At 63.3% G+C, this 55,492-nt stretch carries 57 protein-coding genes and 1 riboswitch (3 of these 58 running past the window's edge); of the genes, 30 read left to right on the top strand and 27 right to left on the bottom strand.

Annotation, left to right across the window (positions count from 1 at the left end):
- On the top strand, window position 1 holds a 1-nt sliver of the coding sequence (locus K7H91_RS07565; RefSeq protein WP_230719589.1) for a heme ABC transporter permease. It extends 770 nt beyond the left edge of the window; just 1 of its 771 coding nucleotides falls inside the window; the start codon falls outside the window, past its left edge; the stop codon is cut by the window's left edge — 1 of its three bases falls inside, at window position 1.
- A protein-coding gene (ccmD, locus tag K7H91_RS07560) for a heme exporter protein CcmD (protein ID WP_018064417.1) crosses the window boundary here: on the top strand, window positions 1–159 show its 3' portion. 3 nt of this gene lie to the left of the window's left edge; 159 of the gene's 162 nt are visible here — the last part of the coding sequence; the start codon falls outside the window, past its left edge; the stop codon is at window positions 157–159. The genes K7H91_RS07565 and ccmD overlap by 4 nt, the downstream gene beginning before the upstream one ends.
- Window positions 156–743, top strand: coding sequence for a DsbE family thiol:disulfide interchange protein (locus tag K7H91_RS07555; RefSeq protein ID WP_230719588.1), 588 nt, complete (start codon window positions 156–158; stop codon window positions 741–743). Before ccmD ends, K7H91_RS07555 begins: the two co-directional genes overlap by 4 nt.
- A 20-nt stretch (window positions 744–763) precedes the next feature.
- On the opposite strand, the gene K7H91_RS07550 is transcribed toward K7H91_RS07555, so the two are convergent.
- The 6 genes from K7H91_RS07550 to dapF all read right to left on the bottom strand — a co-directional run bounded on the left by K7H91_RS07550 (window position 764) and on the right by dapF (window position 6,624).
- The gene (locus K7H91_RS07550; protein ID WP_230719587.1) at window positions 764–1,411 is read right to left on the bottom strand and encodes a septation protein A; all 648 of its coding nucleotides are present in this window, start codon (window positions 1,409–1,411) and stop codon (window positions 764–766) included.
- Between the two features lie 327 nt (window positions 1,412–1,738).
- The gene (ftsY, locus tag K7H91_RS07545; protein WP_230719586.1) at window positions 1,739–3,184 is read right to left on the bottom strand and encodes a signal recognition particle-docking protein FtsY; all 1,446 of its coding nucleotides are present in this window, start codon (window positions 3,182–3,184) and stop codon (window positions 1,739–1,741) included.
- Window positions 3,185–3,282: 98 nt separating this feature from the next.
- Window positions 3,283–4,545 (bottom strand): tRNA (N(6)-L-threonylcarbamoyladenosine(37)-C(2))-methylthiotransferase MtaB, encoded by a 1,263-nt coding sequence (mtaB, locus tag K7H91_RS07540; protein ID WP_230719584.1) that lies wholly within the window; start codon window positions 4,543–4,545, stop codon window positions 3,283–3,285.
- 68 nt (window positions 4,546–4,613) lie between these two features.
- Entirely contained in the window at window positions 4,614–5,123 is a 510-nt protein-coding gene (locus tag K7H91_RS07535) for a hypothetical protein (RefSeq protein WP_230719582.1), read from the bottom strand.
- A gap of 19 nt (window positions 5,124–5,142) precedes the next feature.
- Complete coding sequence (locus K7H91_RS07530) at window positions 5,143–5,691, bottom strand: hypothetical protein (protein WP_230719581.1); 549 nt, start codon at window positions 5,689–5,691, stop codon at window positions 5,143–5,145.
- 57 nt (window positions 5,692–5,748) lie between these two features.
- Entirely contained in the window at window positions 5,749–6,624 is an 876-nt protein-coding gene (dapF, locus tag K7H91_RS07525) for a diaminopimelate epimerase (RefSeq protein ID WP_230719580.1), read from the bottom strand.
- A 303-nt stretch (window positions 6,625–6,927) separates the two neighbouring features.
- Between dapF and K7H91_RS07520 the strand changes: the two genes are divergently transcribed.
- A complete protein-coding gene (locus tag K7H91_RS07520; RefSeq protein WP_230719579.1) occupies window positions 6,928–7,827 on the top strand; it encodes a DMT family transporter in 900 nt (299 codons plus the stop codon).
- Between the two features lie 22 nt (window positions 7,828–7,849).
- A complete protein-coding gene (locus K7H91_RS07515; RefSeq protein ID WP_230719578.1) occupies window positions 7,850–8,539 on the top strand; it encodes a DNA alkylation repair protein in 690 nt (229 codons plus the stop codon).
- Between the two features lie 2 nt (window positions 8,540–8,541).
- On the opposite strand, the gene K7H91_RS07510 is transcribed toward K7H91_RS07515, so the two are convergent.
- Window positions 8,542–9,564, bottom strand: coding sequence for an MBL fold metallo-hydrolase (locus K7H91_RS07510; RefSeq protein WP_230719577.1), 1,023 nt, complete (start codon window positions 9,562–9,564; stop codon window positions 8,542–8,544).
- Between the two features lie 324 nt (window positions 9,565–9,888).
- Between K7H91_RS07510 and ffh the strand changes: the two genes are divergently transcribed.
- The 12 genes from ffh (at window position 9,889) to K7H91_RS07450 (ending at window position 19,542) form a co-directional block, all read left to right on the top strand.
- Entirely contained in the window at window positions 9,889–11,421 is a 1,533-nt protein-coding gene (gene ffh, locus K7H91_RS07505; protein WP_230719576.1) for a signal recognition particle protein, read from the top strand.
- On the top strand, window positions 11,422–11,733 hold the full coding sequence (locus tag K7H91_RS07500) for a chorismate mutase (RefSeq protein ID WP_230719575.1): 312 nt from the start codon (window positions 11,422–11,424) through the stop codon (window positions 11,731–11,733).
- Between the two features lie 31 nt (window positions 11,734–11,764).
- Window positions 11,765–12,148, top strand: coding sequence for a 30S ribosomal protein S16 (rpsP, locus tag K7H91_RS07495; RefSeq protein ID WP_018064430.1), 384 nt, complete (start codon window positions 11,765–11,767; stop codon window positions 12,146–12,148).
- A 314-nt stretch (window positions 12,149–12,462) separates the two neighbouring features.
- Complete coding sequence (rimM, locus tag K7H91_RS07490) at window positions 12,463–13,029, top strand: ribosome maturation factor RimM (RefSeq protein ID WP_230719574.1); 567 nt, start codon at window positions 12,463–12,465, stop codon at window positions 13,027–13,029.
- 10 nt (window positions 13,030–13,039) lie between these two features.
- A complete protein-coding gene (trmD, locus tag K7H91_RS07485; RefSeq protein WP_230719654.1) occupies window positions 13,040–13,735 on the top strand; it encodes a tRNA (guanosine(37)-N1)-methyltransferase TrmD in 696 nt (231 codons plus the stop codon).
- Window positions 13,722–14,252, top strand: a complete 531-nt coding sequence (locus tag K7H91_RS07480) for a GNAT family N-acetyltransferase (RefSeq protein ID WP_230719573.1) — start codon at window positions 13,722–13,724, stop codon at window positions 14,250–14,252. Before trmD ends, K7H91_RS07480 begins: the two co-directional genes overlap by 14 nt.
- A 178-nt stretch (window positions 14,253–14,430) precedes the next feature.
- A complete protein-coding gene (gene rplS / locus K7H91_RS07475) occupies window positions 14,431–14,898 on the top strand; it encodes a 50S ribosomal protein L19 (RefSeq protein ID WP_018064434.1) in 468 nt (155 codons plus the stop codon).
- 74 nt (window positions 14,899–14,972) lie between these two features.
- The gene (locus K7H91_RS07470) at window positions 14,973–15,257 is read left to right on the top strand and encodes a hypothetical protein (protein WP_230719572.1); all 285 of its coding nucleotides are present in this window, start codon (window positions 14,973–14,975) and stop codon (window positions 15,255–15,257) included.
- Between the two features lie 108 nt (window positions 15,258–15,365).
- Window positions 15,366–16,166 carry a transporter substrate-binding domain-containing protein gene (locus tag K7H91_RS07465; protein WP_230719571.1) on the top strand — a complete coding sequence of 267 codons (801 nt, stop codon included), beginning with the start codon at window positions 15,366–15,368 and terminating at the stop codon, window positions 16,164–16,166.
- Between the two features lie 7 nt (window positions 16,167–16,173).
- On the top strand, window positions 16,174–17,028 hold the full coding sequence (locus tag K7H91_RS07460; protein WP_230719570.1) for an amino acid ABC transporter permease: 855 nt from the start codon (window positions 16,174–16,176) through the stop codon (window positions 17,026–17,028).
- Window positions 17,029–17,297: 269 nt separating this feature from the next.
- A complete protein-coding gene (leuC, locus tag K7H91_RS07455; protein WP_230719569.1) occupies window positions 17,298–18,707 on the top strand; it encodes a 3-isopropylmalate dehydratase large subunit in 1,410 nt (469 codons plus the stop codon).
- Window positions 18,708–18,894: 187 nt separating this feature from the next.
- Entirely contained in the window at window positions 18,895–19,542 is a 648-nt protein-coding gene (locus K7H91_RS07450) for a pyridoxamine 5'-phosphate oxidase family protein (protein ID WP_230719568.1), read from the top strand.
- A gap of 35 nt (window positions 19,543–19,577) precedes the next feature.
- Here the strand turns inward: K7H91_RS07450 and K7H91_RS07445 are convergent, their stop codons facing one another.
- The 4 genes from K7H91_RS07445 to K7H91_RS07430 are packed head-to-tail and all read right to left on the bottom strand — an operon-like array spanning window position 19,578 to window position 25,445.
- The gene (locus K7H91_RS07445; protein WP_230719567.1) at window positions 19,578–20,075 is read right to left on the bottom strand and encodes an AAA family ATPase; all 498 of its coding nucleotides are present in this window, start codon (window positions 20,073–20,075) and stop codon (window positions 19,578–19,580) included.
- 59 nt (window positions 20,076–20,134) lie between these two features.
- Window positions 20,135–23,458, bottom strand: coding sequence for an error-prone DNA polymerase (locus K7H91_RS07440; RefSeq protein ID WP_230719566.1), 3,324 nt, complete (start codon window positions 23,456–23,458; stop codon window positions 20,135–20,137).
- Between the two features lie 9 nt (window positions 23,459–23,467).
- On the bottom strand, window positions 23,468–24,937 hold the full coding sequence (locus tag K7H91_RS07435; RefSeq protein ID WP_230719565.1) for a Y-family DNA polymerase: 1,470 nt from the start codon (window positions 24,935–24,937) through the stop codon (window positions 23,468–23,470).
- The gene (locus K7H91_RS07430) at window positions 24,864–25,445 is read right to left on the bottom strand and encodes an ImuA family protein (RefSeq protein ID WP_230719564.1); all 582 of its coding nucleotides are present in this window, start codon (window positions 25,443–25,445) and stop codon (window positions 24,864–24,866) included. The genes K7H91_RS07435 and K7H91_RS07430 overlap by 74 nt, the downstream gene beginning before the upstream one ends.
- Window positions 25,446–25,626: 181 nt before the next feature.
- Here K7H91_RS07430 and K7H91_RS07425 point away from each other — a divergent pair, with 181 nt between their 5' ends.
- Both K7H91_RS07425 and K7H91_RS07420 read left to right on the top strand, forming a co-directional pair.
- A complete protein-coding gene (locus tag K7H91_RS07425; protein ID WP_230719563.1) occupies window positions 25,627–26,187 on the top strand; it encodes a bifunctional transcriptional activator/DNA repair enzyme AdaA in 561 nt (186 codons plus the stop codon).
- Complete coding sequence (locus tag K7H91_RS07420) at window positions 26,184–26,702, top strand: methylated-DNA--[protein]-cysteine S-methyltransferase (protein ID WP_230719561.1); 519 nt, start codon at window positions 26,184–26,186, stop codon at window positions 26,700–26,702. Before K7H91_RS07425 ends, K7H91_RS07420 begins: the two co-directional genes overlap by 4 nt.
- On the opposite strand, the gene K7H91_RS07415 is transcribed toward K7H91_RS07420, so the two are convergent.
- Window positions 26,699–27,712, bottom strand: a complete 1,014-nt coding sequence (locus K7H91_RS07415; RefSeq protein ID WP_230719560.1) for a helix-turn-helix domain-containing protein — start codon at window positions 27,710–27,712, stop codon at window positions 26,699–26,701. The two genes, K7H91_RS07420 and K7H91_RS07415, sit on opposite strands and share 4 nt — an antisense overlap.
- A 128-nt stretch (window positions 27,713–27,840) precedes the next feature.
- Here K7H91_RS07415 and K7H91_RS07410 point away from each other — a divergent pair, with 128 nt between their 5' ends.
- The gene (locus tag K7H91_RS07410; protein WP_230719559.1) at window positions 27,841–28,860 is read left to right on the top strand and encodes an alpha/beta hydrolase family protein; all 1,020 of its coding nucleotides are present in this window, start codon (window positions 27,841–27,843) and stop codon (window positions 28,858–28,860) included.
- A 126-nt stretch (window positions 28,861–28,986) separates the two neighbouring features.
- Here the strand turns inward: K7H91_RS07410 and K7H91_RS07405 are convergent, their stop codons facing one another.
- The 4 genes from K7H91_RS07405 to fabA form a co-directional block, all read right to left on the bottom strand.
- Complete coding sequence (locus K7H91_RS07405) at window positions 28,987–30,066, bottom strand: porin (RefSeq protein ID WP_230719558.1); 1,080 nt, start codon at window positions 30,064–30,066, stop codon at window positions 28,987–28,989.
- A gap of 698 nt (window positions 30,067–30,764) precedes the next feature.
- Window positions 30,765–31,574, bottom strand: a complete 810-nt coding sequence (fabI, locus tag K7H91_RS07400) for an enoyl-ACP reductase FabI (RefSeq protein WP_018064540.1) — start codon at window positions 31,572–31,574, stop codon at window positions 30,765–30,767.
- Window positions 31,575–31,581: 7 nt separating this feature from the next.
- Window positions 31,582–32,808 (bottom strand): beta-ketoacyl-ACP synthase I, encoded by a 1,227-nt coding sequence (gene fabB, locus K7H91_RS07395; protein ID WP_230719557.1) that lies wholly within the window; start codon window positions 32,806–32,808, stop codon window positions 31,582–31,584.
- 37 nt (window positions 32,809–32,845) lie between these two features.
- A complete protein-coding gene (gene fabA, locus K7H91_RS07390; RefSeq protein WP_230719556.1) occupies window positions 32,846–33,361 on the bottom strand; it encodes a 3-hydroxyacyl-[acyl-carrier-protein] dehydratase FabA in 516 nt (171 codons plus the stop codon).
- Between the two features lie 302 nt (window positions 33,362–33,663).
- Between fabA and irrA the strand changes: the two genes are divergently transcribed.
- Window positions 33,664–34,080, top strand: a complete 417-nt coding sequence (gene irrA, locus K7H91_RS07385) for an iron response transcriptional regulator IrrA (protein ID WP_230719555.1) — start codon at window positions 33,664–33,666, stop codon at window positions 34,078–34,080.
- Between the two features lie 5 nt (window positions 34,081–34,085).
- On the opposite strand, the gene K7H91_RS07380 is transcribed toward irrA, so the two are convergent.
- From K7H91_RS07380 to K7H91_RS07365, 4 genes are all read right to left on the bottom strand, one after another.
- Window positions 34,086–34,871, bottom strand: coding sequence for a YdcF family protein (locus tag K7H91_RS07380; protein ID WP_230719554.1), 786 nt, complete (start codon window positions 34,869–34,871; stop codon window positions 34,086–34,088).
- Between the two features lie 27 nt (window positions 34,872–34,898).
- Window positions 34,899–35,936: an aldose epimerase family protein gene (locus K7H91_RS07375; RefSeq protein WP_230719553.1), complete on the bottom strand. Its 1,038-nt coding sequence runs from the start codon at window positions 35,934–35,936 to the stop codon at window positions 34,899–34,901.
- Window positions 35,937–35,993: 57 nt separating this feature from the next.
- Complete coding sequence (locus K7H91_RS07370; RefSeq protein WP_230719551.1) at window positions 35,994–36,938, bottom strand: homoserine O-succinyltransferase; 945 nt, start codon at window positions 36,936–36,938, stop codon at window positions 35,994–35,996.
- 52 nt (window positions 36,939–36,990) lie between these two features.
- Window positions 36,991–37,068: riboswitch (SAM riboswitch) on the bottom strand.
- Window positions 37,069–37,107: 39 nt separating this feature from the next.
- Window positions 37,108–37,740, bottom strand: coding sequence for a LysE family translocator (locus tag K7H91_RS07365; RefSeq protein ID WP_230719550.1), 633 nt, complete (start codon window positions 37,738–37,740; stop codon window positions 37,108–37,110).
- A 148-nt stretch (window positions 37,741–37,888) separates the two neighbouring features.
- Between K7H91_RS07365 and K7H91_RS07360 the strand changes: the two genes are divergently transcribed.
- Complete coding sequence (locus K7H91_RS07360; RefSeq protein ID WP_230719549.1) at window positions 37,889–38,092, top strand: heavy-metal-associated domain-containing protein; 204 nt, start codon at window positions 37,889–37,891, stop codon at window positions 38,090–38,092.
- A 242-nt stretch (window positions 38,093–38,334) separates the two neighbouring features.
- Entirely contained in the window at window positions 38,335–40,806 is a 2,472-nt protein-coding gene (locus tag K7H91_RS07355) for a heavy metal translocating P-type ATPase (RefSeq protein WP_230719548.1), read from the top strand.
- A gap of 258 nt (window positions 40,807–41,064) precedes the next feature.
- Here the strand turns inward: K7H91_RS07355 and K7H91_RS07350 are convergent, their stop codons facing one another.
- Together K7H91_RS07350 and K7H91_RS07345 are read right to left on the bottom strand one after the other, a co-directional pair.
- On the bottom strand, window positions 41,065–41,922 hold the full coding sequence (locus K7H91_RS07350) for an NlpC/P60 family protein (RefSeq protein ID WP_230719547.1): 858 nt from the start codon (window positions 41,920–41,922) through the stop codon (window positions 41,065–41,067).
- Between the two features lie 3 nt (window positions 41,923–41,925).
- Window positions 41,926–43,299 (bottom strand): leucyl aminopeptidase family protein, encoded by a 1,374-nt coding sequence (locus tag K7H91_RS07345; protein ID WP_230719546.1) that lies wholly within the window; start codon window positions 43,297–43,299, stop codon window positions 41,926–41,928.
- 125 nt (window positions 43,300–43,424) lie between these two features.
- On the opposite strand from K7H91_RS07345, the gene K7H91_RS07340 reads away from it, so the two are divergent.
- A complete protein-coding gene (locus tag K7H91_RS07340) occupies window positions 43,425–44,219 on the top strand; it encodes a tetratricopeptide repeat protein (protein ID WP_230719545.1) in 795 nt (264 codons plus the stop codon).
- Window positions 44,220–44,435: 216 nt separating this feature from the next.
- Here K7H91_RS07340 and K7H91_RS07335 read toward each other — a convergent pair whose 3' ends face one another.
- The 4 genes from K7H91_RS07335 to K7H91_RS07320 form a co-directional block, all read right to left on the bottom strand.
- Complete coding sequence (locus K7H91_RS07335) at window positions 44,436–45,302, bottom strand: SDR family oxidoreductase (protein WP_230719544.1); 867 nt, start codon at window positions 45,300–45,302, stop codon at window positions 44,436–44,438.
- Window positions 45,293–46,432: a tRNA epoxyqueuosine(34) reductase QueG gene (queG, locus tag K7H91_RS07330; RefSeq protein WP_230719543.1), complete on the bottom strand. Its 1,140-nt coding sequence runs from the start codon at window positions 46,430–46,432 to the stop codon at window positions 45,293–45,295. Before queG ends, K7H91_RS07335 begins: the two co-directional genes overlap by 10 nt.
- Before the next feature lie 63 nt (window positions 46,433–46,495).
- Window positions 46,496–47,188, bottom strand: coding sequence for a glutathione S-transferase family protein (locus tag K7H91_RS07325; protein WP_230719542.1), 693 nt, complete (start codon window positions 47,186–47,188; stop codon window positions 46,496–46,498).
- A 115-nt stretch (window positions 47,189–47,303) separates the two neighbouring features.
- A complete protein-coding gene (locus K7H91_RS07320) occupies window positions 47,304–48,143 on the bottom strand; it encodes an undecaprenyl-diphosphate phosphatase (protein ID WP_230719541.1) in 840 nt (279 codons plus the stop codon).
- Window positions 48,144–48,336: 193 nt separating this feature from the next.
- Here K7H91_RS07320 and K7H91_RS07315 point away from each other — a divergent pair, with 193 nt between their 5' ends.
- The gene (locus K7H91_RS07315; protein ID WP_230719540.1) at window positions 48,337–48,744 is read left to right on the top strand and encodes a DUF805 domain-containing protein; all 408 of its coding nucleotides are present in this window, start codon (window positions 48,337–48,339) and stop codon (window positions 48,742–48,744) included.
- A 99-nt stretch (window positions 48,745–48,843) separates the two neighbouring features.
- Window positions 48,844–50,130: a lytic murein transglycosylase gene (locus K7H91_RS07310; protein ID WP_230719539.1), complete on the top strand. Its 1,287-nt coding sequence runs from the start codon at window positions 48,844–48,846 to the stop codon at window positions 50,128–50,130.
- 276 nt (window positions 50,131–50,406) lie between these two features.
- Here the strand turns inward: K7H91_RS07310 and K7H91_RS07305 are convergent, their stop codons facing one another.
- The gene (locus K7H91_RS07305; protein WP_230719538.1) at window positions 50,407–52,047 is read right to left on the bottom strand and encodes an MFS transporter; all 1,641 of its coding nucleotides are present in this window, start codon (window positions 52,045–52,047) and stop codon (window positions 50,407–50,409) included.
- Between the two features lie 301 nt (window positions 52,048–52,348).
- On the opposite strand from K7H91_RS07305, the gene rimP reads away from it, so the two are divergent.
- The 4 genes from rimP to infB form a co-directional block, all read left to right on the top strand.
- Entirely contained in the window at window positions 52,349–52,972 is a 624-nt protein-coding gene (gene rimP, locus K7H91_RS07300; RefSeq protein ID WP_230719537.1) for a ribosome maturation factor RimP, read from the top strand.
- 88 nt (window positions 52,973–53,060) lie between these two features.
- Window positions 53,061–54,713, top strand: coding sequence for a transcription termination factor NusA (nusA, locus tag K7H91_RS07295; RefSeq protein ID WP_230719536.1), 1,653 nt, complete (start codon window positions 53,061–53,063; stop codon window positions 54,711–54,713).
- A 32-nt stretch (window positions 54,714–54,745) separates the two neighbouring features.
- Window positions 54,746–55,372, top strand: coding sequence for an RNA-binding protein (locus K7H91_RS07290; RefSeq protein ID WP_230719535.1), 627 nt, complete (start codon window positions 54,746–54,748; stop codon window positions 55,370–55,372).
- A 100-nt stretch (window positions 55,373–55,472) separates the two neighbouring features.
- Window positions 55,473–55,492 carry the 5' portion of a translation initiation factor IF-2 gene (gene infB / locus K7H91_RS07285; protein ID WP_230719534.1) on the top strand. It continues 2,713 nt past the right edge of the window, so 20 of the gene's 2,733 nt are visible here — the first part of the coding sequence; the start codon lies at window positions 55,473–55,475; the stop codon falls past the right edge of the window.

The raw sequence follows: 55,492 nt of genomic DNA, 5'->3' as shown, positions 1-55,492 counted from the left end.
AGCCACGCCTTCTTCATCTACGCCGCCTATGGCGCGACCGCGCTGGTATTCGCCGCGCTGGTGCTCTGGCTGCTCGTCGACGGCCGCGCCAGGCGGCGCGAGCTTGACGCTCTGGAAAAGGCGGGCGCCGCCCGCCGCAGCGTCCGGGGCCGCTCATGAGCGAAAGCGAGAAGGGCAAAACGCGCCGCTATCTGGTCGCGGCCATTCCGCTGGTCGTGGTTGTCGGTCTGTTCGGCGTGTTCGGCTGGCAGTTCGTCTCGGGTCACGATCCGTCCGAAATTCCCTCCGTCCTCATCGGCAAGCCGGCGCCTGCGATCAATCTGCCCGCGCTTGAGGGCAGCAACCGCCCGGCGCTTGACGATGCCGCGATTGAAGGCAAGTTCACGCTGGTGAACGTCTTCGCCTCGTGGTGCATCCCCTGTCGCGCCGAGCACCCTTATCTCATGGAACTGTCGAAGGATCCGGCGATCAACCTCGTCGGCATCAACTACAAGGACAAGCCGGCAAACGCGCTGAAGTTCCTGAACGAGCTCGGCAATCCCTATGCCGCGATCGGCGTCGACGAGAACGGCGCGGAGGCGATCGACTGGGGCGTCTACGGCATCCCCGAGACCTTCGTGGTCGGCGCAGACGGCACCATCATCTTCAAGAAGATCGGCCCGATCGACCAGACGTCCTATGAAAAGGAAATCCTGCCGGTTATCAACCGCAGCATCGGCCCGGCGTCGAAGTTGATGAACTGACGCGGAAGAGACGAGAGGCGTCAGCTCTCCTCGGCTTCCTCCTCCGCCGGGTTCACCGTATGCCGGTTGATCAGCGGCATCTGGAAAAGCGTGAAGGCGATGGTGATCGGCATCGTGCCCCAGACCTTGAAATTGACCCAGAAATCCGCGGAGAAATTGCGCCAGACCACTTCGTTCAGCACGGCCAGAAACACAAAGAACACGCCCCAGCGGAAGGTGAGCTTGCGCCAGCCCTCGTCATCGAGCCGGAAGGCGGAGTGGAACACGTAGCCGAGCAGCGAGCGGCCGAAGACGAGGCCGCCGAGCAGGACGGCGGCGAACAGGCCGTTGACGATGGTCGGCTTCATCTTGATGAAGGTTTCGTCCTGCAGCCAGATCGACAGAGCCCCGAACACCATCACCACCGCGCCCGAAACCAGGGGCATCAGCGGGATATTGCCGAGCACGATGCGCGATCCGATCAGCGATATCACGGTCGCGATCATGAACAGCGCGGTCGCCACCAGAAGCGGCGTGCCGAACACGGAAAGCGCCGGAAAGGTGTTCATCAGCCACTCACCGCGGAAATTGGCGAAGAAGAACACCATCAGCGGGCCGAGCTCGAAGGCAAGCTTGAGGAACGGTTCTTCCTTCTGCTCCGTGGTCAGTTTTTTCGTGGTGTCGGTCATCGTCCCGCCGGTTTTTTGATCGTGATCTGCTAAGTGGCCTGTCGGCCGCGTCTCATCAACCCCAAAAGCGGCGAATTTGGGTATGTGAGGCGCAAAAGCGGCATTTTGGGCGGTCGTCGCTATGGTGAGGGCCACCCCGTATCGCGACAGACAATCTCTCCCCTTGAGGGAGAGATGCCCCGACAGGGGCAGAGAGGGGTGAACCCTCTCCGAGAGCACGGCGTTTGCGGCTTATGCCTATACCCCTCTCTGTCGCTTGCGCGACATCTCCCCCCTCAAGGGGGGAGATCGATGGGGGCTCTTCGGCTTGCGCTCAGACTACTGCGATCAATCCTGCTCTTCCACCTGCCGGCCGGCAATCGCCTCGGCGAATTCGGCGGCCTCGAAGGGCTCCAGATCGTCGATGCCTTCGCCGACGCCGATGAAATAGACCGGCAGTTTGTGCTTGGCGGCGATCGCCACCAGAATACCGCCGCGGGCGGTGCCGTCGAGCTTGGTCATGACGAGGCCGGAAACGCCGGCGATATTGCGGAAGATTTCCACCTGGTTCATGGCGTTCTGGCCGGTGGTGGCGTCGAGCGTCTGCAGCACGGTGTGCGGGGCGTCGGGATCGAGCTTGCCGAGCACGCGCACGATCTTGGCAAGCTCGTCCATCAGCTCGGCCTTGTTCTGCAGCCTTCCGGCAGTGTCGATGATCACGACATCGGAGCCGTTTTCCTGGCCGCGCTTGAAGGCGTCATAGGCAAGGCCCGCCGCATCCGCCCCAAGCTTTGTGCCGACGAATTCCGCGCCGGTGCGCTCCGACCAGATCTTGAGTTGCTCGATCGCGGCCGCGCGGAACGTGTCGCCCGCGCCGAGCGTCACCTTCAGGCCTGCGCGCGTCAGCTTGGCGGCGAGCTTGCCGATCGTGGTGGTCTTGCCGGTGCCGTTGACGCCGACCACGAGGATCACATGCGGCTTGTGGGACAGGTCGAGCTGCAGCGGTTTTGCGACCGGGGTCAGCACCTTGGTGATCTCGCCGGCCATGATGCGCACGACGTCATTGCCGCTGACATCCTTGCCGTAGCGTTCGGATGACAGCGTATCGGTGATCCGCATCGCGGTCTCGACGCCGAGATCGGCCTGGATCAAGAGGTCCTCCAGCTCCTCCAGCGCGTCCTCGTCGAGCTTGCGCTTGGTGAAAAGGGCCGCGATCTGGCCGGAAAGCTGCTGCGAGGTGCGGAACAGGCCGGCGCGCAGGCGCTGGAACCAACTCTGCCGCTTTGCCGGCTGTGGGGCCGCGGCCTCGGTCTTTCTGCCGGTGACGATCTCGAAGCCCTGATTGCGGATCGCGGGCTGTTCGGGCGCTTCCGCAGGCTTTTCCGGCTCGACAGGGCTGTCGGCCTTTGGCGCGTCGACAGTCTCGGCGGAGGCTGCTTCAGCCGGGGCGGTCTCCTCCGGGTCCTCGGTCGGAACGGGTGGCGGTTCCGGCTCGGCCTCATGCGTCTCGGCGGCGGGCAAAGTCTCGGCTTCGTCCTCCGCCTCTTCCTGCGGCTTGCTGCCCGGGCCGACCACGCCGCCGACAATGCTGTCATCGTCCCAGGGATCGGCGCTCTTCGCCTCGGCGAGCGTTTCCGTCGCAGCGGGCGTTTCTTCGGCAGGAGCGGCCTCGGCGTCTTCGCCGGCGGCAACCGCTTCCGCTTCGCTCGGCGCGATTGCGTCTTCCTGCTTGCTCTCCTCGGCGGTCTGTTTCCTGCCGAAGGTGAAGACGTTTTTCATGAAGCCAAGGGCCATGGGAATATTTTCCTGTTTGTTTCAAGCCGGCGCGCCCGATTTCCCCCTATATCCGTGCTGCGGCGGAGGCTTGTCAACGCGTGGCGGTCAAAACCCTATCAGCCGGGATTGAAATCTGCCGTCAGCCGCCTGCCGTTATGGCCGGTGATGCGGGCGGTCACGAACCTTCCGGGTTCAAGGCCGGGGGTCGCGACCGGCGCGAAATTTTCGGTATGGCCGTTCTCGCCGCGTTCGGTGAGCACGGTTTCCCTTTTGCCGATCATGTCGGCGAGGTGCCGCGCCTTCAGCCGCGCGCCGGTTTCGCGCAGAAGCCGCGCCCTCTCCTTCACCAGCGCCCGGTCGAGCTGCGGCATGCGGGCGGCCGGCGTGCCGGGGCGGGGGCTGTAGGGGAAGACGTGAAGCTGGGCGATATCGGCTTCCTCGGCAAAGCGCACGAGGTTTTCGAAATGCGCCTCGGTTTCGGTCGGAAAGCCGGCGATGAAATCCGCGCCGAAGGCGATGCCCGGGCGCAGTTCCCGCGCCTTTGCGATAAAGGCCAGCGCGTCCGCCGACAGATGCCGCCGCTTCATCCGCTTCAGAATCAGGTCGTCGCCGTGCTGGAGCGAGAGATGCAGATGCGGCATGAAGCGCGGCTCGTCGGCCAGAAGATCGAGCAAATGCCGGTTCACCTCGATACTGTCGATCGACGAAAGCCTGAGGCGGGTAATCTCCGGCACCTGTTTCAAGAGCGTCTTCGCCAGCAGGCCCAGCGTCGGCCCGCCGGGCAGGTCCGCGCCATAGGAGGTGGCGTCGACCCCGGTCAGCACCACTTCGCGATAGCCCTGTTCGGCAAGCGTGCGGGCCTGGTCGATCACCGCGCCCATCGGCACGGAGCGTGAATTGCCGCGGCCATAGGGGATGATGCAGAAGGTGCAGCGGTGGTCGCAGCCGTTCTGCACCTGGAGGAAGGCGCGCACATGGCCGTCAATGCTTTCGACCATCTGCGGCGCGGTATCCGTCACGCTCATGATGTCGTTGACGATCAGCTTCTCTTCCGCCGAAACGCCGAAATCGGGCAGGTCGCGATAGTGGCGCGCCTCGAGCTTTTCGGCATTGCCGAGCACCGCATCAACCTCCGGCATGCCGGCGAAGGTTTCCTTCTCGGTCTGCGCGGCGCAGCCGGTGACGACGATGCGGGCGGACGGGTTTTCCCGCCGCGCCCGGCGGATCGCCTGCCGCGCCTGGCGCACGGCCTCGCCGGTCACCGCGCAGGTATTCACCAGGATCGCATCCTCAAGCCCGGCCTCGGTCGCAGCCTTGAGCATGACTTCGCTCTCATAGGTGTTCAGCCTGCAGCCGAATGTCAGGGTACGGACGGTCATTTCTCTCGGATTCCGGTTTGCCCGCTATATGGCGCAAACTGGCTCGGATTGAAAGGTCAGAGCTTGTCTCACCAGCCCATTGTCACGATGAGATAGGCAAGTGCCCTGAAAATTCCCGGGACGGCGAGGATGAAACCGATGGCGCCGAAAAAGGGAGCTACGAAGTTGAGAGCGAAAATGCTCCAGAACAGACGCCTGCGGTCACCAAAGCTGCGGGCGCAACGGATATTCAGCGACTGGACGATCAGGAAGCAGAAAAGCAGGATCTCGAGCGGGTAAAAGTTGATCATGAAGTATGCCGCCGGCCGGTCATACATGTCTTGGTAGCTGATGGCGCCGCTGTTGATGGCGGGATAATAAGAGTTGAGTATGGCGGATTGAACCCAGATGCCGATACGGCTGATAAAAAGGGCATAGACCGCCGGGCCCAGAAAATTGATCCAGAAGAAGGCCTTGAGGGCCGGATCAGGCAGCCTTGCGATGTGTAGTGCCCGGTCGGGCAGCAAGCGGCGACCTTCCGCGCCGTCTTGCCAACGGACTTTCAGATAATGCCAGAGTTTTTCGGAAGGGCTTGCCACGTCGGTTCAGGCCTCTTTCTCAGGTATAGACCGAGCGGGTCAGGATGAACAGCAGAACGCCCTGAAAAGACAACGTGCCCATGCGGGCAAACTCGACGACCTGCCCCAGGACCGCCGGCAGCGAGGGCAGCAGGAACAGACACGGGATCACGCCGGGGATCGGTAGGATCAGGCTGAGGAAATTGAGCCAGAAGATGGTCAGGAAAAGCCGTTTGCGCGTCCTGAAACGTCTGGCTGCACGCAGGTTCAGATATTGTATCCCGGCAAAGGCCAGAAGCCTCAACGCCCCGATGAGCGCGCTTTCCCAGATGTGTGCGGGTATGCCGCCGCCCGGCGCGGCGATGAAGCTGTGAGCCAGCAGGATGATTTCGGAAAGGTTGCGCGAAACGAGATAAAAATAGGCGACCGGGAGAACGAAATTGATCCAGAAGAACGCGTTGAGATCATCCGGCGGGTCAAGGTAGAAACGGCGCGCGGGCGTTATTACACGGTTGCGCCACCACTCGGCATCGCCTTCGTTGCCGCCTTTGTCCTGCCGGGATGTCTCGTCGGTGCCCGTCATTTTCAACCGAATGTCGTTTTCGATCAGGGTACAGGACTCAGGGTTGCGTGTAAACGATGCGGTTTACCGCTCCCACTCGCCCGTCGCCGGGTCGACGCGGCCTGTCCATTCGCGGGTCGCCGGCCCCGTCATGATGACGTGGTCGTCGTCCTCGCGCCAGTCGATCTCGAGCGCGCCGGCGGGCACGTAGACCGAGACCTTGCGGCCGGTGCGGCCGGTGCGCGCGGCGGTGACGGCGGCGGCGCAGGCGGCGGAGCCGCAGGCAAGCGTCAGGCCGGCGCCGCGTTCGAAGGTCTTCAGCGACAGCGAGGACGGCGAGGTCACCTGCGCCAGCGAGATATTGGCGCGCTCGGGAAACATCGGATGATGCTCGTAGCGCGGGCCGAAGGCGAGGAGATCGTAGCTGTCGACATCGCGCGGCACGAAGAACACGGCATGCGGATTGCCCATGGAGGCCGCGGAAAAGCGCTGCAGTGCCGGATCGGGCTCGAAGGGCTCGGAGAGGGCGATATGCTTGGTGTCGCCGGGCGAGCCGGCGAGAGGAATCTTTTCCCATGCGAATTCCGGCGGTCCCATATCCACCGAAATCCGCCCGTCCTCGAACCGGTCGGCGACGAGCGCGCCTGCAATCGTGCGAAAATCGAAATGGCTGCGCCCGTCAGCGGAAAACAGATAGTCGACGACGCAGCGCGTTCCGTTGCCGCAGGCCTGGGCCATCGATCCGTCGGAGTTCAGGATGTCGATCCAGCCGTCGGGCGCATCCCCGCGCGGATCGTAAAGCGCCATGATCTGGTCGAAGGCGGTGTCGGGATGGGCGTTGAGGCGGATGGCGGCCTGCGGGGTGACCTTGTCGGTCCGCCCGCGCATGTCGATCACCAGGATCTTGTTGCCAAGCCCGTTCATGCGCATCAGCGGCGCCCAGTGTTCGCGGTGGTTCATGCCCGGCACTCCTGTCAGTTCCGCGGTCTTATATGGGCATATCGGCGCGTCGTCACCAGTCTTGCCGATGAAGACCGGAAAAATCCGCAGACGGAACCGCATAGGCCGTCAGCGGCCTTTGCCAAAGGGACGTTTCATGATTAGGTTTGGCGATAACTTGCTGCGTTCCGCCGCTATTGCGGGCCGCGCCGCCTTCGAAAGTCCACTCACCATGCCCATTCGCCCTTCCGGTTCGACGAACCCGCCAGTCCCGGCGCGCAACGCCTGCGCATACATGCCCGGGCGCAGCGCCGGAATGCCGGCATGAAAGTCTCGGGCATTCTGCTGGCCTTCGCGGCGGTCACGATCTTTTCCGCGCAGGATGCGATCACGCGCCATCTCGGCCCGCTTTATTCGCCGTTCTTCATCGCCATGGTGCGGTTCTGGGCGTTTGCGGGTTTCGTCGTGGTGCTGGCGGCGCGCCGGCCGGGCGGCTTTGCCGCCGCGATCCGGACTGAGCATCTCGGTCTCCAGATCATGCGGAGCCTGCTGCTCGTCGCCCAGATCCTGATCGCGATCTTCTCCTTCGCGATCGTCGGTCTGGCGCAGAGCCAGGCGATCTTCATGGCGGCCCCGCTGGTCGTGGCGCTGCTGTCCGTGCCGATCCTGGGCGAAAGGGTCGGCTGGCGGCGCTGGCTGGCGATCATCAGCGGGCTTGTGGGGGTGCTGATCATCATCGATCCGCTGGGCGAGCGGTTTTCGCTGGCAACGCTGATCCCGGTGTCAAGCTGCTGTGTCTTTGCGCTCTACTCGCTGCTGACGCGGCTCGCCGGCCGCTATGACAGCGCCGATGTCAGCCTGTTCTATACCGGCGTCGTCGGCATGGTCGTGACCAGCCTGATCGGGCCGTTCTTCTGGGAAGAGATGCTGCCGGTGGACTGGTTCTGGCTGACGGCGCTCTGCTTTACCGGGATTGCCGGTCACTACTGTCTCATCCGCGCGCTTGCGATCACCGAGGCGGTCACGGTGCAGTCATTCATCTATCTGCAGCTTGTCTACGGCCTGCTTTTCGGGGTGCTCCTGTTCAACGAGACGCTGACGATGCATATGCTGGTCGGGGCAGCGATCGTGGTCGGCGCCGGTTTCTTCACCATCTGGCGCGAACACGCGCTGAAGAAACGCGAGATCGCCGCGTCCACGGGCGCCTCGCTGGCGGGCCGGTGAAATCGGAATCGGAGGTTTAGAGATGCTGTCACGCAATTCCTCGGCGGATGCCGTCCTGGCCGCACTTGAGGCGAACGCCGACCCGGCGCTGATTGCGGGCATGGACCGCGTCGGCATCAGGACCGAACACGCCATCGGGCTTTCCAATCCGGCACTGCGGCAGATCGCCCGCGAGATCGGCGTCGATCACGCACGGGCCCTCGCGCTGTGGCAAAGCCCGGTGCGCGAGGCGAAGCTGCTGGCGCTGCTGACCTTCGATCCCGACAGCCTGGCGCCCGATGAGATGTTCGCGCTCGCCGGTGATTTCACGTCCTGGGAAATGGTCGACATGGCGGCCGATCTGTTCGTGGAGGCCGGGCTCAATCCGGCGTTGATCGCGCGGTTTGCCGCCGACGACCGGGAATTCGTGCGCCGCACGGCCTTCGCCATGATCGCGGGCGCAGCCGTTCACTGCAAGAGCGAGCCGGACGAAACCTTCATCGCCTTGCTGCCGCTGATCGAGGTCCATGCCGGTGACGACCGCAACTTCGTGAAGAAGGCCGTGAACTGGGCGCTGCGCAATATCGGCATGCGGAACAGGGCCTGCCACCAACCCGCCCTTGCGCTTGCCGAGAAGCTGGCGGAATCGGATGACAGAACTCGACGCTGGGTCGGCCGCGACGCGGTGAAATATCTGAGCGACCCGAAACGGCTGGCGCGGCTAAGAGCGTGACGTCAGGGCGTCTCCGGCACGTCGAAGGCCTCGCCCGGCTCAAGCGGGCGGAACCGGTCTTCGGCAATGCCTGCATCCGATAGCGCCGATTTCAGCAGTTCGACGGGGGCGTCCCGCCCCTCGTCGGTCAGCTGAAACGTGCCGAAATGGTGGCCGCAGGCGTAAGCCGCGTTGCAGAGCTCGTAGCCACTGACCGCTTCGATGGGGTCCTGATGCTCGTTCTTCATGAAGTAGCGCGGCTCATAGGCGCCGATCGGCAGGTTGGCGAGCCGGAAGCCGCCATATTTCTTCGCCGCCGCCTCGTAATTGCGGCCCTCGTGAAAGCCGGTGTCGCCGATATGGTAGATCAGCCCGGCCGGCGTCTCGATCACGAAGGCGGCCCAGAGCGCCATGCGCCGGTCGGCAACTCCGCGCGCCGACCAGTGGTGGCAGGGCTCGGCAAAGACCCTGAGGCCGCCCGGCAGCGGCGCCTGCGCGCCCCAGTCGAGCACGGTGACATCGGCCTCGCGCACCTTGGAGCGGATGATCGTGTCATTGCCAAGCGGCGTGATGATGCGCGGCGTGTGGCCCTCGTGCAGCCGGGCGAGCGTCGGCAGGCTCAGGTGGTCGTAGTGGTTGTGGGTGACGAGCACGACGTCGATCGGCGGCAGGTTCTCGAAGGGAATGCCGGGGGCGCAGACCCGTTTGGGACCCGCCGCCTCGAACGGGCTTGCCCGCTCGGTATAGATCGGATCGGTGAGGATATTGATGCCGGCGACCTGGATCAGCAGCGTGGCATGACCGACCATGGTCACGCGCATACCGTCTCCGTTAACCCGTTCATCCGGCTTCGCAGGCGTGAAGGCGCATTCTACCGTTTTCGGCCAGAGTGACTTCTTGTTGTAGATCTGCCATTTGATGACTTCGCGAATGCCGGGCGGGTTCATGCCGTCGGGGTTGAAAAACAGGGTTCCGTCGAAATGATCGCTTTTGGGGCCGGTGTAGTAGCGGTTCTTTGACTGCAAAACGGTTCTGACCGGAATCATCTAGCGCTTGACCTTCCTTCGCCGGGCGTAGCCGGGCGCGTTGCCGATAGCTTTATATGCTGCCGGAGCCGGGAAAGTTCCATGGGCCATTTGCCGGGCAGGCTTGACTTTGCCGCAATCTTCCTGTTTATCCGCCCTCAATCAGCTGACAGCGAGACGCTCAGCAACCGACCGGGGCCCGCAAAGGTATAAAGAGAGCCCGGAGGTCAACATCCGACAGCGCGATGCGCCCTCGGATGGATTTTTGCTTTGCGTCTTGTATTTGCCGGCTGCTGTGCCAACGTTTCGACCTGACGACAAGCCGAAACGAAAAGGGAATGGGCCATGTTTGAAAACCTCCAGGACCGCCTTGGATCCGTCCTCAAGGGACTGACCGGACGCGGCGCGCTTTCGGAAGCCGATGTATCGGCGGCCTTGCGCGAGGTTCGGCGCGCCCTGCTTGAGGCCGATGTCGCGCTCGAAGTGGTGCGTGATTTCACCGCCAGGGTGAAGGAAAAGGCCGTTGGCGCGGATGTCCTGAAATCGATCAAGCCCGGCCAGATGGTCGTCAAGATCGTGCATGACGAACTGGTCGAGATGCTGGGCGCGGAAGGCGTCACCATCGATCTCAACGCGCCGTCGCCGGTCGTGATCATGATGGTCGGCCTGCAGGGCTCGGGCAAGACCACGACCACTGGCAAGATCGCCGCAAGACTGACCAATCGCGACCGCAAACGCGTGCTGATGGCCTCGCTCGATACCCGCCGGCCCGCGGCGCAGGAGCAGTTGAAGCAGATCGGCGAGCAGACCAAGGTCGACACGCTGCCGATTATCGCGAGCCAGGACCCGGTAGCGATCGCCAAGCGCGCGGTGCAGGCGGCGAAGCTCGGCGGCCATGACGTCGTGATCCTCGATACCGCCGGCCGCACTCATATCGACGAGCCGCTGATGGTCGAGATGGCGGAGATCCGCAAGGTCTCGAACCCGCATGAAATCCTGCTGGTCGCCGACTCACTCACCGGTCAGGACGCCGTCAATCTGGCGCGCAATTTCGACAGCCGCGTCGGCATCACCGGCCTGGTGCTGACCCGCATGGACGGCGACGGCCGCGGTGGTGCCGCGCTTTCGATGCGCGCGGTCACCGGCAAGCCGATCAAGCTGATCGGTACTGGCGAGAAGATGGATGCGCTCGAGGAATTCCATCCCAAGCGCATCGCCGACCGCATTCTCGGCATGGGCGATATCGTCTCGCTGGTGGAAAAGGCCTCCGAGACGATCGATGCCGACAAGGCCCGCGCCATGGCCGAGAAGATGGCCAAGGGCAAGTTCGACCTCAACGATATGGCCGAACAGCTCAAGCAGATGCAGAACATGGGCGGCATGGGCGGCATAATGGGGCTTATGCCCGGCATGGGCGGCATGAAGGACAAGCTGGCCGCGGCCGGCATGGACGACAGCGTGTTCAAGCGCCAGCTCGCGATCATCTCGTCGATGACCAAATATGAACGCGCCCATCCCGACGTCTTGAAGAATTCGCGCAAGAAGCGCATTGCCGCCGGCTCCGGCACGTCTGCCGCCGACATTAACAAGCTTCTGAAAATGCACCGCCAGATGGCCGACATGATGAAGGCCATGGGCGGCAAGGGCAAGGGCAAGATGAAGCAGATGATGAGCATGCTCGGCGGCGGCGGTGGCATGCCGGGCGGCCTTTCGGGCGGAATGGGCGGCATGCCCGACCTTTCCAAGCTCGATGCCAATCAGCTTGCCGAATTGCAGAAGCAGGCCGGTAGTCTCGGCGGTCCAGGCGGGGGCGGTCTGCCGGGTCTTGGCGGCCCGAAGCTTCCCGGCCTCGGCGGTTTCGGCAAGGGGAAAAAATAAATGAACGACACTGAAATCCGCCAGCAGCTTACGCAATACCGGCAATCGATCGACAATCTCGATGCCGCGCTGGTGCATATTCTGGCTGAACGGTTCCGCTGCACCAAGGCGGTGGGGCACCTGAAGGCCGAGCATGACCTTCCGCCGGCCGACCCGGCGCGGGAGGAACAGCAGATTTCGAGGCTTCGGGCTCTGGCGAAAAGCGCCGACCTCGATCCCGACTTTGCCGAGACATTCCTGAACTTCATCATCAAGGAAGTCATCCGGCACCATGAGCAGATCGCCGCCGAACACAGCGGCATCGAACAGTAAGGCCAAACAGGCCACCTAAGGAGAAAAGAAAATGGCAATCAAGATTCGTCTCGCCCGCGGCGGCTCCAAGAAGCGTCCGTACTACCACATCGTCGCCGCCGACGAGCGCTCCCCGCGCGATGGCCGCTTCATCGAGAAGCTCGGCCACTGGAACCCGATGCTGCCGAAGGATTCGGAAGAGCGCGTCACCTTCGATGAAGAGCGCGTGAAGTACTGGCTCGGCACCGGCGCGCAGCCGACCGACCGCGTGCTGCGCTTCCTCGCCGAAGCCGGCATTGTCGAGCGCAAGGCCCGCAACAACCCGAACAAGGCAAAGCCCGGCAAGAAGGCCGAAGAGCGCGCCGCCGAGAAGAAGCAGAAGGCCGAAGAAGCCGCCGCTGCCGCTGCCGAAGCGACCGCCGAAGCTTCGGAGTAAGCGCGGCAGGGTCGTCGGCGAGCGTCGCGGTTATGCCCCAATCAATCTCTCCCCTTGAGGGAGAGATGCCCCGACAGGGGCAGAGAGGGGTGAAACCTCTCCGAGAGCACGGCGCTTGTGACCTGTACCCGATACCCCTCTCTGTCGCTTTCGCGACATCTCCCCCTCAAGGGGGGAGATTGTAGAAGGCAGGGCTAGTGGACCGCGGCGACGCACAGGCAATCTGGTGCGTTTCAACAAGTAAGGCCGGGCGCTCGCGTCCGGCCCTTTTCCTTTGGCCCGAAACGGCATAGATAAAATTTCGAGGTGGGACCATGGTGAAGCTGAAAGACCCGGTATTGATGGCGAGCATTGGCGCGGCGCAAGGGCTGCGCGGCGATGTGCGGGTGCGCTGCTTCAGCGCCAATCCGCTTTCCGTCGGCGATTACGGTCATCTTCACGCCGAAGACGGCCGCAGCTTCGAAATCCTCGAAATCCGGCCGGGCAAGAACAACATGGTGGTGATCCGCTTTCGTGGGGTCAATGACCGCACCGCCGCCGAGGCGCTTCGCGGGCTCGACCTCTACATCGAGCGCGAAAACCTGCCCGATGACGAGCTCGACGACGACGAGTATTTCTACGCCGATCTCGAAGGCCTCGACGTCTTCGACGACGCCGGCAATAGTTACGGCGCGGTCAGCGCGGTGTTCGATTTCGGCGCCGGCGATCTCTTGGAGCTGAAAGGCCCCGGCCGCCGCCCGGTGCTGATCCCGTTCAACGAGAACGCGGTGCTGGAGGTGGATTTCGAGGACGGGCGCATCCTGATCGATCCGGTGGCCGCCGGCCTGATCGATGAAAACGACGACGACGGCCCCGATTTCCCCGGCGCCGGCGGCGCGTGAAGGCCGCGCCATGAGCTTCAAGGCAACAGTGCTGACGCTGTACCCGGAGATGTTTCCGGGCCATCTGGGCTTCTCGCTCGCGAGCAAGGCTGCCGAGCGCGGCGACTGGTCGCTCGATGCCGTCAATATCCGCGATTTTGCCGGGGACAGACACAGAAGCGTCGACGATACGCCGGCCGGCGGCGGCGCGGGCATGGTGCTGCGCGCCGATATCCTGGCCAAGGCGATCGACGTCGTTTCCGGCGATGACGCCCGGCCCCGGCTGCTGATGAGCCCGCGCGGACGGCCGCTGACGCAAAAGAGGGTGCGTGAACTGGCGGAAGGCCCGGGCGTCGTCATCGTCTGCGGCCGCTTCGAGGGCGTCGATCAGCGGGTGATCGACGGTCGCGATCTCGAGGAAGTCTCGATCGGCGATTATATCCTGTCGGGCGGCGAGCCGGCGGCGCTGACTCTGCTCGACGCGGTCGTCCGGGTTCTGCCGGGCGTCATGGGCAACGCCGAATCGGGCACCCACGAAAGCTTCGAGGCCGGCCTGCTGGAACATCCGCATTATACCCGCCCGGCCGAATGGGAAGGGCAGGGCATTCCCGATGTCCTGACCTCCGGCAATCACGCCGCGATCGATCACTGGCGGCATGAAAAGGCTCTGGACCTGACACGCAGCCGCCGTCCCGACCTGTTGGAGGACACGGATGACGAAGCCTGAACCGGTGCGGCTTGTTCCGTTTACCGTGGAGCATTTCGAAACGCTTGCGGGCTGGTTTCCAGACGCCCGCGCGCTTGCCCAATGGGGCGGTACGCGGCTTACCTTTCCGCTCGATGCGGCACAGATGCGCGCGATGCTCGCGCTTTCCTCAGGCGAGCGGCCTGACTGGCTCTATTTTGCGGCGAAACAGGGTGATGCGGTGGTCGGACACTGCGAAATTCTGTTTGATTATCTTGATGGCATCGCCCGGCTCTGCCGCATCGCGATTGCGCCCGATTGCCGGGGCAGGGGGCTTGCGCGGCCGATGCTGACCTGTCTTGTGGACGAGGCGTTGAAGGACGCTTCGATCGAGCGGGTCGAACTGAATGTCTATGATTTCAACGAAACGGCGATCCGCGCCTATCAGGCATTCGGGTTCCGCATGGAAGGGATTCGCCGCTCTTCGGCGCGGTTTTTGAACGAGCGCTGGGACACATGCATGATGAGCCTGCTGCGCTCGGAATGGGAAAGCCGCTGAAAAGGGGTGACAGGTCTCGAAAAATCGTCTATAGGCCCGCCCTGACCGGTGTTTCCGGTTACCCAAATGAAGAACCGCGTAACGCTCCGGCCCTTATCGGCCAATCCGGCGGCTTTGACCAAAGGATGATTGTCGGGCGCTCTGGCTGTTGAAGCAAGACTGACAAGAGGTAAGACCGATGAACATCATCGAGCAGCTCGAAGCTGAAGAAACCGCGCGCATCAACGAACTGCGCGAACTGCCCCCGTTCGAAGCCGGCGACACCGTGCGCGTCAATGTGCGCGTTACGGAAGGCACCCGCACCCGCGTGCAGGCCTTCGAAGGCGTCTGCATCGCCCGTTCCGGCGGCGGCATCCACGAGAACTTCACGGTTCGCAAGATTTCCTACGGCGAAGGCGTTGAGCGCGTATTCCCGGTTTACTCCCCGCAGGTTGAAGGCGTTGAAGTCGTCCGCCGCGGTAAGGTCCGTCGCGCCAAGCTCTACTACCTGCGCGACCGTCGCGGCAAGTCGGCCCGTATCGCGGAAAACACCTCAGTGCGTTCGCGCCGCCTGAACGATGAGGCCCGCGAAATCGCGGCCGCTGCCCGCGCCGCCGCCAAAGCCGAGAAGGAAGCCGCTGCCGCCGAAAAGGCGAACGAAGCATAAGCTTTCTCTCAGGTGCATGTTTTTGAAAGAGCCGCCTCCGGGCGGCTCTTTTGCGTTTCAGGGTTGCGGCGGCTTTGTTTGACAAGAAAAAGTCGAAATCGCTTCCTATCTACAACGTCCTTGAAACGAAAAGCCGATTGCCGCCGAAAGACGACCGGCGAAACGGAGCAGAGATGTTCATGAGACGCGCCAAAGTGGCTGGCGCAGCCCCGACGTTGGGCACCATCGCCACCCCCGTCCTCCACGCCAGAATGCTCACGCGTGACGTGTTCGAGTTTCTGTGCGACGATGACGATCCGGACCCGGCCAGTTATCGCCCCGCCGAAGAGACGCCGAAACAAGGCCGGCTTGCACACTGATATCGCCTGACGGTCTGCCGAAGGAGCGGTTTGGCGCGGTTGCGCCCTTGCGCTTTCCTGCCGGGTTGTGACACCTTGCGGCAATCATCTGCTGCAAGGAGTTATAGCATGCTGTCGAGACGCGCCCTTTGCGCCGCGGTTCTGGTTTCGCTGGGCGCGTTTGCAAGCCCGGTCTTCGCCGCCGAACTGCCCGACCTTGGCGGACGGACCGTGACCGTCGTTTCCGAAAACACCTATCCGCCGCTGCAATTCATCGATCCCAAGACCGGCGAGGCGATCGGCTGGGAATATGACGCGGTCGCCGAGATCGCCGAACGCCTCAATCTCGACATCGAATACACCACGACAAGCTGGGACGCGATGATCCAGGCGATCCATGACGGCCAGTACGACATGGCCATGAACGGCATCACCATTCGCGACGACCGCAAGGAAATGGTCGATTTTTCCGAGCCCTACATGCATTCCGAAATGCTGATGCTGGCGCGCGGCGATGAGGACCGCTTCGACGATGCGGAAAGCTTCGCGGCCTTCGAGGACGGCCTGATCGGCTCCCAGCCCGGCACCACGCCGTTCTACACCGCGGTCTATGAAGTGCTGGACGGCGACGAGCAGAACCCGCGCATCAAGCTCTACGAGACCATCGGGGCGGCGATCCAGGCGTTGAGGATCGGCGATGTCGATCTGGCGCTGACCGACAGCACGGCGGCGAACGGCTATGTCAAGGTTTCGAACGGCGCGCTGAAGCTGATCGGCGCGCCGCTCGGCGCCGAGGATTTCGGCTTCATCTTCCCGCCCGGTTCGGATCTCGTGGCGCCGTTCAATGCCGCGATCTCCGATATGGCGGCCGACGGCACGCTTGATGCGCTGAACCAGAAATGGTTCGTCGATTACGCCATGGGTCAGTAGGCGGGCCATGAGCTTCCAGAAACTGCCCGCCGGCAATGCGGGCGAGCGGCCATGGTGGCTCTACGCCTTCCTGGCGCTCGCAGGTGCTGCGGGCATTGCGATTGCCGTCAACGGGCTCTATGCCGAGGTCTTCGCCATCGTCGCCAAGGGCATCGGCGTCACCGTGTTCGTGACGCTGGTCGCCTTCGCGCTGGCAACGGTCATCGGCATGGTGATCGCGCTGATGGGACTTTCAGGCCATGTGGCGCTGCGCCAGTCCGCGCGTTTCTATGTCGAGATCATTCGCGGCATACCGATCCTGGTGCTGCTGTTCTACGTCGCCTTCGTCGGCGCGCCGGCCATGGTCGCGCTCGCCAATCTGGTGCTGACGCCGCTGATCGATTCCGGCGTGATGGATAAAATCGTGGTGCGGGATTTCTCGCTGATGTGGCGGGCGATCATCGCGCTCACCATTGGTTACGCAGCCTTCATCGCGGAAATATTCCGGGCCGGCATCCAGGCGGTGGACGAGGGCCAGATCGAGGCCGCGCAGGCGCTGGGCCTGACGCGGTTTCAGCGGTTCCGGCTGATCGTGTTTCCGCAGGCGATCCGCACCATCTTCCCGCCACTCTCCAACGACTTCGTATCGATGGTGAAGGATTCCTCGCTGGTGTCCGTGCTCGGCGTCGCCGATATCACCCAGATGGGCAAGGTCTATGCGGCAAGCTCGTTCCGCTTCTTCGAGACCTATTCGATCGTCGCCTACATCTACCTGCTGCTGACGATCGGCCTGTCGCTGATCCTGCGCGGGATCGAGCGCCGGATGCGGCAGAAGGCCAGGCTTGCGCGCGATGCCTCCCCGGGCGTTTTCCCGCCAGCGTGACGGGGTCGGGCCGGTTTTGAGCCGCGCCGGAAGTGATTGCCGTCCCCGCGGAAAGCTGTTAATAACCCGGTCCATGAGGACCATAGACCATCGCAATCAGGCCGTATCGCCGCGGCCCTTCGTTCTGCAGGACAGGAAGCGCCTGCCGGGACGGTTCTTTGCGATGATTTCCGGCGCGCTCAACGCCCGACTTAGCTGATCGCCTTCAGCGTCACAGTCGGCTTCCCGCCGTATTTTTCCTTTTATCTCGACATATGGGTCATGAAACCATGAGCAAAGCGCGCACACTTTACGACAAGATCTGGGACGATCATCTGGTCGACAGCCAGGATGACGGCACCTGTCTCATCTACATCGATCGCCACCTGGTGCATGAAGTCACCAGTCCGCAGGCGTTCGAAGGGCTGCGTCTGGCGGGCCGCAAGGTCCACGCGCCGGTCAAGACGCTTGCCGTCGTCGACCACAACGTCCCGACCACGCCGGACCGCGTCAACGGCATCAAGAACGAGGAAAGCCGCATCCAGGTGGCCGCCCTCGCGCAGAACGCGCTCGATTTCGGCGTTGAATATTACTCCGAAAAGGACAAGCGCCAGGGCATCGTCCACATCGTCGGCCCCGAACAGGGCTTTACGCTCCCGGGCATGACGATCGTGTGCGGCGACAGCCACACCTCCACGCATGGCGCCTTCGGCGCACTGGCGCATGGCATTGGCACGTCGGAGGTCGAGCATGTGCTCGCCACACAGACGCTGATCCAGTCCAAGGCCAAGAACATGCTGGTGCGCGTCGATGGCAAGGCGCCGGAAGGCGTCACCGCCAAGGATATCATCCTGGCGATCATCGGCGAGATCGGCACCGCCGGCGGCACCGGCCACGTGATCGAGTTCGCCGGCGAGGCGATCCGCGACCTGTCCATGGAAGGCCGCATGACGGTCTGCAACATGACGATCGAGGGCGGCGCCCGCGCCGGCCTGATCGCGCCGGACGAAAAGACCTTCGAATATATCAAGGGCCGGCCGCGCGCGCCGCAGGGCGAGGCCTGGGACCGGGCGGTTGAATACTGGAAGTCGCTGACGACGGACGAGGGCGCGGAATATGATCGCGTGGTAGTGCTCGATGCCGCCAACCTGCCGCCGATCGTCTCCTGGGGCTCGTCGCCGGAAGATGTCATCGCGGTCACCGGCGAAGTGCCGAACCCGGACGATATTCCGGATGAGAACAAGCGCACCTCCAAGTGGCGGGCGCTGAAATATATGGGGCTCACGCCCGGCACCAAGATGACCGACGTCGCCGTCGATCGCGTCTTCATCGGCTCCTGCACCAATGGCCGGATCGAGGATCTGCGCGCTGCCGCCGCCGTCGCCAAGGGCCGCAAGGTGGCGAGCACCGTCAACGCCATGATCGTGCCGGGCTCCGGGCTCGTCAAGGAACAGGCGGAAGCTGAGGGCCTCGACAAGATCTTCCTCGAGGCCGGTTTTGAGTGGCGCGAGCCGGGCTGTTCCATGTGTCTGGCGATGAATGATGACCGGCTGAAGCCCGAGGAGCGCTGCGCCTCGACCTCGAACCGCAATTTCGAGGGCCGCCAGGGCTACAAGGGCCGCACCCATCTGGTGTCCCCCGCCATGGCCGCCGCCGCCGCCATCGAGGGCCATTTCGTGGATATCCGCGACTGGAAGTAACTGACCCAAAAGGTCCATCCTTCACGACAGATTGAGCAGGGGGCGGAGCGATCCGCCCCTGTTTGTGTATAAACCCGTGGGTGACGACAGGATCGCCTGTCCTTACCGTTGGGGCGCCGGCGCCGCCCTCTTGTCAAGGCGATTTTCGCGAGGCATTCATGTCTCGAACCGAACGGAGGACGAGGTTATGGCGGGCGAATTGAAACCGGAATTCCTGATAGCGGACGAGCAGGAACTGCGATCCCTGTTTCCGGCAACGCATGACCTGGCGGCGAAGAAGTCCCAGCCACGCCTTGACGGGCATGCGATCGATTTCATTGCGCGCTCGCCGTTTCTCTGTATCGGCACCCAGGCGGCCGATGGCCGGGCGGATGTCAGCCCGCGCGGCGATCCGCGCGGGTTCGTGAAGGTGCTGGATGACAAGACGCTGCTGATTCCCGACCGGCCCGGCAATAACCGGCTCGATACCCAGTCGAACATCCTCGCCAATCCTTCGGTCGGCCTGATCTTCATGGTGCCGGGTTTCGATGACACGCTGCGGGTGAACGGCCGGGCCGTGATCACCCGCGATCCCGACCTGCTCGCGCTGCTTGCGATGAAGGACCGCCTGCCGCTGACCGCGATCGCCGTCCATGTCGAGGAGGTTTTCCTGCACTGCGCCAAGGCCTTCCGCCGTTCGAGACTCTGGGACCCGGAAAGCCGCCAGGACCGCAGCGAAATGCCGTCACTGGTGAAGATCATCCTCGACCAGATCGACGCCGCGCCGGAGGATCCGGAAGAGATGAAGACGTTGGATGAGGGGCTTGAGGAGAGCTATCGGAAGTCGATGTATTGAGGCGTCGTGTCCGGGCCCGCTTCCGGTCGGATGCCTCAAAGCTTTGATATGATTTGCGAAACGGCCTGTTCGACGCTGCTTCCGGCGGTGTCGATGCGGATATCGGCGATGGACCAGGCGGCGTAGTCGCGCGCGATCACGTCCTGCCATGTGGGCTTCTTCCAGCCGGGGATATCGATCGGGCGCTCTTCGACGCGCAGACGGTGCATGGCGGGATCGGAACAGATGATCTCGACCCCCAGAAAGCGGGCATCGGCCCGCGCGGCAGCCTCCGCGAACATCTCTCTCGTAAGCGCCCAGGGGTTCACGCAATCGGTGATCACGGTATGGCCGAGGGCGAGATTGGAGGTCGCGAGCGCGGCGAGAATCTCATAACTCTCCGATCCGATATCCCGGTCGGAGTCATGCGCCAGCATGATGGTCTCGATTTCATCGACGCGGAGATAGACCGCGCCTGTCTTGACCGAAAGCGCCCTGGCGATGGTGCTCTTGCCCGCGCCGGGCAGGCCCGCGAAAGCGATAAGGGTTTTCAAGTTTTTCGTCCTCTCATGGCTGCGCCGGGGTATTTCATGCCCTGGTATCGGATGAAAACTCAATGAAAATCCCGGCTCGGGAACAACCGTTTCGCCTGCTCCCGCGGGTGGTGGGCCCGGGGCTGGAGTTTCGGGCGGCGCGGCGTGTCGTCGGCCTTTGGATCGGTGATGCCGATGGCGTCGTCCATCGGGTGGCCGAGTTCGGAGAGGCGCCAGGAGCAGTCCTCGATGGTTTCGGCGATCACATGCACGACGACGCCCTCGCGCTGCAGCTTTCCGGTGACCTTCAGCAGCCGGCCGCCCATCACCGTGCGGCGGAAGCGTTCATAGACCTTTTTCCACACGACGACGTTGGAGACGCCGGTTTCGTCTTCCAGCGTCAGGAAGATGACGCCGGAGGCCGTGCCGGGGCGCTGGCGGGTGATGACCAGGCCTGAGACGCTGACGCGCCGCAGCGGCGTTGTCGCCAGCGCCGAATGCAGCGTCAGGCCGGGCATTTTCGGGCGTAAGAGTTCCATCGGGTGGGCGCGCAGGCTCATGCGGGTGGCGACATAATCCTCCACCACCTGCTCGCCGAGATTCATCGTCGGCAGGATGACATCCGGTTCGTTGATGTGCTCGCCATCGATGGGATCATTGAAGAGCGGCAGCGGTTTTGGCGCGCGGATTGCCTTGACGCGCCACAGCGCATCGCGGCGCGACAGGCCGGCATCCGCAAAGGCATCGGCCTCGGCAAGACGCTCCAGCACCGCCGGCATCAGGCCGGCGCGCAGCCACACGTCTTCCAGCGTCTGGTAGCCGTTGCCGCGCGCGTTCTCCAGCCATGTCGCGTCCTCCTGCTTCAGCCCCTTGATCTGGCGGAAGCCGAGCCGCAGGGCATAGGCGCCATCGGCGCGGCGCTCCAGCGTGCAGTCCCAGGCGCTGTGATTGACCGAGATGGGGCGGACTTCCACCTGATGCTCGCGGGCATCGCGGACGATCTGGGCCGGGGCGTAGAAGCCCATCGGCTGCGAATTCAGCAGCGCGCAGGCGAAGGCCGCCGGATAATGGCATTTCAGCCAGGCCGAGACATAGGTGAGCATGGCAAAGGCCGCCGCATGGCTTTCGGGAAAGCCGTAATCGGCAAACCCCTTGATCTGGGCAAAGCAGCGCTGGGCGAAATCGAGTTCGTAGCCGTTTTTCAGCATACCGTTGACGAACTGCGTCTCGAATTCACCGATCGTGCCCATCTGGCGGAAGCTTGCCAGTGAGCGGCGCAGCCGGTCGGCATCTTCCGGCGAAAAGCCGGCGGCGACCACGGCGATCAGCATCGCCTGCTCCTGAAACAGCGGCACGCCCTTGGTCTTTTCAAGCACCCCGCGCAGTTCCTCCTTCGGGTAGGTGACCTTTTCGTGCCCCAACCGCCTTCGGATATAGGGCTGCACCATGCCGCCCTGGATCGGGCCCGGTCGCACGATCGCCACTTCGATGACGAGATCGTAGAAGGTTGCCGGTTTCATGCGGGGCAAAAAATTCATCTGCGCCCGGCTTTCCACCTGGAAGACGCCGATGGCATCGGCCTTTTGCAGCATGTCATAGGTCGCTTCATCCTCCTGCGGCACGTCGGCGATGGCGAGCGGGCGGTTGTAATGGCGCGCGGTCAACTCGAAGCACTTTTTCAGGCAGGTCAGCATGCCGAGGCTCAACACATCGACCTTGAGGATATTGAGCGCGTCGATATCGTCCTTGTCCCATTCGATCACGGTGCGGTCTTCCATTGCCGCGTTTTCGATGGGGCAGAGCTCGTCCAGCCGATCCTCGGTAATGACGAAGCCGCCGACATGCTGCGACAGGTGCCGGGGAAAGCCGATGATCTCGCCGATCAGGCGCACGGTCTGGGTCAGCCTGCGGTCGGTAAGATCAAGACCGACCTCCTTCAGCCGTTCGGGCTCGGCGCCCTTGCTGGAAATGCCCCAGATCTGGCCGGAAAGCGCGGCGGTGACATCGTTCGACAGGCCCATCACCTTGCCGACCTCGCGGATCGCCGCGCGCGAGCGGAAATGGATGACGGTGGCGCAGAGCCCGGCATGGTCCCGGCCATATTTGTCGTAGATGTGCTGGATCACCTCCTCGCGCCGCTCATGCTCGAAATCCACGTCGATATCCGGCGGCTCGCCGCGATGGCGGGAGACGAAGCGCTCGAACACCATGCCGATCATGTCGGGCCTGACATCGGTGATGCCGAGCGCATAGCAGAGGATGGAATTGGCCGCCGAGCCGCGCCCCTGACACAGAATGCCCTTGCTGCGCGCATAGGCGATGATGTCGTGGACGGTGAGGAAATAGGCGGCGTAGCCGAGTTCGCCGACCAGCGCCAGTTCCTTTTCCGCAAGCTCCCGGTTGCGCGCTGGAATGCCTTCGGGATTGCGCCGCTTCAGCCCTTCCCAGGTCAGCCGTGCAAGCCGGGCCTGCGGCGCTTCACCATGGGCGACTTCGGCCGGATAGTTGAAGGAAAGCTCGGTGAGATCGAAGGTGAGGCGGGCGGCGATTTCCAGCGTGCGGCGGATGGCGGCGGGGTGGTCGCGGAAGATATGCGCCATCTCGTCCGCCGGTTTCAGTCGCCGCTCGGCATTTGGCAGCGCAAGGTGGCCGATAGCGTCGATGGTGATGTGGTGGCGCATGCAGGTCAGTACGTCGGCAAGCTGGCGGCGGCTGGCGTGATGCATCAGCACGTCGCCGACGGCGACCATTGGCGCGCCGGTCTTGTGCGAAAGGGCGGTGAGGGCGGCAAACCAGGCGGCATCGGAACCGTCATAACGCGGGGCAGCACCCGTGAACACGTAGCCGGGAAAGCGGCGGTGCGCCTGGGTGATATGGTCTGTCGCCTCCGCCTTCTTCTCCAGTCCTTGGGGGAGCGCGATCAGGATGGAGCCATCGGCCCATTCCAGCATGTCGCGCAGATAAAGCAGGCATTCGCCCTTTTGCGCGCGGCGCTTGCCGAGGCTCAGGAGCCGCACCAGCTTCTGGTAGGCTGGCTTGTCCTTCGGCAGCGCCACGAAATCGACCGGGCTGTCGGCCAGCACCAGCCGGCAGCCGACGATCAGGCGCGGCAGGCGGCGGATTGGCGGCAGGGCTATGGACTTGGCATCGCCGGCCGGCTGGCGCGACGAGGGATCGATATGGGTTGAAAGCCGGATCGACTGCTCCTCGGCCTGTTTTTCGATCTTGCGCCTGATCTCCTTCAGCGCCCGGAAGGCGCGGACCACGCCGGCGAGCGAGTTGCGGTCGGTGATGGCGATCGCGGCGAGGTCCAGCTCGGCGGCGCGGATCACCATCTCCTCCGGATGCGAGGCGCCGGTGAGGAAGGTGAAATTGGTGGTGACGCATAACTCGGCATAATCCATGGCCGGGCCTCAGGCGAACAGGCCATGGACGAACCAGCCGGGGGCCTGCGGGGTGTGGAACATCCACAGCCTGAGCCCCTGCCGGGTTTCCACCCGCCAGTAATCGCGAAGCCCCGTGCGCCAGGCCTCGTCCGGCCGCCACCATTCCGGCGCGATCCGCTCCGGCCCGGTGCTTGAAGCCGTCTCGAACCGCATGCGCCGCCAGGAAAACCGCGAGGGCGGGCGGCGGGCGGCATCGCTCGTCACCGGCTCGGGGGCGAACATGCGCAAGGGGCGTGGATGGTCCATGCGCCATTCGGCATCCACCCGGCCATAGGCGGCGGGGTTTTCGGTAAAGCCGCGCTCGGGAATATGGCTCGCCACCGGCTGGAAGCGGACGATGTTGTCGAGCCCGATGCGCGCGCCGAGCCGTGTGACGAGATCGTCCAGCGCCTCGCCCTCTATGAGTCCGCCTTCGCCGATCTGCTCGGCGGGCAGGCTTTCCACGCCGCGCGCCTCCAGCCGGATCCGCTCGATGCCGAAACCGGCGTCGATCTCGCCCACGGGGCGCTCGAACAGCCGCAGAATGCGCGGCGCATCGCGGATCGGGCGGGCGAGGCGGAGGGTGACATTCTGTCGGGTCTGGTCGACGCGCTCCACCGAAAGCATGATGGCCCGCGCGCCTGCTTCCCGGCTCTTCAGCCGCAGGCAGAGCGTGTCCAGCAGGCGGGCAAGGGCGGCCATCACGTCATCCACAAGGCCGATCGGTTCGGGAAAACTCATCCGCACGCCATAATGCGGTGGTTCGGAAAGCGGCGAAACGGCCTCGCCGCGTGTGCCGAGCGCCTGTTCGAGCCGCTCGATCAGCGCCATGTCGAAGCGGCGGGCGAGCGTGGCGCGGGGCAGGGCCATCATGTCGGCAATGGTGTTGAGGCCGAGGCGCTTCAGGGCGGTTGCGGTCTTGTCGTCGATGCGGAGTGCTGCGACCGAAAGCGGGCCAAGCGCGGCCGATGTCTTGCCTTCCGGGGCAATGCCGGGGGCGAAATGGGCCAGTGCCCAGGCCGCCCCCCGCGTATCGGCGATGCCGATCTTCGCGGAAAGCCGGGCGCGCGACAGCCGCTCCTTCATGTCTTCAAGCATCGCCGCCTCGCCGCCGAAAAGGTGGGATGCGCCGGTGATGTCGAGCACCAGCCCGTCCTCGCCGTCGAGCCCGGCATGGGGCGTGTAGCGCGTCGCCCAGCGGGCGAGCATGGTGAGGAAGCGCCGGTCCGCGTCTATATCGGCGGGGCGGGTGACGAGGTCCGGCACATAGGCGCGGGCATCGGCCAGCCCCATGCCGCGCTCCAGCCCCTGGCCCTCGGCCTCACGGTTGAGGTCGTAAAGCCGGTCGTGATTGCCCTCGCTCAGCGTGACGGCGAACGGGCCATCAACCGGGCGGGCCCTGAGAACCCGCTCGCTCGGCAGTCTCTGAAACCATATGGATACGACGCGCCGTTTCATCCCAACGCACTGCCCAACTGTTATTTGTTCCTGTTTTGTTCTTTATAATCGACCACTCCTGCAGAGTCGAGTCGGAAGCGGAAAATAGCGGCCTGCAGAGCCAGCGCGTGGTCGCCGCCTGATTGCCGGCGCCTTCGGGATGCAGCGAAAGCCCGATGCTGCGGCCGCTTTCGGCGGCAAGCTGCAGCCGGCGTCCCGGGGTGAGCTCGATCGGCTTGTCCACCTCCATAACCACGAGGCCGACAGCGCCCGAACGCAGACCCTCTTCGGCGGCGGCAAGCGTTTCCGTCTGGTCCGCAGTGCGCGCCAGGATGATGTCGCGCGGATCGAAAAACGCCGAAAACGCCACCGGATTGATCTCCTCGGCAAACCATGCCGGCTTGATCCACAGCACCGCGCCGCCGGTCATCCCGGCAAGGGCTGCCGCAAAGAAAGGGGCGCCGGGGCCGGAAGCATCATGCACCCGGCCGCGCTGGAGCGGAAATATGGTCGAAAACTCATCCTGCATGGGACGATGATATAGCGGATCGGATGAGAATGAAAAGGGAACAAATCTGTGAGGATGGGCGATGCTGAAATACGGTTCGAGCAGCGGAAAGATACCTCCCGCGGTTATGTCACCGGCCGTTTTCGGACCTCATAATGACAACTTGCTCGCCTCCCTCAACCGGCGCTGCTAAAATCGGGCCATGTTGGATTTCGATACATGCGAAACAGCGCGGCAGGCGCGCAATCCGGCGTATGACGGCAGGTTCTTTACCGCTGTTCGCACGACGATGATCTATTGCCGGCCGGTCTGCCCGGTAAAACAGCCGCTGACGAAGAATGTCAGCTATTATCCGACGGCCGCCGCCTGCGAGCGGGCGGGCTACCGGCCGTGCCTGCGCTGCCGGCCGGAAACCGCGCCGTTTTCGCCGGCCTGGAATGGAACCCGCACAACAGTCGAGCGGGCGCTGAAGCTGATCGACGAGGGCGCGCTGGACACTGGCACGGTGGAGGACCTTGCCGCACGCCTCGGCGTTGGCGCGCGGCATTTGTCGCGGCTTTTTGCCGTCCATGTCGGGGCGTCGCCGCTACAGACAGCCCAGACGCTCAGGATCGGTCGGGCGAAGCGGCTTCTGGACGAGACTTCGCTGCCGGTCGTGGAGGTGGCGGTGCGCGCCGGCTTTGGCAGCGTCCGGCGCTTCAATGCCGCGTTTGCGAGGCTTTATGGACGGCCGCCCACGGCGATCCGGAGACCGACGCGATGAGCGGGTTGTTCTATACCTATATCGACAGCCCGGTGGGCACTCTGCTGGTCGCTGGCGATGGCAACCGGCTGCACTTCATCTCGTTTCCGACCGGCCACAAGGCGTTTGGGCCGCGACCGGACTGGCAGCGCTATGATGCGCCGTTCGCGGAAGCGCGGCGTCAGCTCGATGCCTATTTCGCCGGCGAGTTGAAGCAGTTCGACCTTGCCTATCACCTGTCGGGAAGCGGGTTTCAGAACCGAGTCTGGGAATATCTGGCAACGATCCCCTATGGCGAGACCACGACCTACGGAGCCATCGCCAGAACGCTCGGCGATGCCAATGCCAGCCGCGCGGTGGGCACCGCCAATGGCAACAATCCGCTGCCGATCCTGCTGCCCTGCCACCGCGTCATCGGCGCCAACGGCGCGCTCACCGGCTTCGGCGGCGGGCTGCCGACCAAGAAATATCTGCTGAAGCTCGAAAACGCGTGGGAGGAGCCGCCGCAGGCGGATCTGTTTGCCGGCCGTTTTTAGAGGCTTTCAGACAGCCGGGTCGTCTTCACCCAGGCCGAAGGGCTTTTGCCGGTGACCCGCTGGAACTCCCGGTTGAAGTTCGACTTGGTGTTGAAGCCGCTTTCCAGCATGGCGGTGGTGACGCTGTCGCCGGAAGCAAGCCTTTCGCAGGCATGGTCGATTCGAAACCGGTTGATGTGGCGCGAGATATTCTCGCCCGTCGCCCGGTTGAGGGCCGCGGAAAGCTGCTTTGCCGGCAGTCGCAGGCGTCGGGCAAGGCGCGCAAGGGTGAGGGAAGGCTCGAGATAGAGCTTTTCCTCTTTCAGCAAACCGTCAAGCCGATCGACGATCGCGTGATCGCCTTCATCCGGCACGGGTGCGGCGGTGGGCCGTGACAGGGTCTCCGTTTCGGTCTCTCCGAATGCATTCGGCGAAACGCTCAAGAGGCCGACCGAAAGCAGCGCGCAGGAGGTGAAGATGGAGATGATCAGTTGCGCCCATCCGGGATTGTCGGAGAGGAAGGCGACGGCGATCAGGCCATCGCTCAGCGCTGACAGCAACAGGCTGACGGCGATGCCGGTCCAGAGCCACAGCGGCTGGCGTCCTGCTTCAAGCCGCGCCAGCGGCAAGGCGTCGCCGCCCGATTTCAGCACGTAGAGGATCAGCCCGCCATAGGCGATGAAGATCGCCGGCAGGATAATATCGATGGTGGCCGGCGCGAACAGGATGCAAAAGACGGCAAAGGCGGGCACCAAAAGATGGAGGCTGTCGCGCGCCGGCCTCAACGGGCGCAGAAACGCGGTCTGGAAGGTCAGCCAGGCCAGAACCGGTATCAGGGTCGCCGTCACCGGCTGAACCGGGCGCAGCAGCGACAACCCGTAATATTGCAGGGCCGCGACGATCAGGCTCTGCACCGCGCAGGCCGACAGAAACACGATCACCACCGGCGGGCGCTCCTCGACCGTCAGCACCCGCAGGATCAGAAAGCCAAGCACCAGAGCGGTGACCATCGGGACCGGCAAAACCAGCATGTCGTCTCCTTCATCTGGCGGTCTGATAGTTCATAAACCGGTTCCGGGCGACCTGAAACCGGATAGAGGACGCCGGAGAGGCCGAAAAACGCAAGGTCGGGTGGTTTCAACCGAAAAGGATCACCACCATGAAACGATTTCTGCTTTCCGCCCTGTTTTGCGGCGGCATGGCGATGAATGCCGCCGCCGCGGAAAATCTTCCGGGCTATGAACGGATGACGGTATTTCCGGAGGAACGGGCGGCGCCGGTGGCCGCAAGCCTCTGGTATCCCGCCGGCGTCAGAAGCTACCGCGGCGTCGTCGGCGACAATCCGGTTTTCCATGGCGTGTCGGTGTGGATGGGCGCGCGGATTGCCGAAGGGCAGTATCCGCTGTTCGTGTTCTCCCATGGCTCCGGCGGCAATATGGACAACAGCGCCTGGCTGTTTTCGGCGCTGGTCGAAAAGAGGGCGATGGTGCTTGCCGTCAATCATCCGGGCAGCACGTCGGGCGATTCCTCGCCGCGTGCCTCGCTGCTGACCGATCGGCGCGCCGGCGATATCTCCGCAGCCCTCGACGCGCTGCTCGACGACCCGGTGCTGGGGCCGCATGTGGACCGGTCACGGATCACCGCGCTCGGCTTCTCGCTCGGCGGCGCGACCGTGCTTAATCTTGGCGGCCTCGGTTTCGACCGCGAGGCCTATGCCGATTATTGCCACGCCAACCCGGAATTGACCGATTGTGCGTTCCTGGCCAAGGGCAATGTCGACTTCGATTATCTGCCGGAGGGGTTCGTTGGCGCAGCGCGCGATCCTCGGGTCGGCCATGTCATCGCCATCGATCCCGCCTTCACCTATGCGGTGACAGCGGCGAGCGCGGAGGCGGTGACCGTGCCGGTGTCGTTCATCAATCTTGGCGATCACAATCGGCTCAGAGCCGGCGATGTCTCGGAAAACGGCAGCAACCTCGCCAACCGGCTGAAGGATGCCGACTATCAGGTAATCGCGCCATCCTACCACATCACCTTTCTGGGACGTTGCAAGCCCGACGGTGCTGCCCTTCTCGCCGAAGAACAGGACGATCCGGTCTGCACCGATCCGGACGGCGTGGATCGCGCCGACACTCACGAAAGAATCATAAAGGCCGTTGCCGCATCGGCGGGGCTGTAATGACTTCGGACGGCTGGCGGCATAGAAGGCCAAAAGCCCGCGGCTAAACAAAAAAATACCCCCGGAAGCGTTGCCGCTCCGGGGGTAGTGCAGGGCCCGAAGGACCCTGCGATCTGTTTGCGTGACTTAGAAGTCGCGCTGCAGACGGAACCAACCGGCCCAGTAGTCATCAGAGTAGTACTGATCAGGCGTGTCGGTGTACTGAACGTTCAGCTTGGCGCTCAGGCCTTCGACGATGGTGTAGTCGAACAGGGCACCAGCGGACCAGTAGTCTTCGTTGTCGGCACCCGGAATGTTGGCCGAGGTCCACTGAGCAGCAGGCGTGATCGAGAACTTGTCGGTTACGTTAAGTTCGTAGCCGGCAGCGATCGCCCACTCGGCGTAAACGCCCGGGATAACGGTCGGGGTCGGCAGCGAGTAGTCCTGGAAGTCGTCGTTGCCATAGGTGTTGGCATAGGCGTTCCAACCGGTGGAGTAGTTCGCACCGAGTTCGAGCGAGCCCGGGCCAAGCGCCAGCGAGGTCATCAGGCGGAACGAAGCTTCTTCGTTGTAGGTGTCGTAACCAACATCAAGCTTGGCGCCAACGCCGCCAGCCTGGAAGCCAACGCGACCGGATACGCCGAGATGCGGAACATTGTCGCCCGAGTTGGACAGGCCGATCATGGACGGCTCAAGAGCGTCGAGCGAGAGACCGCCTACGAAACCTTCACCGACATATACGTAACGGATCGAGTTGAAGCGGGTCTGACCGGACAGGTCGTCGATTTCGCCGATGAGACCTTCATCCCAGTAGCTGTAGAACAGACCGGCCTGGAAGCCGCCGAGTGCGAGGTAGGTCTCGTCGAGGTAGGTGTCGGTCTCGCCGTCGTCCGAATAGTATTCGCTGTTCAGAACGATCGCGCCGGTCAGAGCGCCGAGCTCGGTGTCGGTCTTGGAAGTGATGGCGATCTGGCCGCGCGTCCAAACATCCCAAGTGTCCGGGCTGTTAGCGCCGGTCTGGGCATCGATCTGGAAACGGATGTAACCGCCGACGTTGAGGCAGGTCTCAGTGCCCGGAATGTAGAAGTAGCCGGCGCCGAAAGCGTCGCAGACTTCTACGTAGTTGGCCTGTACGGGTTCGATCACGACGACCGGATCAGCTGCCTGGGCAGCGGAGGCAGCGGCGAAAGCTGCTGCGGAGCCCAGGAAAAGGCTTTTGATGGTCATAGTTAAGTCCTCAATTTAATCGAGCGTGGAAAGGAGGCGCTAGCCCCGATTTAGTGAAGTCCGGTGAATTGCCCCCCGGCTTCTGACACCCATTAACAACGTCTTGTGCGTCCGTCTCAATAAACCATAGGTGGAACTATAAATCATTTGATTGAATAAAGGGGGGTGGTGCAAATTCGCAACAAAAACAGAGGCAGCGCGCCAATGGCGAATCATGCCGGTTGCCGCCGCAGCGCCAACTTGTTTTTCGCGCCCTGGCGCAGAATTCCTTTTAAATCAGTCGATTAAATGAGAAGCGCTTCGCAAGCGGACAGTGCGCCGCGGAGATATATCGGGCGTTCACCCGGTTCTTGACGCCGCTGAACGGAGGAGAAAATGAACAAAGTGTTAAAACCGCTCCGTGCGTGCGTTCGGCCCCTGAAAACGGCCCATCTGAATGACGGGATGATTGCGATCCCGACGCCGGTTGATCGGGCTCTTTGTGATGAAAAGTGTTCTACAACAATAAGATGGGTTGCTTTTGAAGCGTGATTTTCGCTGGCAAGCGCGATCACGCCGAGTGGTTTTGCACTTACATCTGGAGGAAGCACGGCATTGAATCCATGGCCAGTTCCGTCAGACGAAAAAAAGACGCGCTCATCGAAATGAGCGCGTCTTATGCAACCTGGGATTTAATGAAGCATTAACAGCTGTCGGAATCAGGTCTCCGGATCGCCACGCCGCATCATTTCGGGGATGGGCATGGAGAGGATATTGTAGCCATTGTCGACGAAATGGATCTCGCCGGTCACGCCGGAGGCGAGGTCGGACAAGAGATAAAGCGCCGAGCCGCCAACATCCTCGATCGTGGTCGAGCGACGCAGAGGGGCGTTGCGCTGCTGCCATGCGTAGACGAGTCGCGCATCGCCGACGCCGGAGCCGGCAAGCGTGCGCACCGGACCTGCCGAGATTGCGTTCACGCGAATCCCCTGCGGTCCAAAGTCGCCGGCAAGATACCGCATCGACGCTTCGAGACCGGCCTTGGCCACGCCCATGACGTTATAGTTCGGCACCACGGCGGTGGAGCCGCCATAGGTCAGCGTCAGCAGCGACCCGCCATCCGGCATCAGCGCGGCGGCGCGCTTGGCCACTTCGGTGAAGGAGAAGCAGGAGATCACCATGGTGCGGACGAAATTTTCCCGCGAGGTGTTGGCGTATTGGCCCTTCAACTCGCTCTTGTCGGAAAAGCCGATTGCGTGAACCAGGAAATCGAGCTTGCCCCAGCGTTCCTCGATTGCGGCAAACACCGAATCGACGCTTGCGATGTCTTCGACGTCGCAGGGGACCACGAAGTCGGAGCCGACCTCTGCCGCCAGCGGATGAACCCGCCGGCCAAGCGCCTCGCCCTGATAGGTGAAGGCAAGCTCCGCGCCCTCGGCGTGAACCGCCTTGGCGATGCCCCAGGCAATCGAATGATTGTTGGCAACGCCCATAATCAGGCCGCGTTTGCCTTTCATAAGTCCGGTCATTTGCGCATTATCCATTGTAGCGCTGGAAGACCAGCGTAGCGTTCGTGCCGCCAAAGCCGAACGAGTTGGAAAGGACGGTATCGATCTTGGCATTGTCGATGCGCTCGCGCACGATCGGAACGCCTTCAAACTCGGGATCGAGTTCTTCGATATGGGCGCTCTCGCCAATGAAGCCTTCCTGCATCATCAGCAGGCTGTAGATCGCCTCCTGCGCGCCGGCAGCACCGAGCGAATGACCCGTCAGTGATTTCGTCGACTGGATGTGCGGCAGCTTGTCGCCGAAGACTTCCTTGATCGCGCCGATTTCGCGGGTATCGCCGACCGGGGTCGAGGTGCCGTGGGTGTTGATGTAGTCGACCTCGCCGTCAACGGTTTCGATCGCCATCTTCATGCAGCGCACCGCGCCTTCACCGGAGGGGGCGACCATGTCGTAGCCATCCGAGGTCGCGCCGTAGCCGACCACTTCGCCGTAGATCTTGGCGCCGCGCGCCTTGGCGTGTTCCAGCTCTTCCAGAACCACGACGCCCGCGCCGCCGGCGATGACGAAGCCGTCGCGGTTGGCATCATAGGCCCGCGATGCCCGGGTCGGATCGCTTTCGTTGAAGTCGCTCGACATCGCGCCCATGGCGTCGAACAGGTTGGACATCGTCCAGTCGAGGTCCTCGTGGCCGCCGGCGAACATCATGTCCTGCTTGCCCCATTGGATCATCTCGACGGCATTGCCGATGCAGTGCGCCGAGGTCGAGCAGGCCGAGGAAATCGAGTAGTTGACGCCGTGGATCTTGAACCATGTGGCGAGCGTCGCCGAGGCCGTCGACGACATCGCCTTCGGCACGGCGAAGGGGCCGATCCGCTTGGGCGAGCCGTTCTTGCGGGTGATGTCGGCCGCATCGATCAGGGTGCGGGTCGAGGGACCGCCGGAGCCCATGATGATGCCGACGCGCGGCTTTTCGCTGTAATCGCTCTCTTCCAGGCCGGCATCGGCGATCGCCTGCTTCATGGCGACGTGGTTCCACGCGCCGCCCTGCGAGAGAAACCGCATGGCGCGGCGGTCGACCTTGTCGCTGGTATCGATATCGGGGCTGCCCCAGACCCGGCACTTGAAGCCGTGCTCCGCAAAGTCCGGCGAAAAGGAAATGCCCGATTTGGCCTCACGCAGCGAGGCGGTGACTTCGGCCGCATCGTTTCCGATCGAGGATACGATTCCCAACCCTGTGACGACAACACGTCTCATATCTGTTGACCTCTTTATTTATCTTGCAAGCGAAGCGTCACTCGGTCTTGTCCTTGGACAGGCCGACGCGCAGATCGCTCGCCTGGTAGATCGTTTCGCCATCGGCCTTCAGCCAGCCATCGGCCGTGCCCAGAACCAGGCGGCCGCGCATGACGCGCTTGAAGTCGATGCCGTATTCGAGAAGTTTCACGGACGGACGCACCATGCCCTTGAACTTCACCTCGCCGGTGGAAAGCGCCATGCCGCGGCCTTCCTCGCCCAGCCAGCCGAGGAAGAAGCCGGTCAACTGCCACATGCCGTCAAGGCCCAGGCACCCCGGCATGATCGGATTGCCCTTGAAGTGACAGGCAAAGTACCAATCGTCGGGGGCCACATCATATTCGGCGCGAATGAAGCCCTTGTCGTGGGCGCCGCCGGTCTCCGAAATCTCGGTGATCCTGTGGACCATCAACATCGGCGGAAGCGGCAATTGCGCATTGCCCGGGCCGAAAAGCTCGCCCTCGGCGCACTTGATGATGTCCTCGTAGTCGAACTGCGATTGTCTCGTGCTCATTAAAACTCTGCTTCCCTTCGTTCAGCGAGGGGGTTTCGTGTCTGCCTCAAGATAAGGGCGTAATCACCTTCCAGCAATGCGCGGCGGTGCGACTTCACCAAAATCTGCAAACCCTTCATCGTTTCACTCCACCCGTGGCCATACAGGAAGCCGCCGCCTCCGACCAGAGTGAAACGCCATTCGGGCCCGTATTTGCAGTTTAATTTCAAGTGCTGCAAGCCCCGGCCCTATTGAAAGCGATTCTCAATCCCGTTATATCGGGCTATATTTGTGTTGTGACAGTTCAGGCGCCCGTAGGAATTATGGCAGCGAGACATCGTATCTCCGAAGACAGGCTCCGCGAAAGCGGTTTGCGTCCCACGCGTCAGCGTGTCGCGCTGGCGGAGCTATTGTTTGCCAAGGGCGACCGTCACCTGACCGTCGAGGAACTGCATGACGAGGCGATCGAGGCCGGCGTTCCGGTTTCGCTGGCCACCGTCTATAACACGCTGCATCAATTCACCAATGCCGGCATGATCCGGGTGCTCGCGGTCGAGGGCTCCAAGACCTATTTCGACACCAATACCTCGGATCATCATCACTTCTTCATCGAAGGCGAAAATCAGGTCGTGGACATGCCCGAAAGCAGCATTTCGCTCACCGGCATGCCGACCCCGCCCGAGGGCATGGAAATCGCCCATATCGATGTCGTGGTCCGGCTGCGCCCCAAGCGTCGCTGATACGCTCAAGCCCCGCGCGCCGGTCCTGGCGAACGCCGCAACAGTAACAATCCAGCCCATTCCCTGAGCGCCGTCGAGAGCATCATCGCGTTGATCATCGGCTTGTCGAAGCTGAAACCGAGCCGGACATCGCCGTCGGTGCGATAATCGGCGGGCCATGGCGTCACCTTCATGCGCTGGCGGCGGAACAACTCAATCGAACGCGGCATGTGATAGGCCGATGTGATGACGATGCAGCTTGCGTCTTTCAAACCCTGATTTTCCAGCAATGCCGCCGTCAGGCTGGCGTTTTCCGCGGTATTGCGCGCGCTCGGCTCGTATATCAGCCGTTCTGCCGCGATGCCGTGATCGGCGAAGAATTGGGCTGCGGGCGCGGCCTCGCCATGGATATTGCCCGACAGCGAGTTATCGCCGCCGGTCACCAGAATTTTCATCTCCGGATAAAGCCGCGCGAGCCTGAGCGCCTCGATATAACGGTCGGCTGCGCTGGAGAAGACATAGGTGCCGCGTCGGGCCGAAATACCGGTGCTGATGCCGCCGCCAAGCACGATCGCCAGGGCCGGCGGCGTTTCGAGCACCGGCCGGGGGCAACGGTTTTCCAGTTCCGCCATCAGCATTGCCCCGGTCGTCGTGAAACAGGCGATCCCGAGCGTGATGGCCGCCAGCGCGGCGAAGACCGCCGCCGCCGCGCTCCAGGAAAAGGCAAGACAGGCAAGCGCGGCCAGCGTCGTCAGAAAGGCGAAGGCGAGCGGCTGGAAGATCATCCAGAACAGTTTTGAAACGACAAACATCCGGCCGCGTTTCCAGACCCGGCGGCTTTACGCCGGGGCCTTCTTGGTCTCGCTCTTGCGGAAGACATAGTCCGTCTCTTGCCGAAGCGTCTCGTCCGGGCGCAGGATGGCGTTGGGAAAACCCTTATGGTTGACGGCGTCGGGCCAGACCTGGGTTTCCAGACAGAAGCCGGCGAACGGGCCGTAGGGAAAGCCGCTCAGGCCTTCCGGGGTCTCGTCGAGCTTGAAGGCGGTGTAGAACTGCACGCCTGGTTCGGTGGTCAGCACATCCATGGTGACGCCGGAGGATGGCGCGCGCACGCTGATCACCGGCCGCTTTTCCATGCGCTCCGGCGATAGGCAGAAATTATGGTCGAACAGCACCTGCCGCCCGTTCGGATATTCCCGTTTCATCGGCTGGGGCTTGCGGAAATCGAACGGCGTGCCGGAAACCGGCGCCAGTTCGCCGGTCGGGATCTGGCGCTCATCGGTCGGCAGGTAATGCTCGGCGGCGATCATGATCTGGTGTTCCAGCGTATCCGTGCCGTTGCCGAGATTGAAATAGCTGTGGTTGCAGATATTGGCGATTGTCGGCTTGTCGGTTGTGGTTTCGTAGACCACCGAGAACACGCCGCGCGGCTTGAGCTGAAAATGGGCGCGGATCGTGCAATTGCCCGGAAAGCCGCCGCGGCCGTCCCGGTCGACGATCTTCAGCGTCACCCCATCCTCTCCGACCTCCTCGAATTCCCAGAGGCTGACGCCGGTGCCGTCGCTGCCGCCGTGGAGATTGGTGATGCCGTTTTCATTGCGGTCGACCTGATACTCGGTGCCGTCGATCGTGAAGCGGCCATCGGCGATGCGGTTGGAGGAGCGGCCGGGCGTTGCGCCGAAATAGGGCGAATAGTCGAGATAGTGCTCGAACGTGTCGAAGCCTAGAACCAGAGCGTGCGGGTGGCCGTCCAGGCGCAGGTCCTGCACCACCGCGCCCCAGTTCAGGATACTGGCGGTCAACCCGCCGCCGGAGATCGTGACCCGTTCTACCGCCTGTCCGTCTCGGGTTTTTCCGAAGTCCTGGGGCGTGTTCATTGCTTTTCTCCGCGATATGTCATTGCGGCGCGATACTGCGCCGGAAAGGGGAGGGCTTCAAGCGCCCTCCCGATCGATCTGTCGGTCGATCCCGATTTCTTCCAGATGATAGGGCGTGGTCTGGTAGACCTCGTTGATCCAGTTGCCGAACAGCAGATGGGCATGCGAGCGCCAGCGGTTCTGCGGCGTGCGTTCGGGATCATCGCCGGGGAAATAGTTCTTCGGCAGGGCGACCGGTACATTGGCCTCGACATCGCGCCGGTATTCATCGCCAAGCGAGTTCGAATCATATTCGATATGATTGAACATATAGAGCCGGTTGGCGAATTCCTCCTGGGCAAGGCACGGCCCGACCTCTTCGGAATCGATCAGGATTTCCATGCCGGGCGCTTTCACAAGTTCTTCGCGCCGCACCTCGGTCCAGCGCGATACCGGAACCTGGAAATCATCGGAAAAGCCGTTGAGATAGATCGAGGACGGTTTCAGGTTTTGGTGGCGATAGATGCCGAAGGCCTTCTTGTCGAGCAGGTGCTTCGCAACGCCGTGGAAATGATAGGCCGCCGCCATCGCGCCCCAGCATATATTCATCGTCGAGTGGCAGTGGGTGGTCGTCCAGTCGAGGATTTCCTTCAACTCGTCCCAGTAGGTGACCTCCTCGAAGGCGAGCGTCTCGACCGGCGCGCCGGTGATGATGAAGCCGTCGAACTTGCGGTCGGCGACCTCGTCCCAGGTATTGTAGAACGACAGCAGATGCTCGATCGGCGTGTTCTTGGCCTTGTGGCCGCCGACGCGGATCAGCGACAGCTCGATCTGCAGCGGTGAGGCGCCGAGCAGGCGGGCGAATTGCAACTCGGTTTTGGTCTTGTTCGGCATGAGATTGAGCAGCCCGAAGTGCAGCGGGCGGATATCCTGCCGCTCCGCAACCGTTTCCGTCTTGACCCGCACGCCTTCCGCAATCAGCGTTTCATAGGCGGGCAATGTGTCTGGAATCTTGATAGGCATGTTCACATCCATACAAACAGAAAACCGGCCGCGCACAAATCGCAGGCCGGGGGCTTCCGCTCGCTCGGCCCTTTAGCGACTTGTTTAACGTGGCTGCAAGCCGGCCGGCCAAATCACCACGAGGAAGAAGTCAATAGCGCCGCACGGGGCGGGCGTCAACATTCCCGGCTTACGAGGCGGCCCGCCGCCATGTTGCCGTGGCAATGCCCATGGCCATCAGCGCGCCGCCGCCGAGGCGGGGCAGAAGGGAGGTGATGGCAGGGGAGACGAGCTTTTGCCGAAGCCTGTCTGCCAGCAATGCATAGGCCAGCGCGTTGAGCGCGGCGAGGGTGACGAAGGTCGAAATCAGGATAGCGAATTGCGGCGCGAGCGGCGCCTGCGGCTGCACGAATTGCGGCACGAAGGCGATGAAGAACACGATCGATTTCGGGTTGAGCGCGGTCACCATCAGGGCATGAGTGAAGACGTGCCGGGGCGGGAGGGCGGCTTCAGAGGCGTCCGGCACGGCATCGCCGACGCCCTTGCTGCGAAACAGCTTGAAGCCGAGATAGACCAGATAGGCAGCACCGATCCATTTCAGCACGACAAACAATTGCGCGGATGCCAGCACCAGCGCGCCGAGGCCGGCAAGCGAAGCGGTCATGGCGATGAAATCGCCGAGCGCGACGCCCGCGACCGTGGCGAGCGCCACCCGCCTTCCCTGGCTCAAAGCGTAGCTCAGCACCAGCAGCACTGTCGGTCCGGGGATCAGCAGCAGCGCGGTCGATGCGGCGGCGAAGGCGAGCCAGATATGCAGGTCCATGGCGTTTCATCTCCTGTTTCGGCAAGCAAAGACAGAGGTCGAGATCGTTTTCAAGCGGGGCGCGGAGAAAAATCGCCGCACCGCCCTTGACCTTCCAGCCACTGGAAGCCCCATCTCTATCGCAACAGGTTTCGGAAGGAGAATGACAATGACCGAGATATTGAAGATTGAAGGCATGGGCTGCGGCGGCTGCGTCACCACAGTGACCAAGGCGCTTGTCGCCGTGCCGGGCATTTCCGACGTGGCGGTCAACCTCGATAGCCACGAGGCGCGGTTTGAATTGGCTGCGCCCGCAACGCGCGAGCAGGCGGTGAAGGCCGTCGAGGATGCCGGCTACGACGTGAAGGGGTGAGGGCGAACGGCTTTGCCGGGTTCGACTGAGTTTGCTTCGTTCCGGAAACGCCGCAGCCAACAATCTCCCCCCTTGAGGGGGAGATGTCGCGAAAGCGACAGAGAGGGGTGAACCCTCTCTGAGAACTCAGAATTCTTAGGCTGGCGCTGTACCCCTCTCTGCCCCTGCCGGGGCATCTCCCCTTCAAGGGGGGAGATTGATGGGAGCAAGCGGCGCGCCAGAGCCGAAAAGGAAAAGCGGGTATGGAACATACCGTCTCGAAATCAAACAAGCCTGCCCACATCACCCTTCCGGTGACAGGCATGACCTGCGCCTCCTGTGTGCGCAGCGTCGAGCGGGTCGCGGGAAGGGTGGAGGGCGTTTCGGCGGTTTCCGTCAACCTCGCCACCGAGACGGCGGATGTCACGCTGGACGATCCGAAGGCCGCCGGTGACGTGATTTCGGCGATCGGCAAGGCCGGCTATGGCGTGGCGATCGAGACCGTTGAGCTCGGCATCGAGGGCATGCATTGCGCCTCCTGCGTCGGCAATGTCGAACGCGCGCTGATGGCCGTGCCCGGCGTCGTCTCGGCGCATGTGAACCTTGCAAGCGAGCGGGCGACCATCGAGGCCGCGGCGGATGTCGCCGCGCTGATGGCCGCCGTCGAGGCGGCCGGCTACACGCCGCGCCGCATCACGGATTCCGCAGCGGAAACCGAGACCCATGCGGATATCAGGGCGAAGGAACAGGCCGCGCTGAAGCGCGATTTCCTGACCGCGCTGATTGTCACGCTGCCGCTGTTCGTGCTGGAAATGGGGTCGCACCTTATCCCGTCGCTCGGCCATGCCTTGATGAACGCCGTCGGCGTCTTTCCCCTCCATATTCTTTATTTCGTGCTGGCGACCATCGTCGTGTTCGGCCCCGGCCGTCGCTTCATCCGCCATGGCGCGGCGTCGTTCAGGCGGTTGTCGCCGGATATGAATGCGCTGGTCATGCTCGGCTCGCTGGCCGCCTGGGGCTATTCCACGCTGGCGACCTTCGTGCCGCAGCTTTTTCCTGAGGGCGCGGCGCAGGTCTATTTCGAAAGCGCCGCCGTCATCGTCACGCTGATCCTGCTCGGCCGCTATCTGGAGGCCAAGGCCAAGGGCCGCACCTCGGCGGCGATCACCCATCTCATGGGCCTCCAGCCGAAGACCGCGCGTGTGGAACGCGACGGCGAGACCGTCGATATCCCGATCGCGGATGTCAAGCAGGGCGATATCGTCGTGGTGCGTCCCGGCGAGCGGATCGCGGTCGATGGCGCGGTTATCTCCGGCGCGTCTCATGTCGATGAATCGATGATTTCCGGCGAGCCGGTTCCGGTGAAGAAGGCCGAGGGCGATGCCGTCACCGGCGGCACCATCAACAAGACCGGAAGCTTCACCTTCCGCGCCACCGCCATCGGCGCCGATACCGTGCTGGCGCGAATCGTGAAAATGGTGGAAACCGCGCAGGGCGCGAAGCTGCCTGTTCAGGCCATGGTCGACAAGGTCACCGCCTGGTTCGTGCCGGCGGTGCTCGCTGCCGCAGCGCTGACCTTTGTCATATGGCTGGCCTTTGGACCCGCGCCTGTGCTGCCCTTTGCGCTCGTCAACGCCGTGGCGGTGTTGATCATCGCCTGCCCCTGCGCCATGGGGCTCGCCACGCCGACCTCGATCATGGTGGGCACCGGCAGGGCGGCGGAAACCGGCGTGCTGTTCAGAAATGGCGAGGCGCTGCAGACCCTGCGCGACACGAAGATCGTTGCTTTCGACAAGACCGGAACGCTGACCGAGGGCCGCCCGGAGGTGACCGATATCCTCGCCGTCGGCGGCTTCGAGAAGGATGCGCTGCTGGCGCTTGCGGCCGCGGTTGAGGTCGGCTCGGAACATCCGCTTGCCGAGGCGGTCGCCACCAGTGCGCGGGAGCGGAAACTGGCCGTGGAAAAGGCGGAGAATTTCGAGGCCGTCCCGGGCTATGGCGTGAAAGCATCGGTCGGCGGCAGGTCCGTCGCCGTCGGCGCGCGCCGGTTCATGGAAAAGCTCTCCGTCGATACCGCAGGCCTTGATGACGAGGCCGAAAGGCTGGCGGCGAAGGCGCGTTCGCTGCTGTTCGTCGCGGTCGATGGTCGCCTCGCCGGCGTTATCGGCGTTGCCGACCCGGTCAAACCCTCGGCAAAGGCCGCGATTGCGGCGCTGCACGAGGCGGGCGTGAAAACCGCGATGATCACCGGCGACAACGAGAAGACCGGCCGGTCGATTGCCGCCGAGGTGGGGATCGACACCGTGGTGGCTGATGTCCTGCCGGATGGCAAGGTCGCAGCGCTTGAGACGCTGCGGGGTGAGAGCGGCGCGATCGCCTTTGCCGGCGACGGCATCAATGATGCCCCGGCGCTCGCCGCCGCCGATACCGGCATCGCCATCGGCACGGGCACCGATATCGCCATTGAAACAGCCGATGTCGTGCTGATGTCCGGCGATCTCGCCGGCGTGGTCAACGCCATCGCGCTGTCGCGGGCGGTGATGCGCAATATCGCGGAGAACCTGTTCTGGGCCTTCGGCTATAATGTGCTGTTGATCCCGGTTGCCGCCGGCGTGCTCTATCCCGCAATCGGCATTCTGCTGTCACCGATGCTGGCGGCAGCGGCGATGGGGCTGTCGAGCGTGTTCGTGTTGAGCAATGCGCTCAGGCTGAAGCGGTTTCGGAAGGTTGCGTAGGTGGACGGTCCATCCCCGTGGCCGATTTCCGCCACGGGGATGGACGCTCGCGGCTTGCTCCCAATACTCTCTCCCGCTGGCGGGAGAGATGCGCCGAAAGGGGCAGTGAGGGTGGTTCAGCGTTTCAAATCGTGAGGGCGTTCGCGGTGATGGTCTCCCCCCTCACTGTCGCTTTCGCGACATCTCTCCCCTCCGGGGCGAGAAGAGTTGGGGGCTATGCGGGGAGACCGTATGCGAAACCCCGCTCGCGAGCAGCCGCTACTTCGCAGGCCGCAGATACGAGGTCGGGTTGCCATAAAAGGGCGCGATGCGGGTGATGGCGTGGTCGAGGTTTTCGCGGGTGACGCGCATGGTTGCGCCATTGGCGTGGATCAGGGTCTTGGGGTCTTCCATCAGCCCGACATGGCCTTTCCAGAACACCAGATCGCCGCGTTTCAGGCCGCGCCGGGTTACCGGGTCGCCGTCCATCAGTTCCTGCATGTCGGAATCGCGCGGCACGGTGCGCCCGGCCATCATCATCGCGATCTGCACCAGCGCCGAGCAATCGAGCCCGAAGCCGGATCGCCCGCCCCACAGATAAGGCGTCTCAAGAAAGCGCAGCGCCGTCTTAACCGGGTCGCGCTCGAACGGGCGGCCGACCGGAAAGCAATGATCGGCAAAGACGGCGGTGCCGTCCGCTGACAGAAGATAACGGCTGCCGCGCAGCTCCGCCTCGTCCACGAAGGTCATCCGGCTGCCCATGGAAAGCGCCGAGACCGGCCCGGTCTGCAGGTCGGGTTCGGGATAGAGAAAGGTGCGGGGCACCGAAATCACATGGGTCGCCGCCGGATGGGCACCCTCGGCCACCGTGTCTTCCGGCAGATAGCCGACATAGCAGTCAAAGCGGGATTGCACCCACAGCCAGCCCTTGGCGCGCTCGAATATGTCGACCGTCTCGCCGAACAAAAGCTGGGTGTCGATCCTCGCCGCATGGGCCGGCTCGCGCCGCACCGAGGCGACCGGGACGATCACCTGCGCGGGGATCGGATCCGCGAACCGCGCCGCGCGAACGATACCGGAAAGACGGACATCGGCGAGATCATCCCTGAATGCGTGAAGCCGGCGGTCGAGTTGCATGCGTCAGCCCTTGCGGATGGTTTCGAAAATGGCGCGGATCGCCTGGGCCTCGCCGCCGGCCGGACCGAAATCGCGATCGGCCTGCGCATAGGCGTAGATGTCGAAATGGGCCCAGGATTTGGCGCGGCCGACGAACTGCTTGAGAAACAGCGCGGCGGTGATCGCACCCGCCAGCCCGCCCGACGGCGCGTTGGTGAGATCGGCGATGCCGGTCTTGAGCTTGGCCTCGTAGCCGGTAAAAAGCGGCATCCGCCACGCCGGATCGCGCAGCCGTTCGCCTTCTGCGACAAGCGTTTCGGCGAAGGCATCGGAGGTCGTGAAAAACGGCGCGATATCGGGGCCGAGCGCGACGCGGGCCGCGCCCGTCAGCGTCGCCATGTCGATCAGGAGGTCGGGCAGTTCCTCGTCGGCATAGGTCAGCGCGTCGGCGAGGATCAGCCGGCCCTCGGCATCGGTATTGTCGATCTGCACCGTCAGGCCCTTGCGCGAACGGTAGATGTCGCCGGGGCGGAAGGCGTTGCCGGCGACGGCGTTTTCGACGCTCGGGATGATGACGCGCAGATCGACGTCGAGCCCGGCATCCATGATCATCAGCGCCAGCGCCATCACATTGGCCGCCCCGCCCATGTCCTTCTTCATCAGCAGCATGCCGGCGGCGGTCTTGAGATCGAGGCCGCCAGTGTCGAAGCAGACGCCCTTGCCGACAAGGGTGATGGCCCGCGCGCCCTTGCGGCCCCAGCGCATTTCCATCAGTCGCGGCGCCTTCTCGCCGGCGCGGCCGACGGCGTGGACCAGCGGAAAGCCCGCCGAAAGCAGATCGTCCCCCCGGATCGCGTTGAAACTGGCGTCATAATGGCGGGCAAGGCCTGCAAACACCTCTTCCAGATGATCGGGCTGCATGTCGTTGGCGGGGGTATTGACGAGATCGCGGGCAAGACAGATCGCGGCCCATGCGCGCTCAATCTCGGCGGCATCAACGCTGTCCGGGATCGCGAGCCGCACGACCTTCGCGACGGGCTTCACATAGCGCTCGAAGCGGTAGGAACCGGCCGCAAAGCCCGTCAGTGCCAGCGTCGCATCGCCGGCATACTGCGCCAGACGCCAGTCTCCCGCCGGCAGCAGTTTCGTCAGACGGCCGAAGACGAAGGGGTTTGCGCCAGTGCCGAGGCCGAACAGCGCCGCGCCGAGGCCGCCATCGCTACCCGGAACCAGCAGGAACTCTCCCTCGTTTCCCGAAAAGCCGGCGGCGCTCGCAAAGGCGCGGACGCTTTCCGGCAATTTGTCCGTCTCGCCCTGGGCAAGGGCGTAGAGCGGCCGGACTGGCGCGTCGGCGGGACAGAAGGGGAGCGGGCGGGTGATAAACTGGAAATGCGACATGTGGCTTTGCTCGGAACTGGTTTTCCCGCGTACTTTCGCGCGAAAAAACTTTCTGTAAAGTAACCAAAGGCGGTGGACGGTGATTCCATACGCCGATCAAGGCGCTGAGAACAGACGGAGATTGCATGAAAACGAACAATCCCACCGGCCATGCATCGCGCGCGGTGATAGTGCTCGCCGCCGGCCTTGTTGCCCTGTCGGGTTGTGCCAGCGTGCGCGGCGGCGGCATCAACACCTCCGGCTACCGCATGGCGGAAGACTTCGCCGGACTTTCGCTGTCGCAGCAGGCTCAGGTGAGCTACCGGCTGGAAAGCGCCTATCTTTCCCGTCCCGGCCGGCTGAACAGCGGCATCGAATATTCGGAATATCTCAAGGCGACCGGCGATTACAAAAAGGCCAATGAGGTGATGCGACAGGTGGCCGCCCTCAACCCCGGTTCGGGTGAGGCGCAGCTTTTCTACGCCAGGTCCCAGGCGGCGCTCGGCTATTATCCGGATGCGCTCAGAACCGTGCGGCAAGCCGCAAGCCTCAGCCCCAATGACTGGCGGGTCTATAACGAAGAGGGCACGATCCTCGATCAGATGGGCCAGCCGATGGAAGCGCGGATGCGCTATCGCAAGGCGCTCAGCCTGTCGCCGAACAATCCCGACGTGCTGTCGGCGATGGCGACCTCCTATGTGCTGACGCATGACTTGCCGACGGCGGAAAACTATCTGCGCGACGCGGTGGATCAGCGCGATGCCGGCTCCGACGTCCGGGTCAATCTCGGGCTGGTTCTGGCGCTGCAGGGCAAGCAGGAAGAGGCCCAGCGCGTGGTCACCGCCGGCGTTTCGGCCGACGAGGCGCAGCAGAACCTTGCAGCGCTGGCCGCGGCCACCGCGCCGGGCGGGGCGTGGGAGCAGTATGCGGTGGAGATGTAGGGAAATCCGTGATTTTTGGCGCAAGGCTATTGTTGCCCGGTTTGGCGACGTTCCGTCGCGCTCTCCCGTCCACCTGTGTCATGCTCGTGCTTGACACGAGCATCCAGGCCACACGGAGAGCGTCGCCTGGACCCTCGGGTCAAGCCCGAGGGTGACCCGGAACAGGGGGAGAGAACTTTCCTCAAACTGAGTGGTGGTAGAGGAAAGCCATCATCCTCAATACGCCCGCATATCCCACAACTGCTTCAGCGACTGCCGGTAGTTCGGAAACTCGAACTCGTAGCCGAGCTTGCGCAGTTTGGCGTTGCTCACCCGCTTGTTCTCGCCCCAGAAGGACCTTGCCATCGGTGTCATGTCGGCCTCTTCGAACGGCACTTCCGGTGGTGGCTCGATGCCCATCAGACGGGCCGCTTCTGTGATCACGTCCTGCGGCGGGGCCGGTTCGTCGTCGGTGACGTTGAAGATGCCGCCGATCTCGCGCTCGGCCAGAAAGGCCACGGCATAGGCGATATCCTCTACCCGGATGCGGTTGAAGACCTGGCCCTTCTTGATCACCCGTTGCGCCGTTCCATCCATCAACTTGCGGAACGGGTTGCGGCCGGGGCCGTAAATGCCGGAAAGCCGGAGAATGGCGACCGGAAGCCCGTGTTTCGCGCCGGTTTCCAGCCATTGCTGCTCGGCGGCCAGGCGCTGTTTCGAGCGCTCCGAGGTGGGCCGGCATTCGGAGGTCTCGTCCACCCATGCGCCGTCATGATCGCCGTAGACGCCGACGGTCGAGAGATAGCAGAGCCATTGCAGGTCCGGCAGTTCGCTATGCGCCGTGCTGCTGGCGATGTTCAGCAGACTGTCGCCGTCGGGACCGGGCGGGATCGATTGCACCAGATGGGTGACGCAGGACAGCTTGTGGCCGAGCGCGGGATCGATGGTCTTGCCATCGAAGACGAAGGCCTCCATGCCGCAATGGCCGAGGCTTGCTGCCTTCTCCGCGCTGCGCGTGGTGCCGGCGACCTGGCTGGCGGAGGGAGCAAGTGCCGTGGCGATCGCCTTGCCGGAATAGCCGGCGCCGAAAATCATCAGATGCATAGCGTTTCCTCCTCGCGTTGCCATTCGTGGCGGACGGATTCATCACTCTCATGTAAGCGCGTTCTTGCCAATGCGGCAAATTCATTTCGGGATAGAAGCCGCGCCAGGGCCCAGATCGCCATCGCCCGGACAGCCGGGCTGTCGTCATCGATCAGGCGGCGGCAGGGCGGGACGAGCGCGACGTCGCCGCTATTACCGGCGGCAATCAGACAGTTGCGGACAAACCGGTCACGACCGATCCGCTTGATCGGCGAGCCCGAGAAGAAGGCGCGGAAGGCGGCGTCGTCAAAGCCGAGAAATTTAGACAGGCGCGGGGCCTTCAGGTCGTCGCGCGCGATCAGCTTCATCTCCGAGGATTGTTCGGCGAACTTGTTCCAGGGACAGACCGCGAGACAGTCGTCGCAGCCATAGATGCGGTTGCCCATCGCCTCGCGGAACTCCAGCGGGATGACGCCGTGATGCTCGATGGTGAGATAGGAAATGCAGCGTCGCGCATCGAGCCGGTAGGGCGCGGGGAAGGCGTTCGTCGGGCAGACATCGAGGCAGGCGCGGCACGAGCCGCAATGGTCGCGCTCGGCGGTATCGGGCGCAAGGTCTTCGGTGGTGAAGATCGAGCCCAGGAACAGCCACGAGCCGAATTGCCGGCTGACCAGATTGGTGTGTTTGCCCTGCCAGCCGATGCCGGCCTTTTCGGCAAGCGGCTTTTCCATCACCGGCGCGGTATCGACGAACACCTTGACGTCGGCCCCCGAGCGGGCGGCGAACCGGCCGGCGATCTGTTTCAGCTTTCCCTTGATGACGTCGTGATAGTCGCGGTTTCGGGCATAGACCGAGATATTGGCCCGGTCCTTGCGTTTCAGAAGCGGTCGCGGGTCGTCCTCCGGCCCGTAATTCATCGCCAGCATGATGACGGAGCGGGCTTCGGGCCAGAGCTTTAGCGGCGAGGACCGGCGCTCGAAGGTTTCCGCCATCCACGCCATCTCGCCATAATGTCCCTTGGCGATCCCCTCGGCGAGCGCTTGCGCGGCCTCCGGCATATCTTCGGCGCGCGCGATTCGGCAGGCGGAAAAGCCCTGCGAGAGGGCTTCCTCGCGCAGGAAGTGTTTCAGCTTTTCGGTACGCTCATCCATGCCACCGCCATTTTGTTGATCGCCCCACAGGACGATGCTTTCCCAAAGGTGGCGTGTTGCGGCCTAAAAATCCAGATCGGCGTAGTGAGAAACCGGCACCACGCCGCGCACCCGGTCGGCGAGGAGCGCCCGGAAGGCGGGGCGCGATTTCAGCCGCTGGTACCATTCCTTGGCGGCGGGCGTCTCGTCCCAGTTGATTTCGCCGAGATAATCGAGCGCGGAGATCGCGCCGCCGGCGGCAAGATCGGCATAGCTCATCCGCTTGCCGGCGAGCCAGCCCCGGCTGCCGGCAAGCCAGGCGACATATTTCATATGCTGGCGGATATTGGCGCGGGCCGCCCGCAGCACCCGCGAATCAGGCGCGCCGCCGCCATATTCGGTGCTCATCTGCAGCTTGTAGACCCGCTCGCGGCACAGCGGGTGGGTGACGTCCTGTTCGAGCTTCAGCAGGAACCACTCGGTGAGCCGGCGGATTTCGGCGCGCTGGAACGGCTCTTCCGCCAGCAGCCGGCGTTCGCGCTGGAGCACGCCATGGGTCTCGTCCATGAATTCGGCGATCACGAACGGGCCACAAAGCGCTCGCATATTGTCATCGACATAGACCGGCAGCGTGCCGGCGGGATTGGCCGTCAGGAAGGCCTTGCGTTTTTCCCATGGCCGCTCCTCGATCATGTCGACCTCGAAGGCATATTCGCCGATCACCAGGCGAATGAAGCGTGAGGCGGCGGACATCGGGTGGTGATAGAGCGTAGACATCTGGCTTCCGTCGCGTAGGTCATGGATCGACGCCCGGCCAGAAGCCGCGACACGACCCGATCACGTGATTGTTTGCGGCCCATCTAACCACCGAAGGATTAATGATGGGTGACCGTCAGCCAACAGGACTGATCACGCCGAGCGCGAGCAGGACCAGAAGGCCCGCGCCGAGCGCCACCCGGTAGTAGACGAACGGCATGTAGCTGCGGGTCGAGACCAGCCGCAGGAAGAAGACGATCACGGCGTAGCCGACGAAGAAGGCGATCGCGGTGGCAAGCGCCGTTGCCCCCCAGCCGACCGGATTATCCTCGCCGATGCTCTTGAAGAGCTGGTAGAAGCCGGAGCCGAAAACGGCCGGCACGGCCAGCAGAAAAGAATAGCGCGCCGCCGCCTCGCGGGTGTAGCCGAGCAGCAGACCGGCGCTGATCGTGCCGCCGGAGCGCGAGACGCCCGGTATCAGCGCCATCGCCTGGGCGAAGCCGTAGAGAATGCCGTCGCGCCATGTCAGGTTTTCCAGCCGGACGCGCTTGGCGCCGATCCGGTCGGCGATCCCCATGATGATGCCGAAGATGATCAGCATCGCGGCGGTGATGTAAAGATTGCGCAGCGAGGTCTCGATCTCGTCCTTGAACAGAAGGCCCAGGATGACGATCGGCAGCGAGCCGATGATGATCAGCCAGCCCATCCGCACGTCGGCCCTGTCGTAGCCGCTGCCGAGCCGGAGATTGTGGCCGAGCCAGGCCTTGGCGATCCGCATGATATCGGCCCAGAAATAGACCAGCACGGCGAGTTCGGTGCCGATCTGGGTGATGGCGGTGAAGGCAGCACCCGGGTCCGCGCCGGATGGCAGAAATGCGCCGGCGATGCGCAGATGCGCGCTGGAGGAGATCGGAAGAAATTCCGTCAGCCCCTGCAACAGGCCCAGAAAGGCGGCCTCGATCCAACCGATAGTCATGAGTTTCAGCCGATCTCGAATGAATGAAGGAAACGGGCGGCGATGAAAGAAAGCCCCGGCGTCAGCCCGCGGCCAGACGTCTACTACCGGAAGACAGCGGGCTTGGAAAGAACGTAGGCTGGGAGGTCGGTGGCTGTTATTGCACTCCCCGCGCACTGGGCGTAGGCTGCTTGAGGGACAACAGGGGACAATCATGTCGGAATCATCAAACTCAATTGTCGGCCGCGAACACCGCGAAGTCGGTTTCGTCGAGGCCCTGCAGCTTGCCTTCAAGAATTATGCGCTTTTCAGCGGCCGTTCGTCGCGCGGGGCCTTCTGGTTCTGGATCCTGTGGACGATCATCATCAGCGCGGTTCTCGGCGGTGTCGATTCACTCCTGTTCGGAAAGATGGGCTATTTGCAGGGTCTGTGGAACCTGGCGACCTTTATTCCAGCCATCGCCATCGGCGCGCGCCGTCTTCACGACATCAATCGCAGCGGCTGGTGGCAGCTTATCGGGATTACCGTGATCGGGGTTCTGGTGCTGATCTACTGGTTCATCAAGCCGGGCCATGAACAGACCAACGATTTCGGCGCCGATGTCGAGGCGGGACGGGCCTGAGAGCCATAAACGCCATCGTATTGCCCTGAAGCGGCCATAGTTGATTTATCATTCGGTAACCCTGATGCCCGAGAATCCGCGCGAAAAGGAGAAGCCGGAATGACCAGATCACGCCCGTTTATGGCCGTACGCATCCTCTGCGCCGTGTTTGCGATCGCGCTCGCCTTCCTTGCCGGCGCTGGGCTCTCCACCGTCGCCAATGCCTATGACAGGGGAACCGTCGATCGCCAGTTCTCGCAATGGCTGGCGACTGACATGCGCCAGGCGGCGCTGCGTTCCGGGGTGTCGGCATCGGTCTATGACCGGGTAACGCAGGGGCTTTCGATCAACTGGTCGCTGCCGGACCTGGTGCCACCGGGCACCAAACCGCCGGCGCAGCGCAAACAGACCCAGCCGGAATTCTCCGAACCCGGTCCCTATTTCAGCGAGAACAATCTGAACTACCTCGCCGTCAAGGGCCGCCAGCTCTACAACCAGTACAAGCCGGTGCTCGACCGGATCGAGGCGCGCTACGGCGTGCCGGGGCGGATCGTGCTCGCCATCTGGGGCCGCGAGATGGGCTATGGGGCGGCGGAGGAGAAATACGATATTCTCCAGGTGCTCGGCACCAAGGCGTTCATGAGTGGCTCGCGCCAGCAGATGTTCCAGCGCGAATTCATCGCGGCGCTGCAGATCATCCAGAGCGGCGCTGCCCCGCTCGACAAGCGCAAGGCCTCCTGGGCCGGCGCTTTTGGCCAGCCGCAGCTGATGCCCTCCAATTTCATGAACTACGCCGTCGATTTCGACGGCGACGGCGTGATCGATGTCTGGGACTCCGTGCCCGATTCGCTTGCCACCATCGCCAAGCATCTGGCAAGCGACGGCTGGGAACGCGGGCGCGACTGGGGCTATGAGGCGGTGATACCGGACAATGTCTCCTGCGCCCAGGAAGGGCCCGACAATGCCCGGGCGATTTCGGCCTGGACCAAGCAGGGCATCACCCGCGTCAACGGCAAGGCGTTTCCCGCAGACGAACTGCGCAAGCCCGGCATGATGCTCGTGCCGCAGGGCCGCTACGGGCCGGAATTCATCGTCACGCCGAATTTCTACGTGCTCAAGGAATACAATAATTCCGACCTTTACGCCCTGTTCGTCGGCAATCTCGCCGACCGCATCCAGTACGGCATGGGCGCTTTCGTCCAGCCCTGGCAGCGCACCGGCACGCTGCTGCGTTCCGATGTCGCCGCCATGCAGCGCAAGCTCGAGGGCATGGGCTATGACGTCGGCGGCGCGGATGGTCTCGTCGGCTTCAAGACCCGACGTTCCATCGGCGACTGGCAGGCGAGAAACCGCGTCAACCAGACCTGCTGGCCGACGCCGGCGCTGAAGAACGAGTTGCTGCGGTAGTCGTGGCGATTGGGGCGTACTCTGCAGTAGATATCGCCTCAACCCTGACCGCATAGCCCCCCGTCAATCTCCCCCCTTGAGGGGGAGATGTCGCGAAAGCGACAGAGAGGGGTATCGGGAAGAAGCCGCGAACTCCGAATTCTCGGATAGGGTTCACCCCTCTCTGCCCCTGTCGGGGCATCTCTCCCTCAAGGGGAGAGATTGTGGGCTGCCGGGTCTTCGGATCAAACCAAAGCTGAACGGCACTGATGGAGAAGGCCGCCCCCAACGCCCCCATCAATGATGGTGATGATGCGCGTCGTAGGGGCGGTTGAAGATCGTGTCGCGCGGCGGGATCGCCTGGCGTTCGATCATGCGCCGGACCCGCGGCATGCCGTCTTCCTGATGCAGTTCGCGCAGCCGGTCGAGATTGTCGGCATCGGCCTGGGTGCGGCGCTGGTTGTGGCGCACATAGTCGACCCAGGTCGGCGCGTGATAGGTCTCGAACCAGACGTCGGGCTCCTCGATATCGCGCATCAGCGCCCATTTGCGCGCGCCGTCGCGCAGCCGGATGCGGCGGCGCTCTACCATCAGGCGCAGGAACTCCTGGGTGTCTTCGCCCGCGATCACGAAGCGGGTCTCGACCACGATCGGGCCGGAACGGGCGACGAGGCCAAGGGCGGGCTCCGGCGTGCGGAACCGGTTGAGCGGATCGAGGTTCAGGCTTTCGAAGGCCGGCATCTTGAACACGAAGCCGACTGCCGCGCCGAAGGCCGCAACGCCCGCCGCGGCCAGGAAGGCATGGGTGATGGTGAGGTTTTCGGCGACATAGCCCCAGAGCCAGCTTCCGCCCGCCATGCCGCCGAAGGCAGCGGTCTGGTAGAGCGACAGGGCGCGGCCGACCACCCAGCGCGGCGTCGTCAGCTGCACCACCGTGTTGAACAGCGAAAGCGCCATGACCCAGCAAGCGCCGGCGAAGAAAAGCGCCAGACAGTCGATGATCAGCGAGGTCGAAAGCGACATGACCACCGCGCTCGCGCCGAACACCAGGAAGGCCGCGCGGATGATCGCTTCGTTGGAAAGGGCGGCTCTCAGCCTTGCATTGGCGAAAGCGCCGCCGATCGCGCCAATGCCGAACGCGCCGAGCATGATGCCGAATGTCTGCGGCCCGCCGTCGATCACGTCGCGCGCCACCAGCGGCAGCAGCGCCAGCGCCGACACCGTGGCAAGGCCGAACAGGAAGGCGCGCAGCAGCACCTTCAGGATATTGGGCGACATGAACACGTAGCGCAACCCGGCGCCGATGGCGGTGGTCATCTTCTCGCGCGGCAGCGGGTTTTCCGGAGGCACAAATTTCCAGCGGAAAACCACCGTCAGCAGGCCGAGATAGCTCAGCGCGTTCACAACAAATGCCGCTGCCGCACCGCCGATGGCGACGATGGTGCCGCCGACGGCCGGGCCGACGCTGCGGGTAATGTTGAAGCCCACGGAATTGACCGTGACCGCCCCGGGCACGTCGGAACGCGGCACCATATCGCCGACGGCGGCCTGCCAGGACGGGTTGTTGAGCGCATTGCCGCTGCCGATGAGAAAGGTGAAGGCCAACAGCATCCACGGCGTGATCACGCCGGCAATCGCGGCAAGCGCCAGCGCTACGGAGACGGCGAACATGAAGCCCTGGGCGGCGAGAATCACCCGTCGGCGGTCGAAACTGTCGGCAATCGCGCCGGCGACGAGCGCGAACAGCATCACCGGCAGCGTGGTCGAGGCCTGAACCAGCGCCACCATGCTTTCCGAATTCGAGATCGAGGTCATCATCCAGGCAGCGCCGACATTCTGGATGTTGGTGCCGAGATTGGAGGCGATCGAGGCAAACCAGATATTGCGGAAGGTGGTATGCGCAAACAGGGCAAAAAGCGAGGGTGTCGCCTTGTTCATGGATTGTCGTTCCTCCGGGCATTTTGTTGTTTGCGCGCAGCGCGATCGGCGGATGCGATGCTGCGTTCGCTTCGGCTTCTCCCGAACCACAAGTATAGGACCGAAATCAGGCGGTTGCCTATATCCCCCGAGGTCTGTTCCATGCCCGGGCCGCGATAAAACTTGCAATTTTCCCTTCGTGGGGTTATCTAGGGCTCAAATTCTTGATCGTCAGATGAAGAGTGGGGCCGCACGGACCCGCTCTTTTTTGTTTGGCGCGGCCGCCAGGCGCCGGGAGCCTGATGGGACAGATTTGAGGAACATGGCTGACAAGGTGAGAGAAGAACGGCTGATTATCGAAACCGGCGTCGAGAAGCGGATTGCCGACATGCTCGAACCCGTTTTGGAGGATATCGGTTTCAAGCTGGTGCGGGTCAATCTCTCCGGCCAGAACGGGCTGACGCTGCAGATCATGGCCGAGCGTTTCGACGGCACGATGACGGTGGAGGACTGCGAGGAAGTGTCCAAGGCGGTCTCGCCGGTGCTCGACGTCGAAGACCCGATCGACCGCGCCTATCACCTGGAAATCTCCTCGCCCGGCATCGACCGGCCGATGGTGCGCAAGTCCGATTTCTACCGCTGGAAGGGGCATCTGCTGAAATGCGAGACCTCGGTGCTGATCGGTGAGCGCAAGCGCTTTCGCGGCCGCATCGTCGAGGCCGACAATGACGGCTTTACGATTCTTCGCGACGGCGTGGCCTATGGCGAGCCGAATGAAGTGACGATCCCGTTTTCGGCGCTTTCCGATGCCAAGCTGATCCTGACGGACGAACTGATCCGCGATGCGCTGAAGGCCGACAAGCTGGCCAAGGAAAAGGCCGCCAACGAAAACGACGAAGACAATGGTGTCGAAGACAACGGCGCGGAAGACACCGAAGAGAATTGAACACCGCTTGACCGCTGCTTCTAACGCGCGGGCGTGACGATAATTTCGCGAAGCCTTGAGGCTCGCAGACAAGAATGGAGACAGGAACATGGCAGTAAGTGCGAACCGGCTGGAACTGTTGCAGATCGCCGACGCGGTGGCGCGGGAAAAATCGATCGATCGCGAGATCGTCCTGACCGCCATGGCTGACGCCATCCAGAAGGCGGCCAAGTCGCGCTACGGGTCGGAAACCAATATCCGCGCCGACATCAATCCGAAGACCGGCGAAATCCACCTGCAGCGCCTGCTGGAAGTGGTCGAGGAAGCCGAGGATTACAGCACCCAGATCCCGCTGGCGCTGGCGTTGGACCGCAACCCGGAAGCCAAGCTCGGCGATTTCATCGCCGATCCGCTGCCGCCGATGGATTTCGGCCGCATCGCCGCCCAGTCGGCCAAGCAGGTTATCGTGCAGAAGGTGCGGGAAGCCGAGCGCGATCGCCAGTTCGATGAATACAAGGATCGCATCGGCGAGATCGTCAACGGCACGGTCAAGCGTGTCGAGTACGGCAATGTCATCGTTGATCTCGGCCGCGGCGAGGCGATCATCCGTCGCGACGAAATGATCCCGCGCGAAGTGCCGCGCTATGGCGACCGCATTCGCGCCTATGTCTATGATGTGCGCCGCGAGCAGCGCGGTCCGCAGATTTTCCTGTCGCGCACCCATCCGCAGTTCATGGTCAAGCTGTTTGCCATGGAAGTGCCGGAAATCTACGACGGCATCATCACCATCAAGTCGGTCGCCCGCGACCCCGGCTCGCGCGCCAAGATCGCCGTGATCTCCTCTGATTCGTCGATTGATCCGGTCGGCGCCTGCGTCGGCATGCGCGGTAGCCGCGTCCAAGCCGTCGTCGGCGAGCTTCAGGGCGAGAAGATCGACATCATTCCGTGGTCGGAAGACCCGGCCTCCTTCATCGTCAACGCGCTGCAGCCGGCCGAAGTCGCCAAGGTGGTCCTGGACGAGGATGCCGAGCGCATCGACGTCGTGGTGCCGGACGACCAGCTTTCGCTGGCGATCGGCCGTCGCGGCCAGAATGTCCGTCTCGCCTCGCAGCTCACCGGCTGGGACATCGACATCATGACGGAGAACGAGGAATCGGAGCGCCGCCAGAAAGAATTCAACGAGCGTTCGCAGCTGTTCATGGATGCGCTCGACGTCGACGAGATGGTCGGTCAGGTGCTGGCCTCGGAAGGCTTCGCGGCCATCGAGGAACTGGCCTATGTCGATCTCGACGAAATTTCCTCGATCGAGGGCTTCGACGAGGAAACCGCGCAGGAAATCCAGATGCGCGCCCGCGAGCATCTGGAACGCCTCGAGGCCGAGCTTGACGAGAAGCGCCGCGAACTCGGCGTTTCCGACGATCTGCGTCAGATCGACGGTATGACGCTGGCGATGATGGTGGCGCTCGGCGAGGACGACATCAAGACGATGGAAGACTTTGCCGGTTGCGCCGCCGACGATCTGATCGGCTGGACCGAGCGTCAGAACGGCCAGACCAAGCGTTTCGATGGTACGCTGTCGTCCTTCGCGCTGTCGCGCGTCGAGGCGGAAAACATGATCATGCAGGCGCGTCTGGCCATCGGCTGGATCACCGAGGAAGACCTCGCCGCCGACCTTCCGGAAGAAGAGGAAGGCGAGGGCGAGGCCGAGGGGGCCGAGGAGCCTGCGGATGATGATCTGAGCGGCGTATTCTCGAAGTCGTGACCTCGCCCCGCAAAGCGGCCGAGGCTGAGGCGATGAGCGAGCGCACCTGCATCGTGACCCGCAAGGCCGGCGATCCGGATGAGCTCATCCGGTTTGTCGCCGGCCCCGACGGGCAGGTTGTGCCGGACCTGAAGCGCGCGCTTCCCGGCCGCGGCTGCTGGGTCGTTGCGGAGCGCTGGGCCGTCGACAAGGCGGCCGCCAAGGGCATGTTTTCCCGGGCGCTGAAACAGAAGGTTCAGGCCGCCGACGATCTCGGCGCGATGGTTGACATGTTGATGGCGCGCCAGTTGGCGGGTATGATCAACATGGCGATCAAGGCGGGGGAATTCGTGACGGGCTCGGCCAAGGTCGATCTTGCGATCAGAAGCGGCGCGGCGATCGCCGTTTTTCATTCCGCCGATGCCGCCCCCGATGGCGTTCGCAAGCTGGACCAGGCCCGCACGGCCTTCATGCATCAAAGCGAGGCCGATGCGCCGGTGCCGGCGCTCAGACCCTTCAATGCGGACGAAATCGGCACTCTTTTGCATGAGAATGCGTTTAAACACGCCGCAGTGCTTGCGGGAAAGGCCGGTGAGGGTGTAGTGAAGCGCGCAATGATACTTCAAAGGTACCGGGCAGATGCCCGAACCGAAGGAAAAGCCGCGATGACGAACACATGACGACGTCACGGAAGTTGGCCGGACGCCAGAATATGAATTTTTAGGGCGGGCATACTGTCTCCGATCGGAGGCGGTTCCCGCGCCAAGGAACGGGAACCGAATGACGGACAGTAAAGACGA

The organism is Martelella mediterranea (genome assembly GCF_021021415.1).
Classification (GTDB): domain Bacteria; phylum Pseudomonadota; class Alphaproteobacteria; order Rhizobiales; family Rhizobiaceae; genus Martelella; species Martelella mediterranea_C.
This window is presented reverse-complemented; position numbering and strand designations above follow the sequence as displayed.

Bases quoted from the DNA above. Each gene is read 5' to 3' on its own strand.
- K7H91_RS07555 (WP_230719588.1), top strand. From the start codon at position 156: ATGAGCGAAAGCGAGAAGGGCAAAACGCGCCGCTATCTGGTCGCGGCC.
- K7H91_RS07550 (WP_230719587.1), bottom strand. From the start codon at position 1,411: ATGACCGACACCACGAAAAAACTGACCACGGAGCAGAAGGAAGAACCG.
- ftsY (WP_230719586.1), bottom strand. From the start codon at position 3,184: ATGGCCCTTGGCTTCATGAAAAACGTCTTCACCTTCGGCAGGAAACAG.
- mtaB (WP_230719584.1), bottom strand. From the start codon at position 4,545: ATGACCGTCCGTACCCTGACATTCGGCTGCAGGCTGAACACCTATGAG.
- dapF (WP_230719580.1), bottom strand. From the start codon at position 6,624: ATGAACCACCGCGAACACTGGGCGCCGCTGATGCGCATGAACGGGCTT.
- K7H91_RS07520 (WP_230719579.1), top strand. From the start codon at position 6,928: ATGAAAGTCTCGGGCATTCTGCTGGCCTTCGCGGCGGTCACGATCTTT.
- K7H91_RS07515 (WP_230719578.1), top strand. From the start codon at position 7,850: ATGCTGTCACGCAATTCCTCGGCGGATGCCGTCCTGGCCGCACTTGAG.
- K7H91_RS07510 (WP_230719577.1), bottom strand. From the start codon at position 9,564: ATGATTCCGGTCAGAACCGTTTTGCAGTCAAAGAACCGCTACTACACC.
- ffh (WP_230719576.1), top strand. From the start codon at position 9,889: ATGTTTGAAAACCTCCAGGACCGCCTTGGATCCGTCCTCAAGGGACTG.
- K7H91_RS07500 (WP_230719575.1), top strand. From the start codon at position 11,422: ATGAACGACACTGAAATCCGCCAGCAGCTTACGCAATACCGGCAATCG.
- rpsP (WP_018064430.1), top strand. From the start codon at position 11,765: ATGGCAATCAAGATTCGTCTCGCCCGCGGCGGCTCCAAGAAGCGTCCG.
- rimM (WP_230719574.1), top strand. From the start codon at position 12,463: ATGGTGAAGCTGAAAGACCCGGTATTGATGGCGAGCATTGGCGCGGCG.
- trmD (WP_230719654.1), top strand. From the start codon at position 13,040: ATGAGCTTCAAGGCAACAGTGCTGACGCTGTACCCGGAGATGTTTCCG.
- K7H91_RS07480 (WP_230719573.1), top strand. From the start codon at position 13,722: ATGACGAAGCCTGAACCGGTGCGGCTTGTTCCGTTTACCGTGGAGCAT.
- rplS (WP_018064434.1), top strand. From the start codon at position 14,431: ATGAACATCATCGAGCAGCTCGAAGCTGAAGAAACCGCGCGCATCAAC.
- K7H91_RS07465 (WP_230719571.1), top strand. From the start codon at position 15,366: ATGCTGTCGAGACGCGCCCTTTGCGCCGCGGTTCTGGTTTCGCTGGGC.
- K7H91_RS07460 (WP_230719570.1), top strand. From the start codon at position 16,174: ATGAGCTTCCAGAAACTGCCCGCCGGCAATGCGGGCGAGCGGCCATGG.
- leuC (WP_230719569.1), top strand. From the start codon at position 17,298: ATGAGCAAAGCGCGCACACTTTACGACAAGATCTGGGACGATCATCTG.
- K7H91_RS07450 (WP_230719568.1), top strand. From the start codon at position 18,895: ATGGCGGGCGAATTGAAACCGGAATTCCTGATAGCGGACGAGCAGGAA.
- K7H91_RS07440 (WP_230719566.1), bottom strand. From the start codon at position 23,458: ATGGATTATGCCGAGTTATGCGTCACCACCAATTTCACCTTCCTCACC.
- K7H91_RS07435 (WP_230719565.1), bottom strand. From the start codon at position 24,937: ATGAAACGGCGCGTCGTATCCATATGGTTTCAGAGACTGCCGAGCGAG.
- K7H91_RS07430 (WP_230719564.1), bottom strand. From the start codon at position 25,445: ATGCAGGATGAGTTTTCGACCATATTTCCGCTCCAGCGCGGCCGGGTG.
- K7H91_RS07425 (WP_230719563.1), top strand. From the start codon at position 25,627: ATGTTGGATTTCGATACATGCGAAACAGCGCGGCAGGCGCGCAATCCG.
- K7H91_RS07420 (WP_230719561.1), top strand. From the start codon at position 26,184: ATGAGCGGGTTGTTCTATACCTATATCGACAGCCCGGTGGGCACTCTG.
- K7H91_RS07415 (WP_230719560.1), bottom strand. From the start codon at position 27,712: ATGCTGGTTTTGCCGGTCCCGATGGTCACCGCTCTGGTGCTTGGCTTT.
- K7H91_RS07410 (WP_230719559.1), top strand. From the start codon at position 27,841: ATGAAACGATTTCTGCTTTCCGCCCTGTTTTGCGGCGGCATGGCGATG.
- K7H91_RS07405 (WP_230719558.1), bottom strand. From the start codon at position 30,066: ATGACCATCAAAAGCCTTTTCCTGGGCTCCGCAGCAGCTTTCGCCGCT.
- fabI (WP_018064540.1), bottom strand. From the start codon at position 31,574: ATGACCGGACTTATGAAAGGCAAACGCGGCCTGATTATGGGCGTTGCC.
- fabB (WP_230719557.1), bottom strand. From the start codon at position 32,808: ATGAGACGTGTTGTCGTCACAGGGTTGGGAATCGTATCCTCGATCGGA.
- fabA (WP_230719556.1), bottom strand. From the start codon at position 33,361: ATGAGCACGAGACAATCGCAGTTCGACTACGAGGACATCATCAAGTGC.
- irrA (WP_230719555.1), top strand. From the start codon at position 33,664: ATGGCAGCGAGACATCGTATCTCCGAAGACAGGCTCCGCGAAAGCGGT.
- K7H91_RS07380 (WP_230719554.1), bottom strand. From the start codon at position 34,871: ATGTTTGTCGTTTCAAAACTGTTCTGGATGATCTTCCAGCCGCTCGCC.
- K7H91_RS07375 (WP_230719553.1), bottom strand. From the start codon at position 35,936: ATGAACACGCCCCAGGACTTCGGAAAAACCCGAGACGGACAGGCGGTA.
- K7H91_RS07370 (WP_230719551.1), bottom strand. From the start codon at position 36,938: ATGCCTATCAAGATTCCAGACACATTGCCCGCCTATGAAACGCTGATT.
- K7H91_RS07365 (WP_230719550.1), bottom strand. From the start codon at position 37,740: ATGGACCTGCATATCTGGCTCGCCTTCGCCGCCGCATCGACCGCGCTG.
- K7H91_RS07360 (WP_230719549.1), top strand. From the start codon at position 37,889: ATGACCGAGATATTGAAGATTGAAGGCATGGGCTGCGGCGGCTGCGTC.
- K7H91_RS07355 (WP_230719548.1), top strand. From the start codon at position 38,335: ATGGAACATACCGTCTCGAAATCAAACAAGCCTGCCCACATCACCCTT.
- K7H91_RS07350 (WP_230719547.1), bottom strand. From the start codon at position 41,922: ATGCAACTCGACCGCCGGCTTCACGCATTCAGGGATGATCTCGCCGAT.
- K7H91_RS07345 (WP_230719546.1), bottom strand. From the start codon at position 43,299: ATGTCGCATTTCCAGTTTATCACCCGCCCGCTCCCCTTCTGTCCCGCC.
- K7H91_RS07340 (WP_230719545.1), top strand. From the start codon at position 43,425: ATGAAAACGAACAATCCCACCGGCCATGCATCGCGCGCGGTGATAGTG.
- K7H91_RS07335 (WP_230719544.1), bottom strand. From the start codon at position 45,302: ATGCATCTGATGATTTTCGGCGCCGGCTATTCCGGCAAGGCGATCGCC.
- queG (WP_230719543.1), bottom strand. From the start codon at position 46,432: ATGGATGAGCGTACCGAAAAGCTGAAACACTTCCTGCGCGAGGAAGCC.
- K7H91_RS07325 (WP_230719542.1), bottom strand. From the start codon at position 47,188: ATGTCTACGCTCTATCACCACCCGATGTCCGCCGCCTCACGCTTCATT.
- K7H91_RS07320 (WP_230719541.1), bottom strand. From the start codon at position 48,143: ATGACTATCGGTTGGATCGAGGCCGCCTTTCTGGGCCTGTTGCAGGGG.
- K7H91_RS07315 (WP_230719540.1), top strand. From the start codon at position 48,337: ATGTCGGAATCATCAAACTCAATTGTCGGCCGCGAACACCGCGAAGTC.
- K7H91_RS07310 (WP_230719539.1), top strand. From the start codon at position 48,844: ATGACCAGATCACGCCCGTTTATGGCCGTACGCATCCTCTGCGCCGTG.
- K7H91_RS07305 (WP_230719538.1), bottom strand. From the start codon at position 52,047: ATGAACAAGGCGACACCCTCGCTTTTTGCCCTGTTTGCGCATACCACC.
- rimP (WP_230719537.1), top strand. From the start codon at position 52,349: ATGGCTGACAAGGTGAGAGAAGAACGGCTGATTATCGAAACCGGCGTC.
- nusA (WP_230719536.1), top strand. From the start codon at position 53,061: ATGGCAGTAAGTGCGAACCGGCTGGAACTGTTGCAGATCGCCGACGCG.
- K7H91_RS07290 (WP_230719535.1), top strand. From the start codon at position 54,746: ATGAGCGAGCGCACCTGCATCGTGACCCGCAAGGCCGGCGATCCGGAT.